At 40.5% G+C, this 57,671-nt stretch carries 45 protein-coding genes (1 of these 45 running past the window's edge); 36 read left to right on the plus strand and 9 right to left on the minus strand.

What is annotated here, in order from left to right; genetic code table 11:
* Positions 1–6: 6 nt before the first annotated feature.
* Positions 7–387: a nuclease-related domain-containing protein gene (locus BANVL01_RS11810; protein WP_066091919.1), complete on the minus strand. Its 381-nt coding sequence runs from the start codon at positions 385–387 to the stop codon at positions 7–9.
* A 275-nt stretch (positions 388–662) separates the two neighbouring features.
* On the opposite strand from BANVL01_RS11810, the gene BANVL01_RS11815 reads away from it, so the two are divergent.
* The 10 genes from BANVL01_RS11815 to BANVL01_RS11860 all read left to right on the plus strand — a co-directional run bounded on the left by BANVL01_RS11815 (position 663) and on the right by BANVL01_RS11860 (position 14,634).
* Positions 663–2,219 (plus strand): glucosaminidase domain-containing protein, encoded by a 1,557-nt coding sequence (locus BANVL01_RS11815; protein WP_066091917.1) that lies wholly within the window; start codon positions 663–665, stop codon positions 2,217–2,219.
* Between the two features lie 353 nt (positions 2,220–2,572).
* Positions 2,573–3,322 carry an NlpC/P60 family protein gene (locus BANVL01_RS28765; protein WP_066091915.1) on the plus strand — a complete coding sequence of 250 codons (750 nt, stop codon included), beginning with the start codon at positions 2,573–2,575 and terminating at the stop codon, positions 3,320–3,322.
* A 263-nt stretch (positions 3,323–3,585) separates the two neighbouring features.
* The gene (locus BANVL01_RS11825) at positions 3,586–4,863 is read left to right on the plus strand and encodes a nucleotide sugar dehydrogenase (RefSeq protein ID WP_156482268.1); all 1,278 of its coding nucleotides are present in this window, start codon (positions 3,586–3,588) and stop codon (positions 4,861–4,863) included.
* Between the two features lie 81 nt (positions 4,864–4,944).
* On the plus strand, positions 4,945–5,652 hold the full coding sequence (locus BANVL01_RS11830) for a WecB/TagA/CpsF family glycosyltransferase (protein WP_066091910.1): 708 nt from the start codon (positions 4,945–4,947) through the stop codon (positions 5,650–5,652).
* A gap of 61 nt (positions 5,653–5,713) precedes the next feature.
* A complete protein-coding gene (locus tag BANVL01_RS11835) occupies positions 5,714–6,451 on the plus strand; it encodes a LicD family protein (protein WP_066091908.1) in 738 nt (245 codons plus the stop codon).
* 57 nt (positions 6,452–6,508) lie between these two features.
* Entirely contained in the window at positions 6,509–7,966 is a 1,458-nt protein-coding gene (locus BANVL01_RS11840; protein WP_066091902.1) for an oligosaccharide flippase family protein, read from the plus strand.
* 234 nt (positions 7,967–8,200) lie between these two features.
* Positions 8,201–9,646 (plus strand): flippase, encoded by a 1,446-nt coding sequence (locus BANVL01_RS11845; protein ID WP_066091899.1) that lies wholly within the window; start codon positions 8,201–8,203, stop codon positions 9,644–9,646.
* A gap of 298 nt (positions 9,647–9,944) precedes the next feature.
* On the plus strand, positions 9,945–11,879 hold the full coding sequence (locus tag BANVL01_RS11850; protein WP_066091897.1) for a metallophosphoesterase: 1,935 nt from the start codon (positions 9,945–9,947) through the stop codon (positions 11,877–11,879).
* 181 nt (positions 11,880–12,060) lie between these two features.
* Complete coding sequence (locus BANVL01_RS11855; protein ID WP_066091894.1) at positions 12,061–13,119, plus strand: glycosyltransferase family 4 protein; 1,059 nt, start codon at positions 12,061–12,063, stop codon at positions 13,117–13,119.
* A gap of 24 nt (positions 13,120–13,143) precedes the next feature.
* Entirely contained in the window at positions 13,144–14,634 is a 1,491-nt protein-coding gene (locus BANVL01_RS11860) for an O-antigen ligase family protein (RefSeq protein WP_066091889.1), read from the plus strand.
* Positions 14,635–14,649: 15 nt separating this feature from the next.
* On the opposite strand, the gene BANVL01_RS11865 is transcribed toward BANVL01_RS11860, so the two are convergent.
* A complete protein-coding gene (locus BANVL01_RS11865; RefSeq protein ID WP_066091886.1) occupies positions 14,650–15,753 on the minus strand; it encodes a hypothetical protein in 1,104 nt (367 codons plus the stop codon).
* Between the two features lie 11 nt (positions 15,754–15,764).
* A complete protein-coding gene (locus BANVL01_RS11870; protein ID WP_066091883.1) occupies positions 15,765–17,207 on the minus strand; it encodes an MBOAT family O-acyltransferase in 1,443 nt (480 codons plus the stop codon).
* Positions 17,208–17,441: 234 nt separating this feature from the next.
* On the opposite strand from BANVL01_RS11870, the gene galE reads away from it, so the two are divergent.
* The gene (gene galE / locus BANVL01_RS11875; protein WP_066091880.1) at positions 17,442–18,461 is read left to right on the plus strand and encodes a UDP-glucose 4-epimerase GalE; all 1,020 of its coding nucleotides are present in this window, start codon (positions 17,442–17,444) and stop codon (positions 18,459–18,461) included.
* 72 nt (positions 18,462–18,533) lie between these two features.
* Here the strand turns inward: galE and BANVL01_RS11880 are convergent, their stop codons facing one another.
* A complete protein-coding gene (locus BANVL01_RS11880; protein ID WP_066091878.1) occupies positions 18,534–18,932 on the minus strand; it encodes a GtrA family protein in 399 nt (132 codons plus the stop codon).
* Between the two features lie 227 nt (positions 18,933–19,159).
* Between BANVL01_RS11880 and BANVL01_RS11885 the strand changes: the two genes are divergently transcribed.
* The 3 genes from BANVL01_RS11885 to galU all read left to right on the plus strand — a co-directional run bounded on the left by BANVL01_RS11885 (position 19,160) and on the right by galU (position 22,755).
* Positions 19,160–20,266 carry a glycosyltransferase family 4 protein gene (locus BANVL01_RS11885; RefSeq protein WP_235845546.1) on the plus strand — a complete coding sequence of 369 codons (1,107 nt, stop codon included), beginning with the start codon at positions 19,160–19,162 and terminating at the stop codon, positions 20,264–20,266.
* 446 nt (positions 20,267–20,712) lie between these two features.
* On the plus strand, positions 20,713–21,774 hold the full coding sequence (locus BANVL01_RS11890; protein WP_066091875.1) for a glycosyltransferase family 4 protein: 1,062 nt from the start codon (positions 20,713–20,715) through the stop codon (positions 21,772–21,774).
* A 93-nt stretch (positions 21,775–21,867) separates the two neighbouring features.
* On the plus strand, positions 21,868–22,755 hold the full coding sequence (galU, locus tag BANVL01_RS11895; RefSeq protein WP_066091871.1) for a UTP--glucose-1-phosphate uridylyltransferase GalU: 888 nt from the start codon (positions 21,868–21,870) through the stop codon (positions 22,753–22,755).
* Positions 22,756–22,800: 45 nt separating this feature from the next.
* On the opposite strand, the gene BANVL01_RS11900 is transcribed toward galU, so the two are convergent.
* Positions 22,801–23,862 (minus strand): LCP family protein, encoded by a 1,062-nt coding sequence (locus BANVL01_RS11900; protein WP_066091868.1) that lies wholly within the window; start codon positions 23,860–23,862, stop codon positions 22,801–22,803.
* A 411-nt stretch (positions 23,863–24,273) separates the two neighbouring features.
* On the opposite strand from BANVL01_RS11900, the gene BANVL01_RS11905 reads away from it, so the two are divergent.
* Entirely contained in the window at positions 24,274–28,875 is a 4,602-nt protein-coding gene (locus BANVL01_RS11905; RefSeq protein ID WP_483310425.1) for a bifunctional 2',3'-cyclic-nucleotide 2'-phosphodiesterase/3'-nucleotidase, read from the plus strand.
* Positions 28,876–28,997: 122 nt separating this feature from the next.
* Positions 28,998–30,050, plus strand: a complete 1,053-nt coding sequence (locus BANVL01_RS11910; RefSeq protein WP_066091862.1) for a glycosyltransferase family 4 protein — start codon at positions 28,998–29,000, stop codon at positions 30,048–30,050.
* Between the two features lie 92 nt (positions 30,051–30,142).
* On the opposite strand, the gene BANVL01_RS11915 is transcribed toward BANVL01_RS11910, so the two are convergent.
* On the minus strand, positions 30,143–30,781 hold the full coding sequence (locus BANVL01_RS11915) for a YigZ family protein (protein ID WP_066091859.1): 639 nt from the start codon (positions 30,779–30,781) through the stop codon (positions 30,143–30,145).
* A 329-nt stretch (positions 30,782–31,110) separates the two neighbouring features.
* Between BANVL01_RS11915 and BANVL01_RS11920 the strand changes: the two genes are divergently transcribed.
* From BANVL01_RS11920 to BANVL01_RS11955, 9 genes are all read left to right on the plus strand, one after another.
* Entirely contained in the window at positions 31,111–32,253 is a 1,143-nt protein-coding gene (locus tag BANVL01_RS11920; RefSeq protein ID WP_066091856.1) for a sensor histidine kinase, read from the plus strand.
* Positions 32,254–32,318: 65 nt separating this feature from the next.
* Positions 32,319–33,005 (plus strand): response regulator transcription factor, encoded by a 687-nt coding sequence (locus BANVL01_RS11925; RefSeq protein WP_066091853.1) that lies wholly within the window; start codon positions 32,319–32,321, stop codon positions 33,003–33,005.
* A 153-nt stretch (positions 33,006–33,158) separates the two neighbouring features.
* The gene (locus BANVL01_RS11930; RefSeq protein ID WP_066096920.1) at positions 33,159–33,998 is read left to right on the plus strand and encodes a DegV family protein; all 840 of its coding nucleotides are present in this window, start codon (positions 33,159–33,161) and stop codon (positions 33,996–33,998) included.
* Positions 33,999–34,465: 467 nt separating this feature from the next.
* On the plus strand, positions 34,466–35,188 hold the full coding sequence (locus BANVL01_RS11935) for a nuclease-related domain-containing protein (protein WP_169803172.1): 723 nt from the start codon (positions 34,466–34,468) through the stop codon (positions 35,186–35,188).
* A gap of 12 nt (positions 35,189–35,200) precedes the next feature.
* A complete protein-coding gene (locus BANVL01_RS27235; RefSeq protein WP_156482269.1) occupies positions 35,201–35,461 on the plus strand; it encodes a hypothetical protein in 261 nt (86 codons plus the stop codon).
* Entirely contained in the window at positions 35,446–36,933 is a 1,488-nt protein-coding gene (locus tag BANVL01_RS11940) for an ATP-dependent helicase ComFA (RefSeq protein WP_066091850.1), read from the plus strand. Before BANVL01_RS27235 ends, BANVL01_RS11940 begins: the two co-directional genes overlap by 16 nt.
* 33 nt (positions 36,934–36,966) lie before the next feature.
* On the plus strand, positions 36,967–37,683 hold the full coding sequence (locus BANVL01_RS11945) for a ComFC family protein (protein WP_066091847.1): 717 nt from the start codon (positions 36,967–36,969) through the stop codon (positions 37,681–37,683).
* A 280-nt stretch (positions 37,684–37,963) separates the two neighbouring features.
* Positions 37,964–38,512 carry a ribosome hibernation-promoting factor, HPF/YfiA family gene (gene hpf / locus BANVL01_RS11950; RefSeq protein ID WP_066091844.1) on the plus strand — a complete coding sequence of 183 codons (549 nt, stop codon included), beginning with the start codon at positions 37,964–37,966 and terminating at the stop codon, positions 38,510–38,512.
* A gap of 179 nt (positions 38,513–38,691) precedes the next feature.
* Positions 38,692–40,302: a gamma-glutamyltransferase family protein gene (locus BANVL01_RS11955; RefSeq protein ID WP_066091841.1), complete on the plus strand. Its 1,611-nt coding sequence runs from the start codon at positions 38,692–38,694 to the stop codon at positions 40,300–40,302.
* A gap of 94 nt (positions 40,303–40,396) precedes the next feature.
* Here the strand turns inward: BANVL01_RS11955 and BANVL01_RS11960 are convergent, their stop codons facing one another.
* On the minus strand, positions 40,397–41,368 hold the full coding sequence (locus BANVL01_RS11960) for a phosphotransferase (protein WP_169803173.1): 972 nt from the start codon (positions 41,366–41,368) through the stop codon (positions 40,397–40,399).
* A gap of 189 nt (positions 41,369–41,557) precedes the next feature.
* Entirely contained in the window at positions 41,558–44,071 is a 2,514-nt protein-coding gene (gene secA, locus BANVL01_RS11965; RefSeq protein ID WP_066091834.1) for a preprotein translocase subunit SecA, read from the minus strand.
* A 497-nt stretch (positions 44,072–44,568) separates the two neighbouring features.
* Between secA and BANVL01_RS11970 the strand changes: the two genes are divergently transcribed.
* The 7 genes from BANVL01_RS11970 (at position 44,569) to BANVL01_RS11995 (ending at position 52,498) form a co-directional block, all read left to right on the plus strand.
* Positions 44,569–45,969, plus strand: a complete 1,401-nt coding sequence (locus tag BANVL01_RS11970) for a NapC/NirT family cytochrome c (RefSeq protein WP_235845548.1) — start codon at positions 44,569–44,571, stop codon at positions 45,967–45,969.
* Positions 45,970–45,998: 29 nt separating this feature from the next.
* Entirely contained in the window at positions 45,999–47,162 is a 1,164-nt protein-coding gene (locus BANVL01_RS11975) for a NapC/NirT family cytochrome c (RefSeq protein ID WP_066091828.1), read from the plus strand.
* Between the two features lie 65 nt (positions 47,163–47,227).
* Positions 47,228–47,935 (plus strand): tetratricopeptide repeat protein, encoded by a 708-nt coding sequence (locus BANVL01_RS11980; RefSeq protein WP_066091825.1) that lies wholly within the window; start codon positions 47,228–47,230, stop codon positions 47,933–47,935.
* Between the two features lie 16 nt (positions 47,936–47,951).
* Positions 47,952–48,917, plus strand: a complete 966-nt coding sequence (locus tag BANVL01_RS11985) for a 6-bladed beta-propeller (protein WP_066091822.1) — start codon at positions 47,952–47,954, stop codon at positions 48,915–48,917.
* A 40-nt stretch (positions 48,918–48,957) separates the two neighbouring features.
* The gene (locus BANVL01_RS27780; protein ID WP_235845551.1) at positions 48,958–49,128 is read left to right on the plus strand and encodes a hypothetical protein; all 171 of its coding nucleotides are present in this window, start codon (positions 48,958–48,960) and stop codon (positions 49,126–49,128) included.
* Between the two features lie 91 nt (positions 49,129–49,219).
* The gene (locus BANVL01_RS11990; protein ID WP_066091819.1) at positions 49,220–50,344 is read left to right on the plus strand and encodes a cytochrome c3 family protein; all 1,125 of its coding nucleotides are present in this window, start codon (positions 49,220–49,222) and stop codon (positions 50,342–50,344) included.
* Between the two features lie 249 nt (positions 50,345–50,593).
* Positions 50,594–52,498, plus strand: coding sequence for a cytochrome c3 family protein (locus BANVL01_RS11995; protein ID WP_169803174.1), 1,905 nt, complete (start codon positions 50,594–50,596; stop codon positions 52,496–52,498).
* A gap of 44 nt (positions 52,499–52,542) precedes the next feature.
* Here BANVL01_RS11995 and BANVL01_RS12000 read toward each other — a convergent pair whose 3' ends face one another.
* Complete coding sequence (locus tag BANVL01_RS12000) at positions 52,543–53,757, minus strand: YecA family protein (protein WP_066091813.1); 1,215 nt, start codon at positions 53,755–53,757, stop codon at positions 52,543–52,545.
* 269 nt (positions 53,758–54,026) lie between these two features.
* Between BANVL01_RS12000 and prfB the strand changes: the two genes are divergently transcribed.
* The 4 genes from prfB to ftsE form a co-directional block, all read left to right on the plus strand.
* Positions 54,027–55,128 (plus strand): peptide chain release factor 2 gene (gene prfB, locus BANVL01_RS12005; RefSeq protein WP_156482272.1). Its coding sequence is split into 2 segments (ribosomal slippage): positions 54,027–54,098 and positions 54,100–55,128, totalling 1,101 coding nucleotides; the frame shifts between segments, so codons are not numbered across the junction.
* Positions 55,129–55,549: 421 nt separating this feature from the next.
* Positions 55,550–56,416 (plus strand): YitT family protein, encoded by an 867-nt coding sequence (locus BANVL01_RS12010; RefSeq protein ID WP_066091809.1) that lies wholly within the window; start codon positions 55,550–55,552, stop codon positions 56,414–56,416.
* 52 nt (positions 56,417–56,468) lie between these two features.
* Positions 56,469–56,792, plus strand: coding sequence for a cytochrome c551 (cccB, locus tag BANVL01_RS12015; protein ID WP_066091806.1), 324 nt, complete (start codon positions 56,469–56,471; stop codon positions 56,790–56,792).
* Between the two features lie 256 nt (positions 56,793–57,048).
* Positions 57,049–57,671, plus strand: the 5' portion of a protein-coding gene (gene ftsE, locus BANVL01_RS12020; RefSeq protein WP_066091800.1) for a cell division ATP-binding protein FtsE. It continues 64 nt past the right edge of the window; only the first 623 of its 687 coding nucleotides appear in the window; its start codon is at positions 57,049–57,051; the stop codon falls past the right edge of the window.

Consider the following 57,671-nt stretch of genomic DNA (forward strand, 5'->3'; position numbering starts at 1 on the left):
GAGCGGTCAATAAGAATCTAAGGTTTCACATCGGTTTAATTGGTCTAGTGGATTCTGCATTAACTTTCCATTCTTCATTAATATGAAATCGCCTTTTTCATAACAATAATCACCCTCATGATTTTTAACATCAAAAAGGTATATAGTGTCTTGAATAATACAAGTGTCAATTTGGAATTTTGAATTGTTTAACTCAAGGAGTAAATCATTTAGAATCAAACATTCACTCTGAATCTTTTCCGTTAAAGAATCAAACATCAATTCGCCTTCGAAGCCCTTTTTAAGCCTAAAATAGTTCCATTTGTCTTCCTCAGACAAATTCATACTCTTGTTTAAGATTCTTAATATCGTTATTTCTTCCCGCTCAGTTCGTGGATTATAAGCCATAATGCACATCCTTTCTGTTAAAAAATACCAAAAACACTTAGCATATCATCTGCAGGCATGTAAAAAATACAAGAATTGCCCCACATACTACCTTCATTTTACAAAAAAGTCGCATGGAGACGTTGGTGACTATTTGTACAATTATTGACATTTATGTCGATGATATCGGACAAAAGGCTTTATGCCATTTTCCAAATAAAAATACGTGGAAATGGCTGGAATCTATGATACTCTAAATAATAGAAAACAAAACATAAAGCGAGAGGAGAAACATTTTGAAGAATAGAATTATTCGTAGTTTGCTAATGTTTGCTTTATTACTCGGGATTTCTTACGGCGTTTCATGGAACAAGGCAGAGGCCGCCGAACAACCAAATATGATCGTCACTTCAATTAAACTGCCGGTCTATCGGAGTTTCGAAGAGCTTTCAGACTATCAAATTCATTTAAAACCAACTTATACGCGCTATGCGGAATTATCTTATAACGACAAGGTGACCATCCTCAGCGAAAAGGATTATGCCGCAAAAATCCGGATGAAAGATGGGCGAGAAGGCTGGGTTCACAGGGCCTACTTGAACAGCAATAGTAAAAATCAAACCTGGATGGTGAAAAAGGAGAGAAATCTACGAGACCTTCCAGATGGCTCGAAGCCGATTACCGGTGTTATAGAGAATAACTCAAAGGTATTTGTTCTAGAGGTATCACCTGACACGAAATATTACAAAATCCAAACAGTAGACGGAAAGAAACAAGGTTGGATTTACAACTGGTATCTTGAAAATGAAAGGTATATGACTATACTAGGTGGCAGCAATGTCATCCCATATGAATTTGGAAATGAAGGAACAACCACTAATAATATTTCCATTTTCACCCCATTAAACACAAAAGCGAATGTAACCGTTAATGCTATTAACCAGTTCATTAACTATAAAACCAAATGGGCCAATACGTTAATGACAGGTATGGGGTCTTCCTATATTGAAGCCCAAAACGAAACTGGCTTAAATGCGATTTACCTTGTCGCACATTCAGGCTTAGAGACACGCTGGGGTACTTCAGGGATAGTTGCAAATAAATACAATTATTATGGTATCAATGCAAATGATCTTCGCCCACTTACAGATGCCTATGACTATTCTACAAAAGGCAGCGGGATTGTAGCTGGAGCGATTTTTATCAATCAAACGTATGTTAATAGGAATACGTTTATGGAGAATTCTCTCGACCCTTACGAGCAGCCGACACTCGATAACATGCGGTTTAATTCCAACCTTCATCAATACTCAACCGACGAAGCGTGGGCAAGCAAAATTGCGCAAATTGCTAATGAATTTAGTAGTTTCGCAGCCAATACCGGTTGGAAAAGCTTAGACGGCAAATGGTATTATTTCAATGGCGACTGGTCGCTTAAAACCGGCTGGCTGCAAACAGGTGGTAAATGGTATTACCTCAATCAATCAGGTGTCATGCAAACTGGCTGGCTGCAAACAGGCGGCAAATGGTATTACCTCAACCAATCAGGTGCGATGCAAACTGGCTGGCTTCAAACAGGAGGCAAGTGGTATTTCTTAAATCCAGCAGGAGATATGAAGACCGGCTGGTTGTCTACAGGCGGCAAGTGGTACTTTCTCGACTTTAGCGGCGCGATGAAAACGGGCTGGGTTTCTACAGGAGGCAAGTGGTACTACATGAACACCAGCGGTGCGATGCAAACCGGCTGGGTATTAGTCGGAAACAAATGGTATTACCTATACAGCGATGGCCATATGGCAGCTAACACTACCATTGGCAAATACCGTTTAGGAAAAGACGGTGCGATGCTCTAGGATAAATAGGCCCCTATAAAGGGCAAAACGGAACCACCTCATCGGAGGCTGGTTCCGTTTTTTTACGAAAAATTAGTCAAAAAGTAACAGTCCAACTTACATAACATTTGACATCATTCGCCAAGCAAAAGCAGCGGCAACAAAAATCAATAGTTTCATAGTCATAAATTAGAAAGGCCATTTTGCCTATTTTTTAACTACTTTTCTGAAAAATAAGACAAAAAGTCGAAAAAGGTCAGTTTTTGAAACATTCCTGTAATAATATTAAAAACTAACTGTAAATTAACTCTAGTAACTTTTATGAGATACTAGTATTAACAAAAAGAGAGAGAAAAAGAAACAAGGAGGTTGTCATGAAGAAGTTAGTCATAAGTGGTTTACTATCATGTTCTTTACTCTTAAGCGGATTAGTCAGTGGACATAAAGCAGAAGCGGCATCAGTTGGAGATACAGTTACAGACATAGCTCTTGAATATATAGGTGTACCATATGTGTGGGGAGGATCGTCTCCGAGCGGGTTTGATTGCTCTGGGTTTACAAGCTATACATATAAGCAAGCTGGAGTTACCTTGCCTCGGACGGCAGCAGATCAATACACGACAGGCCAAGCCGTTTCAAAAGGTAATTTAACGAAAGGCGACCTAGTTTTCTTCAGTACATATAAAGCTGGAGCTTCACACGTCGGCATTTCCTTAGGCGGCGAGAAGTTTGTCCATGCTTCTAGTAACGGAGTAAAAATTAGTTCTTTATCAGAGTCATATTATACTCAAACGTATATTGGCTCGAAGCGAATTGGTAATTACAACAATGGCTGGGTTCTATCCGGTGGTAAGTGGTACTACTATAAAAATTCTGAAAAGGCAACGGGCTGGATTAAAGATAATAGCCGTTGGTACTACTTAACAGAAGCGGATGGCTCGATGAAAACAGGTTGGTTATTTGTAGACAATAATTGGTATTACTTAAACGGTAGTGGTGCAATGCTCAGTGGCTGGATTTATACAGGAGGCAAATGGTACTTCCTCTATAATAATGGGTCAATGGCCAAAAATACAACAATCGGCGGATATGCAGTGGATAGCAACGGTGCTTGGATACAATAACAGAAAAATTTTGGAAGTGAAACATTCAAGTCGGTTTCGCTTTTTTTTTTGCCAATTAGAACAAAATTTTTTAACATATCAGTGAACTAATTGGCAAAAAAGGAGGAAAAGCGATATCGTTTACGGCTGATAGTTTCTTTTAATCATGATTTTTGTTACAATTAGTTGTAAAATTTAATCGTCATACGTCTGGCGGAAAGATACATCGCCAAGGTATAATATAAGATTATAGTTATTTAAAGTATGGTTGGAAAGGAAGTAACTTGATGAATAAAATATGTGTCGTTGGTCTCGGTTATATTGGTTTACCAACATCCGTTATGTTTGCCAATAATGGCCTGCATGTGCACGGGGTAGACGTAAATGCGGCGGCCGTCGAAAAAATCCAGCATAAACAGCTTCATATAGAAGAAAACGGATTGCAAGAGCGCCTGAATGCGGCAATTGACAGCGGCAATCTAACCGTTTCAACCACTCCGGAAAAAGCGGATGTCTTTATTATCGCAGTGCCATCACCGATCAACCCGGATAAAACGGCTGATATGAAATATGTAGAAGCAGCCACCAAGTCGATTGTTCCTTTTATTGAAAAGGGCAACCTCGTCATTCTAGAATCGACCGTTCCACCGCGAACAGTTGAGGATGTAATGATGCCGATTTTAAAAGAAAGCGGACTTGAAATCGGGTCAGAGTTGCTTGTCTCCCACTCACCTGAACGAGTTATTCCAGGCCGGGTTTTTGAAGAGCTTGTCAATAACAGCCGGATTGTCGGCGGTATTAATGAGGAATCCTCAGAAAAAACGCGAGACCTTTATCGTGCTTTTGTGAAAGGGGAAATTTTCTTAACCGATGCGACAACCGCTGAAATGGTTAAGGTGATTGAAAATACATTCCGTGATGTAAACATTGCCTTCGCTAACGAGCTGGCACGTGTCAGTGCAAATCTTGGCGTAAATGTTTGGGAGGCCATTAAGCTTGCCAATCATCACCCGCGCGTCAATATTCACCTTCCAGGTCCCGGCGTTGGCGGCCATTGTATTGCGGTCGATCCATGGTTCCTTGTTGAGCAGGATCCGGAAAATGCAAAAATCATTCACCTTGCACGGCAAACGAATGATTCGATGCCACTTTATGTGGCGAATCAGGTTAAAGCAATTGCCAATCAGCATCAAATTACGAATCCGAAAGTGGCTGTTTTGGGTTTATCGTTTAAAGCGAACATCGATGATATGCGGGAAAGTCCATCCGTTGAGGTCGTTCATCATTTAAATGAGCTGAATCTTGAGCTAACTGCTTTTGATCCGCATATTAATGAAGCGAAATTACCACAGCAATCATTGGAGCTTGAAGAAACATTGAAAGATGCGGATATCATCCTCATTTTAACCGAGCATGATGAATTTAAAATTCTTGATCCGAAACAGACTGCTAATCTCGTTCGTTCAAAAATTGTATTTGATACAAAAAATTGCCTCCCGCGTGATGCTTGGGTCAAAGCAGGTTTTGACCTGCGTGTGTTAGGGGATTCCAAAAATTTATAAATTTGCATCCAGCTGCGGCAAACACTCTTTGCCGCAGTAAGTTTCAGGTGAGATGCCCAAATCAAAACCAGGTGGTACATTATGAAAGAAAACTTTCTCGGCGTTGATGTTTGTGATTATGATTACGACCAGCTCGCCTCATTATTAATGCAGGATATCGAAAATAAGAAGAAATCATTTATTGTCGCTATTAATCCGGAGAAAATCATGAAGGCCCAAGAGGATGAGGCACTCAGAACGCTTTTGAACCGTGCCGATTACCAGATTCCAGATGGAATTGGCGTTATTTTAGCCTCGAAATTGAAAGGCGGCCGGGTGAAAAGCCGTGTAACCGGAATTGATATGATGCTCAAGCTTTGCAAAACAGGAGCGGAGCAAGGGAAACGACTCTTTTTGTACGGAGGCAAGCCGGGTGTAGCCGATGCGGCGAAGACGGAGCTTGAAAAGCAATTCCCGGGAATCCAAATAGTCGGCACCTTACATGGTTATGAAAAAGATGAACAGGTAATCGTTGATACGATTAATCAGCATCAACCGGAAATTATCTTTGTTGCGTTAGGAAGTCCGGCTCAGGAATATTGGATTGTCAATCACATGAATCAAGTAACTCCTTGTGTTTTTCAAGGGGTAGGCGGTTCGTACGATGTGATTTCCGGCAATCTCAAACGTGCCCCGGAAGTTTTCCAAACGCTTGGATTAGAATGGTTCTACCGTTTAGTCAAAGAACCGTGGCGCTGGAAACGGCAGTTAATTTTGCCGAAATTCCTGCTAAGAACAATGAAAAAGTAATAGCCTTTCTCAAGTATTATGGGAGAGGCTTTTTATTCAGAGGAAAAGGGGGTCGACACGGATGGCTGCGATTGTTGACAATCTGATCAAACAATTACGTGCAAGCAAATTCTATGGTTTTGCAAAAAACAATACGGTTTTAATAAAACTGAAAAGAAAATATGACAAAGTCCAATATCAAAAGCAACAGAATAGTGTTCATATGCATGGCCTGCAAATGTTGAAATATATGAAAGAAGCGTTTGCTGAAATTGGTGAGGAATTTTGGCTCGATTATGGGACACTTCTTGGGGCTGTACGCGAAAAGGATTTTATCGGGCATGACAAAGATCTCGATATCGGCTGTTTTGACTTTGATGATAAAAAGAAGGGCCAGCTTGTCGAGATTCTTGCGAAAAAAGGCGTTAAGCTGTACAAGCAATTCGAAATGGATGGGAAAATTTACGAGCAGGCCTTTCATTTAAACGGGTTGCATTTTGATATCTTTTATTATTGGAAAGGCGAAAACGACCTAATATGGTGTTATTTTAGTGAAATTGGTCCAAAAATGGAGTTTGAAAATCGTCCCAATTATCAAATTGCCAAAGGATATCTCACTTCAAGCGTCACATCGCATTTTGCCGGGTTAATGGACTATGAATTTAAAGGTGAAATCTTCAAGATTCCGACGAATTATCACGAGTATTTGATCGATAACTACGGAACAACCTATATGCAAAAAGATGAAAGTTGGATTACAGGGGAAGATCCTGACAATCTTAAGGAGATTAAGAAGGATGTCATCGTCAAGGAATTTTAAGATTGAATGGGGCTGTTGGGATGACAGAACCTTACTTTTTGATTCGAGGTTGTAAGAATGCAGAAAAAGTCGCTATTAAAAAATGCCATTTATAAAATTACTTTAAACTTTTTTAATCTGATTGTGCCTGTTATTATTGGTGCGTATGTATACAGGACATTAGGTACGGATGCCATCGGAAGAGTGAAAACCGGGGAAACGATTTTTAATTACTTCTTTATTTTTGCGGCCTTTGGTGTTTATCAATATGGTTTGCGTGAGGTCAGCCGAATCAAAAATGATAGGCAAAAGGTCAATCAGCTATTCACGAGCTTATTTACCTTGGGACTGTTAACAAACTTGGTGACGCTCTTGGTTTACCTGGCAGTTTCCTATTTAGGCTACGGCGGCAAGGTATTATTTCCAGTCTTGATGATGTATTCACTCAACTTCTTTCTTAATATTTTCTTTGTGGAATGGGTCAATGAAGCCTATGAGGATTATGGCTTTATTACTCTCAAGACGATGATTGTAAAACTCATTTATGTGGCTTTATTGCTTACGTTTGTAAAAAGTGCGGATAATTATTTGATCTTTATCGGTTTATTAGCGACAACTACCGGTTTGAATAATATTATCAGTTTTGTTTATGTAAAACGAAAAGTGAAATTTGATTTTAAAAATATTAGTTTTCGTCCACACTTGAAACCTTTGTTTCTTGTCGTTATTTTCTCTAATGGGAACATCCTGTATTCGCAGCTTGACCGTTTCATGCTTGGGGAATTCGTCAATGAACGGTCTGTTTCCTATTATACAATGGCCCAGCAAATTGCTACGATGATCAATGCCCTGATGCTCAGTATTATTCAGGTCACAATCCCGAGGCTGTCCTATTTATTAGGCGGTGAAAATGACGAGCAGTATCTAAGCTTACTGAAGAAAATTGCTAAAGTCTATTCCGCTTTGCTATTTCCTGCTGCAATTGGGCTTTATGTCATTGCTGACGTTGCGGTCGTTCTTTATGGGAAAGAAGAATTTATCCCTGCAGGCCCGGTATTGTCGATTTTCGCGCTCTATATGATAACAATTGGTTTTGAATCAATCCTATCTAACCAGGTTATTTACATTAAGAAGAAAGAAAATATTCTCGTCCGGTTAATTTTTATTTGCGGGTTCATCAACTTGGCCTTGAATCTTGGCTGCTTTTACTTTGGCGTGCTTGATGCAAGGACGGCAATCATGACAACTGCGATCGCCAACGTTTTCTTGATTGGCTGTGAATATATTTACATTCGGAAATTTCTCAAAGTGCCCTTTCAGCTATTATCGTGGACGAACTTGAAATATCTCGTTTATTCCATTTTATTTATCCCGATATCGCTAGTTATTCGTTCTTTTGTTAGCGGCACTCTCCTGTTGACTGTATCAATCATTTCAGTATGCGGACTGTATTATTTCCTCATTTTACTTGCTACAAAGGATGAAATCGTTAGCTTGCTTACTACAAAATTGAAGGGAAAATTTTTGAAAAAATAATCGTTCAACATCTATTGAAGACTTCTTTTTAGTTAGCAGTTCTTTTTTGTGGATATGAAATTCAACGTTGTGGGTAACTACTAATTAACAAGAATTTGAGTTTTTTCTTTACATAACACGTATTTTCTTGTTAAGAGAGTTATATTCAAAAATTGAATATTTAATTTTAAGAAAAAGTTAAGGCTGCTCTTCTAGTATAAACATTATTAATCTTGAAGAATTCGAGGATGCAAAATGTCATCTTTAAAAAAGAATTTCCTTTATGTCCTGCTGCAGCAATTTGTCCTGCTCGGACTTCCGTTTTTAACCATTCCCTACATTTCAAGAATATTAGGGCCGAACGGTGTGGGGCATTACAGCTATAGTTTTTCTTACATTACTCTCTTTATTAATGTTTTTCTGCTAGGCTCCAACTTGTATGCAATCAGGGAAATCGCGAATGTTAAAGCGGACTCTCAACAGTTATCTCGTTCGTTTAGTGAAATCTTTCTAATCCGAACAGGGTTACTAACAATTGCAACTGTGGTTTACTTCATTTGTGTTCCGCTAGTTTGGAAAGGGGACGCGGTTTTTTATTGGCAATCCTTACATTTAATTGGTGCCTTCTTTGATATCACCTGGCTTTTTCAAGGACTTGAAAAGTTTAAAAAGGTGGTCACTCGAAATATTACCTTGAAGCTTATGGGCTTCGGCAGCGTGTTTATTTTTGTAAAAGATGAACATGACCTCGTGTTATATACGATTATCATGGGGGCAGCCGTTATTATTGGAAATTTAGCTCTCTTCTATCGTTTGAATCAATACGTTCGTCTAACGCTGACAAATACAGTGTTTAAGCAACATTTTCTACAAATGCTAATTTTATTTATTCCAAGTTTCTCGGCAATGATCTATTCCGTTTTGGATAAAACGATGCTTGGCATTATGTCTACTACTGCGCAGGTAGGCTTTTATGAGCAATCCTATAAAATTGTTTATATGATTTCGTCGCTCATAAATATCTCTGGAGTGATTATGCTGCCGCGGACGTCATCATTAATTGCCGAGAAAAAGTTCGAAAAACTGCTCCAGGTGCTCCGTAACGGGGTCACAGTAACTCTCTTCCTAGTGCTGCCAATTGCGTTTGGGTTTTTAGCGATTTCCAAGGATTTTGTGCTCTGGTTTTTAGGAGATAATTTCAAGCCCAGCGGCACGATTGCGATGATCATGGCCCCGATTATTATCTTTAAGTCGCTAGGTGTTGTTTTCGGTTCTTGGTATTTTGTCCCGATGAAAAAGAATAAAGAATACACCTTGCCAATTGTGTTTGGTGCCGTATTGAACTTTATCCTTAACCTCCTGCTCATTCCCCGCTATGGCGGTGCAGGAGCTGCGATTGCCACGACGATAACAGAAGGATTAATTTTAGCGATTCAAGTCTGGTTTTTGAAGGATGTTATCAAACTGCAAAATCGGGCGAAATATGCCATCATGACTTACTTACTGGGTTCGATGGCAATGGCTATTATCTTGTATCAATTCAGCATCTATGGGCATTTTTCCTTATTACCGGCAATCCTGCTAAAAGTTGTAGTGGGAATTATCGTGTATGGAGCCGTGCTTGGATTATTCCGGGAACAACTAGCGCTTGGTTTTGTGAAAAAAATATTTTTCTTTAAATCGAAGGGGAAAAGTGGATGAGAGGGACGGTTATTTAGCCCCTCTTTTTTTGTCGTCTAGTAAACTGTAGATTCATTTAGGTGTGGATAACTTTGATGAAATTTTCTGAATCCAGCGCAAGCAGCCTAGCCTTTCGAGGTCAAATGTTCTTATATAATAATTTTCTAGTCTTCTTTATCGATAAAAAAACTTCTTAAAAAAATTTCCAATATTTCCATTAAAATAGCTTTCAATTATGCTATTATGTATAAAGGATATTTTAGTAGATATGGAGGAACTACCTTTATTTCTCGATTATTATAGATAAGGAGATTAGTGAATGGTTAAAAAGTTATTAACAATGTTATCTCTTGCCGTTATTTTTTTGTTTTTTCAAACGGATGCATTTGCAAGTGAGGAAAATTCAACTCCTAACTTACAAATCCCTGTCATAAGCGATGTGCACATCAATATGAATATACAGCAGCGCCAAACTCGATTTATTAACGCATTAGAAGAATTTAAACAGCTTGCCCCAAATTATCAAGCAATCGCGGTGGTTGGCGATATGACGGATCAAGGGCTGGAAGTTCAATATAATAAATTTAATAGTTTATTGGCCCAATATGGCAATACTGAGGCCGAAAAAGTCTTGGTAATGGGCAATCACGAGTTTTTTGAGGGTGTCTATTGGCCTGATCCACGGTTTACCGACCAAATGTTCATCGACCGTTTTATCTTAAATACGGGGATGCCAAGTCTATACTATGATAAGTGGATTGAAGGAGCAAATTCCAGCAGTTATCATTTTATTGTATTGGGAAGTGAAGAATCAAAAGTTACAAATCCGAAAAACATTGATTATGCTGTGTTATCAGATGAGCAGTATCAATGGTTAGAAGACACGTTAAGTATGGATGCAGATCCAAATAAACCTATTTTTGTTTTCCTTCATCAACCAATCGACGACACCATTTATGGCAGCGAGGAGTGGGGCGGTAATTTAAGAGATGGCAGGTTAAAGGGAATCCTAAAGAAATATCCGCAAGTCATGCTGTTCTCCGGCCATCTGCACTATCTCCTGCAGCATCCAAGATCGGTTTATCAGGATGGCTTTACAATGGTGAATACGGGGGCCACAGCCTACATGCTCTATGAAAATGGAAATGCACCGGCAGAGTTTTCACAGGGGTTGTTGGTCAATGTTTATGATGATAAGGTTGAGATTAAAGCGAGGGAATTTAGCAATCATACGTGGGTCAATCAGTATACGGTTAAGCTTCCTTTTGAAAAGACAATTGATGATACAGAACCACCTGTCTTTAAGGCGAATGCAGCAGCAAGTCTTGATACAGTAACGGAAACGACTGCCGCTATTTCTTGGCCGTCTGCTTCAGATAATACACAGGTAGATAAATATTTAATTAAACAAGACGGAAAAGTCATTCAAACGATTTATCCAAAGTTTTGGGAAGTGGCAACACCTGAGCGTTATGCGACCGCCATTACGAAATTAAAAGCGAATACGAACTACGCAATTGAAATTTCAGCGATAGATGCTTGGAATAATGTATCAGAAAGGCCGTTAAAGTTGAGCCTGACGACAGCCAAATTTAAAGGCTGGGTAGCTGAGGGTGAAATCTGGTATTATTATGACAATACGACAGGTGAAAAGGTTACAGGCTGGTATAAAGTGCAAGAAAAATGGTATTACTTTACTAGCAATGGCATCATGCAGACAGGTTGGGTAATGGATAAGGGGAAAAAGTATTTTCTCGACAATACCGGGGCGATGGCAACTGGATGGGTAATAGACAAGGAGAAAAAGTATTTTCTCGACAACACCGGGGCGATGACAACTGGCTGGCTGAAAGACGGTGGGGTATGGTATTATCTTGACCAAACTGGAATGATGAAGGTTGGCTGGGTATTGGACAAGGGGAAATGGTATTTCCTCAACAACACTGGGGCGATGGCAACTGGCTGGCTAAAAGACGGTGGAACATGGTATTATCTTGACCAAAACGGAATGATGAAGGTTGGCTGGGTACTCGATAAGAAAGTATGGTATTACTTGAAGAGCAGCGGGGCAATGCAAACCGGATGGCTGCTTTATAATAATAGCTGGTATTTCATAGAAGGCAGTGGAGCTATGAAAACGGGCTGGGTTCTGTCTGCCAATAAGTGGTACTACCTTTATAGTGACGGACGGATGGCCGCCAATACTAAAATAGGCTCATATAAACTTGATAAAAACGGAGCATGGATACAATAAATTACTAGAAAGAGAGAAAGCAGTTTTGCCTTCTCTCTTTCCTTTTACAAGATCCCCGAGAATTCATCGCAGTTCTCTGCAAAAATTGCATTAAATAACTTGATAAATCTAATGATTAACGATAACATAAATTTGGTTTGAAAAAATAGCCATCAAACTTTCACAGCGAGAGGTGCTACTATTGGCGAGAGTTCTTTATTTATTAAATTTCGTTGGCAATGGCGGAACGGAAAAGTACGTTTTAGATTTAATTCATTCGGCTGGTCCCGAAAACTGTGTCTTTATTTATTCCGAAGAGGGACCCGGTCTTGATGATTTTAAACGAGCCAATGTTAAAATGTATCAGGTAAAAATGAACGGCCCTTTTGATTTTCAAGCTGCGAAGCAAATAAAACAGATAATTCAAATGGAACAAGTCGATGTTGTCCATGCCAATTTTTTACGGGAAAATTATCTTGCTATATTAGCGAAATTGATGGGGGCCGGGTGCAAGGTGATTTGGACTTACCACGTGAATGTACCCATGAATAGGATAATTCGCAGTTTAAATAAAATCATGACAACCTTCAATTTTAAGGTCATAACTGTTTCTCAATTTATGTACGAGCAATTACAACAAAAGGGAGTTTCTAAGAATAAACTGCAATTGATTTATAATGGTGTGTCGGTACCGTCACAGACATATCCGATCGAAAGCTTAGGAGAGGTTCCCGTTATTTCAGTTATTGGCCGCCTTCGCGAAGAAAAAGGACAATCTTTCTTAATCAAAAGTTTAGCTTATTTGAAGAATTCACATCCTGACTTGAAATGGGAATGCCATATTTATGGGGATGGCCCGCAGGCTGATGAACTGCACTTGCTAGTTCAAGAACTTGACCTTGAAAATTTTGTTTATTTTAAAGGTTTTTGTGCGGATAAGGAAATACTATATCTACAAAGTGATATTATTGTGGTGCCGTCAAGTAATGATGCCTTTCCCTATGTGCCGATAGAGGCATTGTCATATAGCCGTGTTGTAGTCGGCACGAAAATTGGCGGAATTCCTGAGATTGTGAAGCAGGAGAAATCCGGGCTGCTTGTGGATTACGGCAATGAAGAAGAGCTGGCAAACACTTTATCTAACCTTTTGACCGATCAAAAGTTGGTGCAAAGGCTCTCAAGGGATGGAAGAAAGTACTTCGATGACCATTTTACTTTTGAAAAAATGATAGACAAAACTAAAGCGCTTTATGAGCACTAAATTTATTAATAGGAGTATAAATCAATGAAATTACTTCGAAGCAACCTATTAATTTTATTAATAGGAATACTAGCTGCAGCCGCGGGCACCCTGACAGGGAATTCAAAGGCTGCGATGATTATTTCTTTATTCATCGCCATTATTTCATTTACGAAGAAAGAAACAGGGGTTTTATTCCTGCTTATACTTATTCCCATCAGACCGTTTTTAATCACGATGAATCCGGGCTTTAAGATTCTCGGCGATGCGATTATTGGCTTGTTGTTAATCAGAACGTTTTTTGATTATCGCAAAGATTTGAAAAAGCTACTTACCTTTCATCCGTTTGAATGGGCCTTCTTTGCCTTTGCAATCATCGGAGTGGTTTCCGCATTACTAACCGGCGTCTCGTTGCAGGCGATTGTTTTTCAACTGCGGGCATATTATCTATTCTATTTACTATTCTATATTGTCAAACGAATGAACTTTTCGGCTGACTTCATCCGAAAAATGTCATATACCGCCTTTTTTGTAGGGGTTATTCTTTCCTTGCAGGGAATAGTAGAAAAAATCTCTAATAAGACGATGTTAATGCCGCAGGAATGGACGGAGTGGTGGTTATCTCCTACCAATCAAATTAGAGTTTACGGCTTACTTAAAGGTCCGAATGAGCTCTCGCTTTATTTGTTAATTACCTTCTTTATCACGCTTTATCTGCTAAAGGGTATTCACGGAAAAACGCGCTATTTTATCTACGCCGGATTATCATTAATGGGGGCAACCATCCTGCTGACATATTCGCGCGGTACGATGCTAACGCTTTTAGTATTTCTGCTTGTTTATATCGTATTAAACCTTAATTGGAGTATCGTATTTGGCCGAAAATGGAGTTTCACTTTTAACCGAAAATGGAGGCCTTTTGTCGCCATCGTTGTCGTTGCCGCTCTTTCTTACGGGTTGTTTTTAGGGGTCAATCAAGCAGCCGACCAATATTATAACCAATATTTATCAGTGGAAAGCGGTCATCAAAAGAAAGAAAAAGACAAGGAATCCGAGGGCAGCAAAAGGTTCAAAGAGGCCTTTACCGAGGAAACGCTCGGACAAAGCAGTTCCAACGGCCGTATTTTTCGTGTGAAAAAGTCGATTGAGATTTTAAAAGACCATTCTATTATTGGTACGGGATTTGCCACTTTTGGCGGAGCAGCAACCATTACGTATTCCTCACCAATTTATAAGGATTATGGTATTAAGAAAAATTTATACTCGGATAATCAATATGTCCTCATTCTTACTGAGACAGGAATCCTTGGAATGCTGGCTATTGCCATAATTGGTTATTTTTTACTCGTCGCAACATGGAAAAATAGAAAAGAATTCTACGGTCCATTATTGGTTTACTTCTTTGTTGCCTTAATAGTTGGCGGGACCGTTTATAATATTTTAGAAAATAATTCGTTTATGATGATGTACTTTATCTTGCTTGGCTTTGTTTTTCAAAAACAGCAAATAAAAAAAGGGCCTGACTCCTCTTTTTGAGGAATCTGGCTCTTTTTATTGTTTCAGAGCATAGCGCTCTTTAATGGAACTCTCCATTTTCAACTGGTTGATGTTAAAGTTTGTTATCTGCTGCTTGAAATTCTTCAGCTTTCCCGCGTATTCTTGTTCAGACTGAACAGGTTTATTTTGAACTAAATAATCGATAATCCAATTATTGATGTATGAATAATAATGAACGGTATCGCCCTGATAGTTCGCGAAATTAAAAGTAATCTCCTTCATATCTTGAAAATCATAAATCTCCACATTCGGATATTTCCTCGATAGCTCATATACTTCCTTTTTAAACTTCAACCGTTCTGCTAAGTACGAAGGGTTCTTTTTATAAAAAGAAACATGGTTATAGATCGGATAGGGTGCATAGAATAACGTGAATTTTGTTTTCGGATGTGCCTGAACAAGTGAAATCACATTTTCCTTAAAGGACTTAATTAGGGTTGATGACTTTTCGTAATCAGGCAGCTGACCGATCGGCTGGACATTAGATAAAAAAGTTTGAATATGCTCAGTCGTTTCGACAGGGGCCACCTGACCAAATTTGTAAAGACTTTCAACCTCACGCCAACGCTCGTCCCCTGTTTTATTGGCCATCAAGTTTTTCTTAAGGATTTCAACCGAATACGAACTAAATAAGTAGCGAATATCATTTATTTTTGATTGATCATACATATAGGTTGGGAAATCACTTGGCGGTCCGCTTACCCAATTAGGATCACCGGAAAACGAATAATAGTTTAATTCCCAAATGACCCTTTTTAAATCGGGCTTGGTGCGAAGTGCAGCTTCCGCAACCATCGATTGCTCCTTGGCAGTTGATGCCGGCAGTGAGGCATTAAAGGACTTTCCTCCAAACTTTTCGTTCGCATAGCTTTCACGGAAATTACGTCCCATTGACGTCGCAGTAAAGACTGTATCGTAATCTTGATTTTTTAATAGTCCGGGCATTTGATAGCGTTCTGCAGCGACAAATTGCGGCCGGTAAAGGTTTGTTTTTCGAAAATAAAATAATGGATCAATGATGTACATAATCACCGAAACAAAAACGATTAATCCTGTAGACATAATTGCAAATGCAGCTAGGAATTTTTTATGTGACATAGGTTAACTCCTTAGAATTTAAAGTATAAGAATTCACTGACCCTATTTAAGTACATTAAGGATATAACAGTGAGCAGGCTAATAAATGCAACCGTAAGATAGCCTGGTTTGAAGGTTTTTAAACGTTCAATCGAGTTCTTCGCAAACACAACAATCGCAAGAATAACAACAAATAGCAAGATCAATTTTAAATCAAAATAATAAGTAGTTGGAATGAAATGGGTGCCGAACCGTTCGTTTATGATTGCCGTCATTCGTGCAGGAAAATGAAACGATTGAAGACTGAACATTTTCGTCAGCATTACCTTGACCGTTGTTAAATCCGGCGAGCGAAAGAAAACCCAGGCAATATGAACAAAGAAAAATGTAATGAACCAGGCAACCAATTTAGGAAGCCGGATATTGAAGGTTTTCCAGAAACGGAAGATGACGGATGCGACCCCGTGCAATATTCCCCAAATAACAAAAGTCCAGCCGGCACCATGCCAAATACCGCTGACAAACATAATCACAAAAAGATTGAAATATGTCCGTGCATTCCCTTTTCTGTTTCCACCGAGAGGAAAATAAAGATAGTGGGTAAAGAAGCGGCCAAGGGTTATGTGCCATCGTCGCCAGAAATCTTGAATATCCAATGATTTATAGGGCGAGTTAAAGTTTGCCGGGAGCTTAATATTGAAAAACAAGCCCAAGCCAATTGCCATATCACAGTAACCACTGAAATCAAAATACAATTGAAACGTATAGGCCAAGGTTGTAATCCAACTATCGACAAGCGTTAAGGAACCGATATTGTTATAGCCAAGATTGGCCCATTCAGCCAGTGTATCGGCGATGATAACCTTTTTAAAAAGTCCAATAGCAAAAATATACAGGCCTGATGCAATATTGGCTGATTTCATTTTGTAATTCGAGCCATCTCTGAGCTGGTCAATGATTTCACGGTGGTGAACAATTGGTCCAGCAATCAGATGCGGGAAGAAGGTAACAAAGAAGGCGTAATCAAGCAATGTGTATTCCTTCGTTCCCTCGCGGAAAGTATCGACCAAATAAGCAATTTGCTGAAAGGTAAAGAAACTGATTGCCAACGGCAGCGCGAGATGTAATAACGATATATTAGCCCCGAAAACCGCATTTACGTTTGTCATAAAAAAATCGTAATACTTGTAATAGCCGAGTAGGCCAATGTTAAACAGAATGCCGATTGTTAAAACCGTTCTTTTTAAATGCAGACCTTGAATTTTATTTAAAAGGGTTGCTAAGGTAAAATTAATGGCAATCGATGAAAGAATGATCGGTAAATACTTTACATTCCAATAGCTGTAAAAATAAAGATTAGCAGCCACTAAGAAGATTTTCGCAATATTTTTGTTTTTTAGGTTTAAAAGCAGGTAATAAACTGCGAATACGATTGGGAAGAAAACAAGAATGAATATGTAGGAATTAAATAACAAAATTCGAACCTCCTATAGATGATAAAACAACGAAGATATTATAACATATCGAAGGTGAGACAATATAGATTATCCAAATAATGTTGGGAAATGTCGATTCATATTAAGATTAACCGATTATGTAACTTTTGATTGTTTTATTTGTCAAATTTAAATGGTATATTAATAAGAATATAATGTGTAGTCGTTTTCAAAGTAGAGGAAATATTTTGGGTAAGGAGAGAAATTAAAGCTATGGCAATTTTAGTGACGGGCGGAGCAGGTTATATTGGCAGTCATACATGTGTTGAACTGCTAAATGCTGGCAAAGAAATCATTGTGATTGATAATTTTTCAAACAGTAAGCCTGAATCTTTAGTTAGAGTGAAAGAGATAACGGGTAAAGACTTTCTGTTTTATGAACTGGATTTGCTTGATCGGCAGGGTCTTGAAGACGTATTTTCGACGAACCAAATCGAGGCCGTCATTCATTTTGCCGGGTTAAAGGCGGTTGGGGAATCGGTATCCATTCCTCTTCATTATTATCATAATAATATTTCAGGAACCCTCATTCTTTGTGAGGTGATGGCCAAGTTTGCTGTGAAAAACTTAGTGTTTAGTTCTTCGGCAACGGTTTACGGCATGCCTGAACGAGTTCCGATTTCAGAGGATTTCTCACTAAGTGCAACAAATCCTTACGGCCGAACAAAATTGATGATTGAAGAAATTTTAACGGATTTATATATTGCCGATAATAGCTGGAGCATCGCCTTATTGCGTTACTTTAATCCAATTGGGGCCCACGCGAGCGGCAGGATTGGCGAGGATCCAAACGATATTCCCAATAATTTAATGCCCTATATCACTCAGGTAGCCGTTGGCAAATTAAAAGAGCTGCAAGTGTTTGGTAATGATTATCCAACCGTTGATGGGACTGGTGTAAGAGATTACATCCATGTTGTTGACCTAGCGCAAGGCCATTTAAAGGCACTGGAGCGGGTAATACCAACTAATGGAGTAGAGGCTTATAATCTAGGAACGGGAACTGGCTATAGTGTCTTAGAGCTTGTTGGAGCCTTTGAAAAGGCCGCTGGAGTGGAAATTCCTTACAAGATTATTGAGAGAAGACCAGGAGATATTGCAGTTTGCTACGCAGACTCTAAAAAGGCCAAAACCTTGCTAGGCTGGGAGGCCCAAAGAGGAATAAAAGAAATGTGTCTGGACTCATGGAGATGGCAGCAGGCGAATCCGAATGGCTATGAAGTTCGCGATTAAGTTGTTTTTATGTTTTTGAAAAAAAGGAGACTATCAAACAGTCGTTTAGTTACGAATTTTTGAAGTCTCCTATTAAGATTTCATTTTTTTAAAAACAACATATTTACTTGCAAAATAATTAAAAACAATTACGAGAATGTTTGCTGCTATCTTTGCAATAAAATCGTCAATTGTCAGGTATTCGACACAAACAATCATAGTTAGAATATCTAAGAAATAAGAGAGCAAACGAAAAAAGGTGAATACTGTAAACTCTCTTACTACTAATAATAAATTCGTTTTATTACTTTTAAATACATACAGTTTATTTGTAATGAACGCAAAAATTACGGCTAGAATCCACGAAAAAGTTGTGGCCAGCTTATAATCCATATTCATTATTTTTGTTAATATAGCGTAGCAAACGATATTAATAACAGTCGTTAGCACTCCGAAGAATAAATAACTAATGGCTTCTTTTTTATTATTCATGACACTCTACCTTTTGTAGAAAGGATCCCCTTTCATTTTAATTTTCTACCTTAGGCTATTTTTGGCTTTATCCTTCTTTTCCATACACGTTTAAATTTCATTGGCGGGAAACAGTAAATTTTGGTTGGAATTCTGCGTATTGTAACCTTTCCTTACTGTTTTTCGTCAAATTTCATGATATATTATGATGAATGATAAACATTTTGATTAAAGCAGTAGGAGAAAATATGAAGAATAAAGTAACAGTCATTTCAAATATGTACCCCACGAACGAACATAAAAGCTTTGGTGTTTTTGTGAAAAACCAAGTAGAAGCACTAAGAAATAAAGGTTTAGCCGTTGATGTAATTGCGATTGATAATCCCAATAAAGGTAAACTGAATTTGCTGAAGAAATATGGAAAATGGGCGTTCGCGTTTTTTGTCCATTTACTTTTTAAAGGAAGCAGAACATCGGTTGTCCACGCACATTATGTATTTCCGAGCGGCTGGCTGGCAAAATGGTACAAAAAGCTTTTTGGAGCCCGGTTTATTGTAACGGCCCATGGCGGCGATATTGACAAAATGGTGAAAAAAAGCGGTCGTATATTTAATATGACCAAAACCATTTTAGCAGAAGCTGATCACGTCATTGCTGTTGGCCAGGAATTATACACGACACTAGAATCAGAATTTGGGGTCTCGCGCGACAAGCTTTCCCTCATTAATATGGGTGTTAATCTGGATGTATTTAAAGTAGTGGATAAGTCAGCGGCTCGCTTGCGCCTTGGGATTCCGCAAAATAAAACGCCGCTGTTGTTTGTTGGCAATATTATTGAGCAAAAAGGTCTCAATGACTTGATTGAGGCCTTCGCAGTACTTAAGAAAGAGCAGCCTGATTATGAATTGTACATAATTGGATCGAATAAGGACCAAGGGTATTTTCAAAAACTTGAAACCGTGATAGCGGAAACAGGATTAAAAGAAAGTGTTCATTTTCTTGGGACGAAACAGCAAGCGGAAGTTGCTTTATGGATGGCTGCTGCGGAAGTATTTGTGCTTCCTTCCCATCTTGAGGGATTTGGCCTTGTCGCCTTAGAAGCAATGGCCTGCGGGACGCCGGTGGTTGGCTCGAATGTAGGTGGATTAAAGTACCTGCTCCAACAAGGGAACGGGATGCTTGTAGAAGCAAAAAATCCCGCCGAGTTGAAAAACGCCCTTCAAACCGTCTTAGGGTCTGAAGAGCTGAAACAAAAACTAATTCGCAAAGGCTTAGAAATGGCGCAGGAAAATGACCAAAATATCATGACGGATAAAGTAATCAACCTCTATCAATTACAAAAGCAAAAGGGCTGAAAAAGATACCCTTCTGTGGAAATGGGGCGGAGCGCCGCATAAATTAAGTATATTTAACCAGTTGAACGGAAAATAGTTATGACAGTACTTTGAACTGATGAGGCGTAGCTCTGCTCACACCGCCATTATTATGTTGGTGTACTACTCATATTTTATTTATTTCCATGCATAGGTTGGAAGTTGAGACTCATGCTAGTTTTTATCGATTTTCTTCTATTAAATTAGTAATTATGAAATATATGAAATATTTAGTAACTTGATTGAATTATAATATCTATTTTAAATAGGCGTTTGCTGTGTTATAATCCAACTTGGTACGTTAGTTTACAAAGTTTACAAATGGTTATTAAATAGATAACTAATTTTTAAGTCATATATATAAAGTTACTTCATTTTGCTTGTTTGCAAGTTGTTTAAATAGGCAAATAGTTTCGAGGAGGATCATAATGATCTACATCACCCTGATTATATGCTTTATCAGTTCAATCCTGCTTACACCATTAGTTAAAAAACTAGCTTTCAAAATTGGAGCAACAGATAAACCAAATCACCGAAAAGTTCATCAGAAAATTATGCCGCGCCTTGGCGGACTGGCAATTTACCTAAGCTTCATTATCGGTATGCTGGTGCTTCGACCAGAAGATCCGTATGCTCTATCGATTATTATTGGAAGTATTATCATTGTCATTACGGGAATACTAGATGATATGATCGAGCTTTCGGCGAAAGTTAAACTTATCGCCCAAATAGCTGCTGCCGCCATTGTGGTCATTTGGGGCGGAGTACATGTTCAATTTATTAACCTGCCTTTCGGAGGACACATTGAATTTGGCTATTTTAGTATTCCAATGACGATTATTTGGATTGTCGGTATCACCAATGCGATTAATCTGATTGACGGCTTGGACGGCCTTGCTGCAGGAGTATCTTCCATCGCCTTAATTACCATTTCTGGGATGGCCATTATTATGGGAGATGGCTATGTAACAGCCGTAGCCTCGATTGTACTGGCAAGCACACTTGGGTTCTTAATTTACAATTTCCACCCGGCAAAAATCTTTATGGGTGATACAGGTGCCTTATTCTTAGGCTATATGATTTCGGTATTATCACTTCTGGGCTTTAAAAATGTTACCTTGATTTCTTTTATCGTCCCAATTATTATTCTTGGTGTGCCGATTTCTGATACCTTCTTTGCCATCATTCGCCGAATTGTTAATAAAAAACCATTATCTGCACCGGATAAATCACATTTGCACCACTGTCTGCTCAGAATTGGATTTACCCATCGCCAGACCGTATTGATGATCTATGCGATGGCAGCCTTCTTTGGGCTTGCGGCCATCATCTTTTCACAAGCAAAGCTTCTCGGCGGCTTTTTCTTCATCGTGATTCTTTTGATCATGATTGAACTGTTTGCCGAAATGATTGGCCTTGCCGGAAAAAATTATCGGCCATTAATCAAAATAATGCGCGTTCTGAAAGTAACAACAGAACGGAATAGATAATAGTAATAAAAGAGCTCGGTCCTAAAGGGCCGGGCTCTTTTAAATATCTTTCAAAACAGAAAATAAACTTTTAGGAGTAAAGGAGTAGTGGTCATGTCGATTAAAAAAGCAGTTATTCCTGCAGCTGGATTAGGAACAAGATTTCTTCCAGCGACGAAGGCTCAGCCTAAAGAGATGTTACCAATTGTTGATAAACCAACGATTCAATATATCGTAGAAGAGGCAGTTGCATCGGGAATTGAAGATATAATTATTGTTACAGGTAGAAATAAGCGTGCAATTGAGGATCATTTTGATTTTTCCATTGAATTAGAACTGGAGCTAGAAGAAAAGAATAAAATAGAGCTTTTAAGCATTGTCAAGGATATCTCGAATATGGTCAATATCCACTATATTAGACAAAAAAAACCGTTGGGCCTAGGGCATGCAATTTTTTGTGCAAATAGATTTATTGGAAATGAGCCGTTTGCAGTCCTTTTAGGTGATGATATTGTAAAATCTGATACGCCCTGCCTAAAACAGCTAATGGATGTCCATGACTTGTATGGATGCAGTGTAATTGGAACGAAAATAATGGCTGACAAGGAACTGCATAAATATGGGGTTATTGCACCGGGCAATCAAGATGTTTCAGGTAAAATTGTCGAAGTTAAAGATATGGTCGAGAAACCTCGTGAAAATGCCCCTTCAAATTTTGCTATTATGGGTAGATATATTTTGACCCCTGAGATATTTACATACATAGATGAAAAAGAGGTTGGCTATGGCGGTGAAATTCAGTTAACCGATGCCTTAAGAAAGATGGCAGCTAAAGATAGAATTTTAGCCTATGCTTTTGATGGAATTCGTTATGATGTAGGTGACAAATTTGGCTTTCTTCAGGCGACAATCGAATTTGCACTTGAGAGGGAAGATATTCGGGAACCATTAGTTGAGTACTTAAAGGAATTAAGCAGGAAAAACTACCTTCCTTTTTCCTAAAGGTAAAAAGGCCGCATCACTTCGCGTGATTGCGGCCTTTTTACTTTAGTTAGAGTTTGTCGATGATTCTCCGTTACTATCGGCATTAGCATGGGTAGCTCTGATGCCGTTACCAGAAGCAGTTGAATCGGTACCAAGGTGTGCCTTAAGAATCGATTTTGTCTCTTCAAGATTTTGTTTATCAAGCTTATAGTAGTAAATTTTATTAATAGTTTTATCTTCACCCTTAAGGTTCAAGGTTTCAATGTTTAAGCCGCTCCCGGCAAGTCCATAATCCATCAAGGATTTCATATCATTGAATGACATATTTGTTTCCATATTGTTGCCAACTGCATCAATCATGTCCGCATGTTTGGAAAAGGAACCAACGGAAAGTGCCTTTTTAAAAATCGACTTAATAATCTCCTGCTGTCTCATCCCGCGCATAACATCGGTATCTTTATGCCGAGTTCTTGCAAGAGCAAGTGCCTGCTCGCCTGTTAACGTTTGAACACCAGGTTTTAAGCGGATTGCATTATGGTTATCTTCGGAATCTTTTTCTGAAATCTCATAAGGAACATCGGCCTCAATCCCGCCTAAAGCATTAACAACATCAATGAATGCATAAAAGTTGACTTTTACATAATAATCAATTGGAATATCGAGAAGCTCCTGTACGGTTTCAATGGTCAACTTTGCTCCACCGTAGGCATGGGCATGATTAATTTTTGTATACGTATCTTTTTCAGGAATATGAACATAGGAGTCACGCGGAATGCTTAACAGTTTAACAGATTTCTCCTTTTTGTTGAGAGTAGCAACAAGCAAGGCATCAGTTCTAATGGCTTCTCCGTATTGTTTTTCTCGGCTTTTAGCAGCATCAACGCCCATTAGGAGGATAGAAATGTTATCCATATCCGGATTAACTTGGGTTGTCCGTTTTGAAGTTGTATTTACTGGTTTATACGATTTATTAATAACGGATTCAGCTTTATTAAGTAAAAAAGTCGCATATCCAGCGCCGCTTAAGACAACGATTAGTAGTGGTACGAAAATCCAGATAAAGATCCGTTTTTTCCGCCCCTTTTTTTTCTGACTTACCCTTTGAGAGCGTTGAAATTCGTTCATATGAGTTCTCCTTTAATAAAATATCATTAATTTACCATTATCCTAGCTAAAGACCAGCTTTTATTTTACTCTTTTTTAAGCACTACGTAAATTGAATTTTTGTGTCGAATATTGAAAACTACCAATTTTCTATACTATTCCTCCTCAAAAAACCACATTCTAATAGACGACAAAATCCGTGTCTTGGTTACATGAACTTCCAAGGTTTTTTTATCAAAAAGAACGCTTTAACGTTATGAAAATTCAGTTAATTACATTTAATAAATTTTCAATTAAAATCTTGTAAAATTTTTTTAAAAAGACTATTAAACTCTACTGAAAATTAGTAGAATAAATCTTGCAATAAAAAATATTTTGTCGAAGGGCGGAAAGAGTGTGAAGAGAAAGATTAAAAGAAGCATCAAGAAACGTATGCTTAATGGTTCTCTAGCTGTTGCGTTAGCGCTTTCAGTGGTTCCATTGAATATTTTCCCACATGCAGCCAAAGCAGAAGGTACAGGAAGTACCGCAACTCTTCGTATCTTGGAAACTACGGACCTGCATTCCAATGTCATGCCGTATGATTATTTCAAAGATGCTCCAGTAACAGATTATGGACTAGCAAAAACTGCAACGTTAATCAAACAAGCTAGGTCTGAGAAAACGAACTCCATGCTTTTTGATGCTGGTGATACGATTCAAGGGAATCCGCTTGCCAGTTATGTAGCGAAAGTAAAAAGATTAGCACCAGATGAAACGCATCCAATTTACAAAGCAATGAATTATTTGAAATATGATGCAGGTATCGTTGGAAACCATGAGTTCAACTATGGTTTAGACTATTTAAATGATGTTTTAGAGGAAGTTCAGTTCCCGATTGTAAACGCTAACATCTATAAAGACGATCATGATAACGATCCTTCTAATGATGTTAACTATTTTTCCCCTTATAAAATCCTGCCAAAAACTATTAAGGATGATGCTGGAAACGAGCATGTCATTAAGGTTGGGGTAATCGGCTTTGCTCCACCTCAAATCATGAGATGGGACAAGGATAACCTTTCTGGGAAAGTCATTACGAAGGATATTGTCAAAGAAGCAAACAAATTCATTCCAAAAATGAGGGCAGAAGGCGCAGATGTTATTGTAGCCATTGCACACTCTGGATGTGATATTGCAGCAGAAGGAACAGAAGAAGCAGAAAATGCTGTATATGACCTAACCAAAGTTCCCGGCATCGATGCAATGTTATTTGGCCATTCTCACGTGAACTTCCCTGGAGATGCTGTCTTTAACGGCAAAGCTAACATCGATAATACCAATGGAAAAATTAACGGTGTCCAAGCTGTTGAAGCCGGTTTCTGGGGAAACAACCTTGGTGTACTTGATTTAGCTCTTGTTCAGGATGCACAAGGAAAGTGGACAGTTGATAAGGCAAACTCTAAATCAGTAAACCGTCCTGTATCTACTGACACGGCTTCGGATGAAAAAATTGTTGCTGATGTGAAGGATGCCCATGATGCTACTCTTAACTATGTACGTGGAAAAATCGGCGAAACTGATGTTCCAATGCACAGCTTCTTTACCCGTGTAATGGATGATGCATCCACGCAAATTGTGAACGCAGCACAAATGGACTACGTGAAAAAATGGATTAATGCAAATGCACCAGAATATAAGAATGTTCCTGTTCTATCCGCAGCAGCACCATTTAAAGGCGGCCGTGGTGGTGTTAGCGATTATACAAATATTCCAAAAGGTGATGTCGCGATCAAGAGTGCAGCTGATTTGTATTTGTTTGATAATACATTAAAGGCTGTAGAGGTTAGCGGTGACCAAGTGAAGCGCTGGTTAGAAATTTCTGCTTCACAATTCAAAACAATCGACCCGAATAAAGCTGGAAACCAAGATTTACTTGACTATGATTTCCGTCCTTACAACTATGATGTCATTGATGGTGTTAAATACGAAATTGACGTAACAAAACCAGTTGGACAAAGAATCATTAAATTAACATTGCTGGATGGAAAAGCTGTTGATCCAGCTCAAAAATTCATTGTAGCTACAAATAACTACCGCGCTGGCGGCAGCGGCGGTCTTCCTGAGTTGAAGGATGCAAAAGTGGTTGTCGATTCTCCATTTGAAAATCGCCAAATTTTAATGGATTATATTTCAGCAAAAGGTACAATTAACCCAGTGGCTGATAATAACTGGAGAATTGCTCCTGTTGGCGGCGTTGCAAAATTAGTATTCCACTCTGCTCCTGAAGCAAAGGCATACCTTGCGCAACAGCCAGATGTAAAAGACCTTGGTACATCAACAACAAAACCTGGATACGAGCTATTTGAATTAGATCAAAATGTACACGTTCAATTACTAGGCATCAACGACTTCCATGGTCAGCTTGACACGTGGAAAACGAATAAAGATGCACAAGGTAATGTTACTTCAGTAGTCGGCGGTATAGAATATTTAGCTGCTTACCTGAAGGACCGCAAAGCAACGAATCCTTCTAATACACTTATGATTCAAGCCGGTGACCTTGTCGGGGCTAGCCCTCCAGTTTCTGCTTTATTACAAGACGAACCAACGATTCGGTTCATGAACCAAATCGGTATGGATGTAGGGACAATCGGTAACCATGAATTTGATGAAGGCGTTGCCGAAATGATGCGTTTAATTAATGGTGGAAGCCACGAGAAAACAAAACAATATGAAGAGAAATATGGCAAGTTTACGGGTGCAGATATGAAATACACGGTTGCGAACGTAGTAAATGAAAAAACAAATGAGCCTATTTTACCTCCATATGTAGTAAAAGAAGTGGATGGCGTTAAGATTGGATTTATCGGTGTCGTTACTACTAGTACACCAACGATTGTTATTCCAAGCGGTGTAGCAGGCGTTAAATTCACTGATGAAGTCACAGCCATTAACAAGTATACAAAAGAATTAAAAGATCAAGGGATTAAATCGATTGTGGTACTTGCCCACAATGCGGGTTCTTCTAAAACTGACGGAACAGGTGCAACTGGAGATGTAGTTGATATCGCTAAGAAAGTCGATCCTGAGGTTGATGTCATCTTTGGTGCACATGACCACGCCTATTTAAATGCAAAGGTGAAGGATGACACTGGAAAGGAAAAACTACTAGTTCAAGCCTATTCTTATGGTCAAGCATTCTCTGATGTAAATTTAACGATTGACCCAGTTACGAAAGATATCGTAGCTTCACAAGCAGAAATTGTAATGACTGACCATAATAAGATTACTCCTGATGCAAAAGTCAAAGCGCAGCTTGATGGGTATCAAGAAGATATTAAACCAATCGTTAGCAAACCAGTAGGTGAAACTGGGGCTGAATTGAGCAAGACAGCTAATCCAGACGGAGAATCTGTATTAGGTAACGTGATTGCAGATGGTATGCGCACGTTGAATAAAACTGATTTTGCCTTCATGAATTCCGGGGGTATTCGTAATCCTGTGCCACAAGGTATCGTTACTTGGGGAGATTTATTCAAGGTTCAACCATTTGGTAATGATAACGTTACACTGACGATTACTGGTGAACAAGTTCGAATCTTACTAAATCAACAGTTCCAAGCACCACCAAGCTATAACAAGATCATGGCTATTTCTGGTCTTCGTTACACTTGGACAGATAAAAATGATTACGGAAAAAAGATCCTAGACATTTATCTACCAAATGGAAAGAAAATCGATCCTAAAGCAGAATACTCTATTACTGTAAATAACTTTATGGCTGATGGCGGCGATGGATTTACGGTTCTTCTCCAAGGTAAAAATCGCGTAACTGCTGGTGTTGATTTAGATCAATTTGTGGAGTACTTCAAAACATTGCCTAAAGGTTTCACTGCAGAGATTGAAGGCCGGATTAAGCAATTGGCAGCAGATACAACTGCACCTGATGCACCACAGGTTGATGCTGTAACAAATAAAACAACAAAAGTTACTGGAACTACAGAAGCTTTAGCTAAGGTAGAAGTAAAAGCAAATGGTAATGTAATCGGAACTGCAATTGCTGAAGCTGATGGTAAATTTTCTGTTTCAATCACCGCTCAAAAAGCAGGAACTGAACTTGTTGTAACAGCAACAAATGCTCTTGGCAACGTGAGTGAAGAAACAAAAGTGACGGTTAAAGACGTAACTGCACCTGCAGCACCAGAAGTTTATGAAGTAACAAACTTAGACACATTTATAATTGGATTTTCAGAACCAGGTTCCACTGTAGAAGCGAAAGTTGGAAACAAAGTTATTGGCTCGACTGTTGCTGAGAAAGATGGATATTTCGAAATCGAAATTGAAGTACAAAAAGTAGGAACGGTTATTACTGTAACAGCAAAAAATGCTGCTGGGAACGTAAGTAAAGCAACTACTGTAACGGTTGAACAATACATTGGCTGGTATTATGATGAAGATGGGTATCACTATATTAATCCTGAGACTGGCGTTGAAATGACTAATAGCTGGCTCAAGGAAGATGGAGTTTGGTATCACTTCAATAATAAAGGCATTATGGAAACTGGCTGGGTTAAAGTAAATGGCAAGTGGTATTTCTTCAGTGATGATGAAGAAACATATGGAGAAATGCAAACCGGCTGGTACAAAGAAAATAACAAATGGTACTTCCTAGACCAAGTTAACGGAGATATGAAAGTTAACTGGGCTAAAGTAGGTGGCAAGTGGTACTTCTTTAATAATTCAGGTGTCATGCAAACGGGCTGGGTGAAAGACGGTAGGACTTGGTATTACCTTGCATCGTCTGGCGCAATGCAAACCGGCTGGATGAAAGACGGCAAGACTTGGTACTACCTTGCAAACTCTGGTGCAATGCAATCAGGCTGGGTTAAGGTAAATAACAAATGGTATTACCTTGCATCATCTGGTGCAATGAAGACCGGCTGGATTCAAGTTGGCTCTAAGTGGTACTTCCTCTACAATGACGGAAGCATGGCTGCTAACACCACAATCGGCAAATACAAACTAGGTAAAGACGGAGCATGGATTAAGTAATCCTTTTCTAGAGAAAGGGGCATTTCCTTCGGGGAGTGCCTCTTTTTTTCCGTTTTTTACTATTGTTTCTTTGTTTTCGTTTTAGTTTTAATGGACAAACTGACTAACAAGGAGGATTTTTGATGCTTTATCTAACCTTGATAGTATGTTTTGCTGTTTCCATTCTTATTACACCATTGATAAAAAAATTTGCGTTTATGATTGGGGCAACAGACCGGCCGAATCAACGCAAAGTCCATCAGTCGATCATGCCGAGGCTTGGAGGCTTAGCCATATTTATAAGTTTTATCGTCGGTATTATTTTGTTGAGACCCGAAAGCCAATTTTCATGGGCCATTTTGCTTGGTTGTCTGCTCATTATTATTACTGGCTTTTGTGATGATATGTTTGAATTACCTGCCAAGTATAAGCTCCTCGGACAATTTGCAGCCGCCTGCGCTGTTGTTTTTTTAGGGGATTTACAAATGGTGTTTATTAACCTGCCATTTGGCGGCCAACTCCAATTTGGGTTTTTAAGTATCCCTTTTACGATTCTGTGGATTGTCGGCATCACCAACGCAATTAACTTAATTGACGGCCTTGATGGCTTGGCTGCTGGGGTATCTTCGATTGCCTTAATAACGATTTCAGGAATGGCGATTATTCAGGGGAATTTTTACGTAGCAGCCGTTGGCTTAATTGTCCTGGCCAGTACACTCGGATTTCTAATTTATAATTTCCATCCGGCAAAGATTTTCATGGGGGATACGGGAGCGCTCTTTTTAGGATTTATCATTTCGGTTCTCTCGCTCCTTGGCTTTAAAAATGTCACCTTTATTTCCTTTGTTATTCCAGTGATTATCCTTGGAGTGCCGATTTCAGACACGATTTTCGCGATTATCAGAAGAATCATTAACAAACAGCCCTTATCTGCACCGGATAAATCTCATCTCCATCACTGCATGCTCCGAATGGGCTATTCACACCGACAAACTGTTTTACTCATTTATGCCATGGCCGCCTTCTTCGGACTAGTCGCGGTCATCTATTCCCAAGCTAGAATCGGCGGGGCACTAGTATTAATTGGGATTATCGTCCTACTCATCGAAATAATAGCCGAAAAAATCGGCCTAATGGGTCATAACAATCGTCCATTACTAAACATCGTCCGCACACTAAACAAAAACCGCTCCTAAATGGGACGAAGGGAAGGCTCCTCGTCCCACTTTCCTATGAATATTTTCCCAATTGTTTTCTACTGATAAAACGAATATAATCTTTCTTAAGATTAGCTTACATAATCTTCCTCAAGGTAGACGGTTTCGCCTTTTTCAAGGGTACACTGGCCATTGGTTAGTTCAATCATCCAATCCATAAATGCCTGGACGCTGCTTTCGTCAACAAAAGTTTCGACTTCAACGGTATCAAAGTAATGAATTTCTTTAATTTTGTACGTAGATGACCGCAGTTCCTTTTCAATTTTCCCAAGCCAGGTGTAATCAATTTTCACTTGGACGATTTGAGAAAGCTTTCTTTCGACAATGCCAACCGAGTCCAATCCTGTAGATGTTGCTTTTCCATAGGCACGGATGAGACCGCCTGCGCCTAATTTAATCCCGCCAAAGTAGCGGGTGACAACAACTGCTGTGTCTTTCAGTTTTCTTTTTTTCAAAACTTCAAGGATGGGAACACCGGCCGTACCGCTTGGTTCACCGTCGTCGTTCGCCTTTTGAATCTGATCAAGCTCGCCAATGAGATAGGCAGAGCAGTTATGGGTGGCATTCCAATGCTGCTTCTTAATGGCCTGAATGAATTCCTGTGCTTCTAATTCTGTTTCGACCCTTTTAATGTGGGCGATAAAACGCGATTTTTGGATGTTAATTTCATGGTTTCCAGATTGTTTCACTGTACAGTAGCGGCTCAGCATAGTAAGCTCCTCCTTCTTTTATAATTGGGGAAATTAAACAGTTATATGTCAGAAAAGCTTTTTCGAAAAAATATTTGTGTAATATACCTTTAATATGTCAGTAACCTTCGAATGGTATAATAGGCTTAATTGGATTGTGCAGCTTTTATAAAAAAGTTTACTACAACAGGAGAAATGAAGTAGAAATAATACTATTATTATACTACCTTTTCTCGAATGCCGAGCCATTAGTCTACATTTTAAGGTGCAAATGTTAGTAAATTGTTACAAGCCAAGGTAAAATGAGTATGAAGGCCTAAAGGGAAAAAATCTCCCCGGAGGAAAAAACAATGAAAATAGAGCAAATTAATACGAAGTCGATTGATGAAATTCGTGAAGAAATGATTGACACGGTTACTTGTAGTAAAACTGACATATTTCGGATTGGCGAACAATGTCGAACAGACTACGAAAATATGACCAATGAATTGAAATCAATTAAGCAAATGATGGTCAAATTAAATGAAGAAGGCCAGCAGCTTGAAAGTCAGGTGCTAGAAGCGCGGGTTATGCTTTCCGAGGTTAGCATGAATTTCAAAAAGTATTCGGAGGGAGAGGTCCGGGATGCCTATGAAAAGGCTCACCAGCTTCAAATGGACCTTTCGATAAACTGGCAATATAAGAAGCAGCTTTTGGAAAAAAGGGACGACCTTGAGCGAAGACTAATCGGTTTAGATGAAACAATTGATCGTGCGGACCAGCTGATTTCGCAAATTTCTGTTGTCATGAATTATTTAACGAGTGATTTAAAACAGGTCGGTAAAGCATTGGAAAATGCCAAAGCCAAACAAGACTTCGGCTTAAAAATCATTGAAGCACAGGAAGAAGAACGCAAGCGGCTATCAAGAGAGATTCACGATGGGCCGGCACAAATGCTTGCCAACGTTATTATGCGCTCTGATTTAATTGAGCGGGTATATCGGGATAAGGGGGCGGAGGAGGCTTTTTCTGAAGTTACCAGCTTCAAAAAAATGGTTCGCGCTGCACTCTACGAAGTCCGGCGAATTATTTATGACCTGCGTCCAATGGCATTGGATGACTTAGGTCTTGTCCCTACCCTCAGAAAATATTTGCAAACCATCGAAGAATATCATAACCACTCAAAAATTGAGTTTGTGAATATCGGAATAGAACGCCGTTTGCCAACTAAGTATGAGGTTGCCTTGTTCCGAATGATTCAGGAATCCGTGCAAAATGCGCTGAAACACGCAAATGCCTGTGAAATCAAAGTTAGATTAGAAATAACAAATACTGCAATTACCGTTTTAATCAAGGACAATGGAGCCGGTTTTGATACCACCCAAAAGAAACCAGAATCCTTTGGAATAATCGGAATGAGAGAGCGAGTCGACTTGCTTGATGGTGAACTCACTTTTGATTCAAAACTTGGCAAAGGAACCGCTGTATTAATTCACGTTCCATTCATTAACTAAAGAAAATCTAATAGATTTGTGTGACTAATAAAACTAATGAAATGAAAGATTAGGGGGCGTAGCAATTGACTACCAAAATTGTCATTATTGACGATCACCAACTATTCAGAGAAGGCGTTAAGAGAATACTAGAGTTTGAAAAATCATTCCAAGTCGTTGCTGAAGGCGATGATGGAAGCGAAGCATTAGGACTTGTGCAGGAAAACCTGCCAGATGTCGTTATTATGGATATCAATATGCCGCAAATGAACGGGGTCGAAGCAACCCGCGAGCTCATTGAAAAATACCCGGATACAAAGGTTATCATTCTCTCGATTCATGACGATGAAAACTATGTAACCCATGCCTTGAAAACTGGTGCAAGAGGCTATCTATTAAAAGAAATGGACGCCGATGCTTTGATTGAAGCAGTCCGTGTCGTGGCTGATGGCGGTTCCTATTTGCATCCAAAAGTCACTCACAATTTAGTCAATGAATATCGAAAACTAGCCGCAGGAGTTGCCGGCGGCGGGCGCGGATACGCTCCAACGCTTGAAATCCGCCGTCCACTCCATTTGTTAACACGTCGCGAATGCGAAGTGCTGCAATTGCTTGCCGATGGAAAAAGTAACCGCGGTATCGGTGAGGCCCTATTTATCAGCGAAAAAACGGTCAAAAACCACGTGTCAAACATTTTACAAAAAATGAACGTAAACGACCGCACCCAAGCCGTCGTCGTCGCAATCAAAAATGGCTGGGTTGAAGTCCGATAATTATGTGTAATAGAGTGAAGAGCATGCCGAGGCGCGTGCTCTTTTTTCTTACATAGGAAATAGTTACCCAAAATAATGCAATTTATTCCGCTTTCCTATAAAATAAAATACAAAAGGTTTGTTGCAGAAAAAACAAGGATGGTACAAATATTTATGAAGACGGCAGTTGTCACGGATAGCACCGCGTACATACCGAAAGAATTACGTGATAAATGGAATATACATATGATCCCGTTAAATGTTGTTTTCGGAAACGAAGTTTATCAGGAAGAAATCGATATCACCTGGAGTCAGTTTTACGAAGAAGTAAAAACAAAGAAGCTGCCAACTACTTCACAGCCGCCGATTGGTCAATTTGTTGCGCTTTTTGAGCAGTTAGCCAGCGAGTACGATGCTGTTATCTGTGTTCACCTTTCAAGCGGCATCAGCGGCACGTACCAGGGGGCCGTAACGGCCAGCACGATGGTTGAAGGCATCAAGGTTTTTCCATTTGATTCGGAAATCAGCTGCATGGTTCAAGGATTCTACGCTATTGAAGCGGTCAAGTGGGCTGCAAGAGGCGAGGAACCTGAGGCAATTATCAATAGACTTAAAGAATTAAAACAATCTGCCCGCGCGTATTTCATGGTTGATGACTTGTCACACTTGCAGCGCGGTGGCCGCCTCTCAGGAGCCGCCGCCTTCATCGGCAGTCTCCTGCAGGTCAAACCACTGCTCCATTTCGTCGACAAGGCCATTGTCCCGTTTGAAAAAATCCGCACCCGAAAGAAAGCGATGAAACGAATGGTCGACCTGCTCGACGAGGATGCTGCGAGCGGAGCTGCCTACCAAGCCGTTATCATTCACGCCAACCGCGAGGAAGAGGCGAAGGAATGGCGGAACGAGTTATCGGCTCTGTATCCCAACGTTGAGTTCTCCATCGGCTACTTTGGAGCTGTCATCGGCACCCACCTCGGCGAAGGCTCGATGGGCATGGGTTGGATGAAAAAATAGTAGAATAGATAAGTACAGCCATTCCGGTCTCTGACCGGGATGGTTTTTTATATTGGTTTTTATCAATCTTTAAAAGTGGGCAAACCTTCAAGATTGGACTAGTTCGGATAGATAATAAAAAAAGTGGGTTGGCATAATCGGAGGTCAGTTCGGCGAAATTAATGAGAAAGTTGTCGAGATAACTCTGCCGTTTGGCGAGATTCCCGTGCAGTTTGGCGAGATTCCGGCACGAATTGGCGATATCACTGCACGAGTTTGGCGAAATTCCTAAACGAGTTAACAAAATCTAAGCTAATAATGGCGGATACCCCCATCCAGTTTGGCGGAATCCCCTTACAGATAAAAAAATGACATAAAAACTTTACAAAGTCTTCGACAAATAAGCAGGATTTTCGCCTTTAAATGCAGAATCCATCCAAAGTTAGAATTTTTCCAAGATAGAAAAAGGAGTGACGAATAAATTGAACATGAAAGAACTAACCCCTCCGCAACGGCTTTTTTTAACAGAAATCTTAAAAAGACGCCTAAAAACAGGCCATAGTCGATATCAAGAAATTGAGAAAGATCTAGCCAAAAGATGGGCTGGATACTGGGGCGAAATTGCATTAGCCAATTACGTAAAAGAACTTCCACAAGAAAAATACCTCATCTTCCACGACCTCCAACTACAAGTCAATGGTATTCACTTTCAAATTGATACACTTCTCTTATCACAAAACCTTATCCTAATCATTGAAGCAAAAAATATTTTAGGTACATTGGTTTTTGACAATGTTTTTAAACAGCTGATTCGTCAAAATGCTGACGGGACGGAGGAATCATTTGAGGACCCGCGTGTCCAAGCTCAACGACTTCAATCTCTGCTTAGAACATGGCTGGTCAAGAACGGACTGAATTTGCTGCCGATTGAACATCTTGTTTTTTTCAAAAGCGCAACTAAAACTATTTTAAAAACCAATCCTGGTGATCGAACTGATTTCAGTAAAGTCTGTAAAGGAAGAGATCTTTTTAATAAAATTGAGAACATAGAACAACGATTTAATCATGAAAGAGTGGATACCCAGACCATCACCCAAATAGGAAAATTACTCTTAAGTCAACATAGTCCGAAGCCGATAAATATTTTAAAGGAATATAAACTAACAGAAAAAGATATTCGCAGCGGGGTTTGCTGCCCAAATGAAAAATGACAGCACTTCCCAATGACATACAAAAGAGGTAAATGGATTTGCAGCTCCTGCCTAACTACCTCAAAAGATGCCCATTTAGATGCCCTCACTGACCGCTTCCATTTGATTGGTCCAACGATTACCAATTTTGAGTTTCGCGTCTTCCTGCATATCCCAACCATTCATACATCGCAAAAGTTTCTCTTTAAATTAAACTTGCCAGCAACAGGAACAACAAAAAGTCGTATCTATCATCTAAATTCAAAGAAGGTGGAAACATGCGGTTTACCATAAAAAATGGAATATTACTCCCAAGCAACACAATAGAAGACTCACGGCCAATCTCACAAATCCCAGCCCTACCGCAGCCGCCGCTCAACCAAGACTACCACTTCAACGGCAATCTTCAGCAGCTTTTGACCGGCAAACAGCTCCTCCTTAACGATATCCCATTCCCTCTAAATGAAATTCAATCACATTACGAAAATGGATATGTTACTTACCGGCATGGGATTATTTACAAAGGAAAACAGCCGGCATGTGCCCGCTGCGGAAACAAGGACCAACAGTGGTTTGCTTACTACCCCTGCGCCCGATGTGGAGAAACCTGCCTTTATTGCCGCCAGTGCATCATGATGGGGAGAATTAGTGGATGTACTCCGCTCATCGGCTGGAATGGCCCGGTGCCTGACACCATTCACCCTGAAAAAATCAGCCAATGGCAGGGGACGCTTTCAAAGGGGCAGTCGGAGGCATCGAACCGGGTGGTCGGCGCCATTCAAGAAAATAAAGAATTATTGGTCTGGGCCGTTTGCGGGGCAGGAAAGACAGAGGTGCTATTCGCAGGAATCGAGGCAGCGCTGGCTGCGAAAAAAAGAATCTGCATCGCCACGCCGAGAACAGACGTCGTCCTCGAACTCACGCCAAGACTGAAGGCAGCATTCCCGGAGATAACCGTTGCCTCACTGTACGGCGGCAGCGAAGACCGTCATCTATATGCGCCGCTCACAATCGCAACCACCCACCAGCTCCTTCGCTTTTACCATGCCTTTGATGCGCTGATTTTGGACGAGGTCGATGCCTTTCCCTATACAGTTGAGGAGTCACTTCAGCATGCCGCAATCCAGGCGCGGAACCCGGCCTCAGCGATGATATATCTGACAGCCACGCCGAATGAAAAATGGCAGCGAGAATGCCGCAGTGGGAAGAGAGCCTTTACCACAATCCCGGCTCGCTTCCACCGCCATCCACTCCCGGTACCGGAATTTATCTGGTGCGGCAACTGGCAAAAGCGGCTGCAAAAGAACAGGATGCCAGTCAATGTACTCAGATGGATAAATGAGCGGATCCAAGCGAATAAACAAGCACTCGTCTTTTTCCCGCATATTTCTTTGATGGAAACGGCACTCCCAATTCTCCGCCAGTTTGCGCAAACCATTGAAGCAGTACATGCCGAGGACCCTGACCGGAAAGAAAAGGTCCAAAAAATGCGGGCCAAAGAAATCCCGCTGTTGTTGACAACGACCATCCTCGAACGCGGGGTCACCTTTCCAAATATTGATGTTGCCGTTATAGGTGCGGAAGATACCATTTTTACTGAAAGTGCCCTTGTGCAGATCGCTGGAAGAGCAGGGCGGAGTAAAGATCATCCGAAAGGGAAGATAACCTTTTTTCACTACGGAAAAACAGATGAGATGTTAAAAGCCAAAAGACAAATAATCGAGATGAATCGGGAGGGACTTAAACGGGGCTTACTTGACTGCTAATCAATTTTTCAAATGAAAGGAGTGAATTAACCGATGCATCTATTCCCTCAAGACCGCTGTTTAATCTGTCACGAAATAATCCATCCGGCCATAGGATGGGGGGCGTTATTCTCTCAAGAAAAAGAACATTTCATCTGCCCCAAATGTGATGGCAGGTTTGAAAAAATCGACGGCGAAGCCTGCAGAATTTGCAACCGGCCATTTCACTCGCTGGATGGAAAATTCCGCGATGGAAATTTGTGCCATGACTGCTATCGCTGGGAGGAAGAACCTGAGTGGCAGGGCTTCCTTGACAAAAACAACTCCCTATTCCTCTATAATGATTTTTTAAAAGAAGTGATAGCGAAGTTTAAATTTCGCGGTGATTATGTACTGGCGAAGGTATTTGCACCATTTTTCAAAGATGAGCTTGCCAGAATAGCTCCGGATTTCCTTGTCCCGATTCCTTTAAGCAGGGAGCGCCTAGTTGAGCGGGGGTTTAATCAGGCTGCCGCACTGTTGATTGCATCAGGCTATCCAACAACAGAGCTCCTAACCCGAATTCACTCAGAAAAACAATCAAAGAAATCAAGGTCTGAGCGAATCCATCTTCCGCAAGTCTTTAAGGTCGAACCGAATATATCTTTGGAAGGAAAAAAAGTTGTCCTTGTAGACGATATTTATACTACAGGTTCAACGCTAAGGCACGCAGCAAAACTTTTGAAAGAGGCAGGTGCTGCCAGCATTCAATCACTGACGATTGCAAGATAGACGGAAAACTTCTGGAGGTTACAGATGCAGCGAGCAATCTAACCTATTCTTTAAGCATTTTAGTGGAAAATTGTCCCACTTAATATTATACTTAAGAGGAACAATCTTTCATTTTAGTAAAAATTACCTGCTAAAGTCAAAGGTTGTGTTAAACATTGTCACTATTTGCCTGATGTTTTTGTCAATAATTCGACAAAATTTTTATCCATATTTAGCAGGATAATCATAGGGCAAAATAGAAATAGTATTACATAGCCTTAACAAAAGGAGGAGTCCACAAATGAAATATAACGTTCGTGGTGAAAACATCGAGGTAACTCCAGCAATTAGAGAGTATTTAGAAAAGAAAATTGCAAAATTGGAACGCTACTTTACTGAAGCACCAGATGCAATGGTAAATGTGAATCTAAAATTCAATCAAGATAAAACTTCAAAAGTAGAGGTAACCATCCCGATGCGGCAATTAGTTTTACGCGCGGAGGAAACAAACGTAGATATGTATGCGGCGATTGACTTAGTTTCAGATAAGCTTGAGCGTCAAATCCGCAAACACAAAACAAAGGTAAACCGTAAATTCCGTGAAAAAGGTGATTTTCCAGTTACCTTTGCGGTTTCTGAACCTTCAGAGGCCCATGAAGCCGAGGAAGACGAATTAGAATTAGTTCGCACAAAGCGCTTTGATCTCAAGCCAATGGACAGTGAAGAAGCAATCCTACAAATGAACATGCTTGGTCATAACTTCTATGTATTCAACAATGCAGACACAAATCGCACAAACGTCGTTTACAAACGTAAAGACGGCCGCTACGGCTTAATTGAAGCACAATAAACGAATGAGAACGCTGCTCCGGATTTGACCGGGGCAGCGTTTTTGTCTGGAAAAGGGTCGGATCGCAGATTTCCATGATTGTTTTAAGCGTAAAATTCATATTGCAAATTATTTTAATATTCCAAGTTCATAATCTTCTATATAATAGAAACAAGATTACTAGAAAGAAGTGTTCTCATATGGACTTTGATTTTCAGTACAATCAATATCCATCGCAGCGGACAACGGTTTTTGCCAATCGCGGCATGATTGCGACATCCCAGCCGCTCGCTGCCCAGGTTGGGCTCGACATCCTTAAACAAGGCGGGAACGCTATTGATGCAGCGATTGCAGCAGCTGCTGCGTTAACTGTGCTCGAACCAACCTCAAACGGCATCGGTGGTGACGCCTTTGCCCTTATTTGGACGAAGGGGAAGCTCCATGGCCTAAATGGCAGCGGGCCCGCACCGAAGAAAATGTCAATTGATGCTGTAAAAGCTCGCGGCTTCGACAAAATTCCAACACATGGAATTATTCCGGTTACCGTCCCTGGTGTACCGTCCACGTGGGCCGAAATGTCTAAGAAATTTGGCCGACTCCCGTTTAAAGATGTGCTTCAGCCGGCAATTGACTATGCAGAGAGCGGCTTTCCGTTGACCCCAATCCTCGCCAAGTACTGGGGACTAGGCTATAACCGTTTCAAACAACAATTAATTGGTGAGGAGTTCCAGCCATGGTTTGACACCTTTGCTCCAAATGGCCGGGCACCAAAAGCTGGTGAAATTTGGCTCGCGAAGAACCATGCTGTGACTTTACGCTCCATTGCAGAATCGAGTGCGGAAAGCTTCTATCGTGGTGAACTCGCCGACAAAATCGCAGCCTGCTCCGAGCGCTATAATGGATTCATTTCCAAAGAAGATTTAGCAGGATACCGGGCTGAATGGGTCGACCCCATCAAGGTGAACTACAGAGGCTATGATGTTTGGGAGATTCCGCCGAATGGGCAGGGGCTGGCCGCGCTGTTGGGCTTGAATATTATCAAGGGATTCGGGTTTATGGAAAAAGAAACTGTCGATACCTACCACAAACAAATCGAAGCGATGAAGCTCGCACTTACTGATGGCAAGGCGTTCATTACCGACCCATCTTTTATGAAAATGAATCTTGCTGACGTTCTTTGTGACGCTTATGGCGACATTAGACGAAGCGAAATTGCTGAAGAAGCGTTAATGCCACGCCCATACGAGCAGCCGCGGGGAGGCACAGTATACCTTGCCGCAGCAGATGGTGATGGAAACATGGTCTCGTTCATTCAGAGCAACTATATGGGCTTCGGCTCTGGAATCATGGTGTCAGGCACCGGAATCGCCTTACAAAACCGGGGTTGTGACTTTTCATTAGATCCAAAGCATGTTAACGCATTGCGGCCAGGATCCAAGACGTATCACACAATTATTCCCGGCTTCTTAACAAAAGGAGACCAAGCAGTGGGACCGTTTGGGGTAATGGGTGGATTTATGCAGCCGCAGGGACATATGCAGGTTGTCATGAATACAATTGATTTTGGCTTGAATCCACAGGCAGCCCTTGATGCGCCAAGATGGCAATGGCTGGAAGGCAGAAAGATTCAAGTGGAACCACATTTTCCGATTCATCTTGCCCAGGCTTTAGTCCGGAAGGGGCATCAGATTGAAGTGTCCCTTGATACAGGCGGCTTTGGACGCGGGCAAATTATTTGGCGCAATCCGGAGACAGGTGTGCTGATGGGTGGAACGGAGTCGCGGACGGACGGGGCGATTGCGGCGTGGTAGCAGGGTAGAGTTATCCCCATGTGGATAACTCTATGTTGGTACTGTTTATCCACAAAACCTTTGGGAATATCTACAAATCACACAGGAACTTTGTTCAAAACAGAGTATATAGTTGCTGGTCCTTCTCTAAATCCAAAAGAAACTGATTTAGATTGGTTTCATTAATCCAATTTGTCCCCCAAACATCCTCACTTTTCAACATTGTCCCCAGCAGCCAAATTCTCCTGACCGAAATAAATAGGGGTAAACTTTTTAAGTCTGCTTCTGACATATTTCTTTGGCTAAGATACCCATTTAAAAATTCATCCCAGCAAGCCTTTTCGAGGTGAGGGTAGTTATTTTTTAAATTCCACCAAAATACAGCTACATCATAGGCTCGATAGCCAATGCTGCAGCAATCAAAATCAAAGACTTCTAGTTTCCTGTGGTCAAGGTGCATATTAAAGTTGTGGAAATCACCGTGGCAAAATCCATATTCATGCTTTCTGCTCAAAATCTCACGTTTTATTTTTTCGACGATGTCTCTCAACGAATTTCCCTGAAGTAAAACTTTTTCCAACACTGGTGAAATGTACGAAAGCGGCTCGTCTAGAAGGTGCTGCATATCTAAGTCAAAATTTCTCCTGTGATCGGAATGGAACGAACTTGTCTGCTTATGCAGTTCGGCTAACGACCTGCCGAGTGTGGAGCAATTTTCTTGGTTAATTACCGGTCTTTCGCCAGGGGAATAGGTAAATAATACCCCATATCTAATTCCTTCAGGTGCTTGGATGGCAATAACCCAATTTCCCTCCACTGTATTTATCGGAGATGATACCGGGAAACCGGCCATTTTCAAATAATTAAGAACGTCGATTTCAAAAAGAATGTCAGATTCGGTTCGCCAGTTATGGCGGTAAACTCTGAAAATATACTTTTCGGAATCTGTTGTGATCACATAACTATCGTTTAAACCCCGTGTTAAAAAATCACAGCTGATAACATTTTCAATCTCGTATGAGGCCAACAGGTTGCGTATGGAGTGAGCTGAAATTAATGAATGTGTGACGGTAACTTTAAAGTTCATTTCCGCCTGAACCTCAAATCCAATCCTATGGAAAGATTTTTGTTCCAGGACTACACCTCCTTTGAAGAAAATAAACATATTAGACTGAACCAAACCCATGATAGCACAAAAGGAGCCGGCAATGTGCTTGCCAGCTCCCAATTCCTATTTATTTCTGCAGCTATAAAGCGTGTAAACTTCAAACCAAAACTATTTCACTGCACCGCAGCAATTCTTATACTTTTTACCGCTGCCGCAGATGCATGGATCGTTACGGCCGACGTTAATTTGGTTAACTTTCGGTTTTTTCTTAACGGGTTCGCCATCATCTTTCGGATTCACCGCTTGTCCTTTGGCTACCTCTTCTCGCTCAAGATTGTTGCGGATTTCAGCTTTCATGATGTACATAGCAGCTTCATCCTCAATGGATTGAACCATGGCCTCAAACATCGCAAAGCCCTCATGCTGATATTCTCGAAGCGGATCGATTTGTCCGTACGCGCGCAAGTGGATACCTTGACGAAGCTGATCCATTGCGTCGATGTGGTCAATCCATTTAGAGTCAACCGCCCTTAGTGTAACGACCTTCTCAAATTCGCGCATTTGCTCTGGGTAAAGAATTTGCTCTTTCTCCTCATAGCGTTCCTTCACTTTTGCAAAAATAAAGTCGACAATTTCGTCGGGCTCTTTGCCCTTAAGGTCTTCCACGCTAATCTCGCCCTCCTGAAGCAGAGCTCCATGGACGAAATCAACGATCCCTTGCAGGTTCCAATCCTCTTCATCCTCATGGCGGGACGCATGGGTATCGACATTTCGCTTGATAGAGTTTAAGATCATCTTCTGAACAATGTCACGAAGGTTTTCCGATTCTAACACTTCATCACGCTGAGTGTAAATAATTTCACGCTGTTGACGGAGAACATCATCATATTGCAACAGCTGTTTACGAGCGTCAAAGTTGTTGCCCTCAACGCGTTTTTGCGCAGATTCAACTGCACGGGATACCATCTTACTTTGAATCGGCTGATTATCATCCATGCCGAGTTTTTCCATCATCGTCTTCATATTATCAGAACCGAAGCGGCGCATCAGCTCATCTTCCATTGATAAATAGAACTGGGTAACACCTGGGTCGCCTTGACGGCCGGAACGTCCGCGGAGCTGGTTATCGATCCGTCTGCTTTCGTGACGTTCGGTACCAATAACCGCAAGCCCGCCAAGCTCAATGACCCCTTCGCCGAGTTTAATGTCCGTACCACGTCCGGCCATGTTTGTGGCTATCGTAACGGAACCTTGAAGACCGGCTTCGGCAATGATTTCTGCCTCACGTTCATGATTTTTCGCATTCAAGACATTATGATGAATCCGCTTTTTAAATAAATAAGTAGAAATCAGTTCAGATGTTTCAATCGCTACCGTACCAACTAGCACGGGCTGGCCTTTTTGATTACGCTCAGCAATATCCTCGACCACCGCACGGAACTTGCCATCCATCGAAGAGTAAATTAAATCTGGACGGTCGTCACGAGCTATTTGTTTGTTAGTAGGAATGACAATTACATTCATATTATAAATATTGCGGAATTCTTCTTCTTCCGTTTTGGCTGTACCAGTCATACCAGCCAATTTTTCATACATACGGAAGTAGTTTTGGAACGTAATGGTTGCCATTGTCATACTTTCGTTTTGAACCTCAAGGCCTTCTTTTGCCTCAATCGCTTGGTGCAGGCCTTCACTATAGCGGCGTCCCTTCATCAAACGGCCAGTGAACTGGTCGACAATGATGATTTCGCCCTCCTGGACAACATAATCAATATCGAGGTGCATGCTGACATTCGCTTTCAATGCCTGGTTAATATGGTGGTTTAAGGTTACGTGCGACATGTCAAACAGGTTTTCAATCCCGAATGCTTTTTCGGCTTTGCTAATCCCTTCTTCGGTTAGCATGACACCCTTTGTTTTCTCATCATACGTATAATCCGTATCATTCGTCAGCACCCGGACAAAAGCATTAGCCTGGATATAAAGGACAGCCGACTTTTGCGCTGAACCTGAAATAATCAGCGGTGTCCGCGCTTCGTCAATTAAAATCGAGTCAACCTCATCGATAACTCCAAAGAAAAGGGGTCGCTGTACCTTTTGTTCCTTATATAGGACCATATTGTCACGCAAGTAATCAAAGCCAAATTCATTGTTTGTTCCATAGGTAATATCGCAGGCATAGGCGGCCTGTTTTTCGTCCTTGTCCATGCTATTTAAATTCAGGCCGACGGTTAAGCCTAAAAATTGATACAGCTCACCCATTTCGGTCGCATCACGACTTGCCAAGTATTCGTTGACAGTAATAACGTGAACACCCTTACCAGAAAGGGCATTCAGGTACACCGGCATTGTCGCCGTTAACGTTTTACCTTCACCCGTTTTCATCTCGGAAATATTCCCTTCATGAAGAGAAATACCTCCCATTAATTGAACATGATATGGATAAAGACCGAGCACACGGCGGGCACCTTCACGAACAACGGCAAATGCTTCAACTAGCAAGTCATCAAGTGTTTCGCCCTTTTGATAACGGGCCTTGAACTCTTCCGTTTTTTCACGAAGCTGATCGTCTGTCAGCTTTTCCGTTTCAGCCGCAAGTGCGTCAATTTTCACAGCGAGCTTGTCTAAACGCTTTAGCTCGCGTTTGTTTAGATCAAATACTTTATTTAAAATCCCCATCACTGATGAACGCTCCTTTTTTTCGAGAGTCAGAATTCACTTTTTCAAAAAAATCTGTCAAAATCATTCGATAATTTCCCTATTTATCTTACCACTTCCGTTATACAGTGACAACAATGTTAACAAGGAAGCAGAAATTGACATTCTTCCATAACAGATGGATTCAGAACAATGTTCGATTTTTCGTCAAATATGACAAAGTGATGGCATTTTATGGAGAATACATAGCGACTAAGATTAATTCTTTTTAAAATTGAATGACAACCGAATAAACATCAATAATAATGCATTAAAATACAATTTTATGCAAATTAACACTATAAAGATAGTGCTAATATAACGTTGTAATAACAACGTTTTTATGTTGTCTTTAGGGTAAAAGAGAAGTTGGGTCAGAATGAAAAAATATTCACAAATTGTACATTGGATTATACTCTTACAATGTTAGATACTACCTTTAGAGAGGTTAAAAAGGAAAATAAATAGAGAATAAAACCAAAATGGGAAGGGTGAGCAAAGTGGCCATTTGGGGGAAAAAGAAAAATAAAGAGACAGATCCCGAAACAAGAGAAAAGAAAAAGAAAGTTGGCCTGATTCGCAGACTTTGGCAAAAGTTCAGAAATATAGATTGGAAGAATCCAGTCAACCGGTGGAAGCTGTTATTCGTTTCACTCGTTGGTTGTATTGTTGTTTTCGGTGGTGGATACGGAGTACTTTCCTTAACCAACTCTCCATCGTTCTGTTCAAGCTGTCACGAGATGGCACCTGAGTATTCAACGTTTACAGCGAGTGCACATAGTAATATTTCCTGTGTTCAATGTCATATTAAGCCTGGGTTTACAAATATGATTACCCACAAAATGAAATCCATGAAAGAAGTTTACTACCATGTAACAGGCATACCGGAACAAATTGTTCAAACCGAGGAAGAAGCAGTTTCCAACGAAAACTGTTTACAATGTCACTCGAAAAATCGACTCGTCACCGCATCAGGGGATTTGAAGGTTAATCATAAAGGCCATATTGAAAAAGATATTCCATGTATCACCTGTCATGCAGGGGTTGTTCACGCCAAAATTGCTGCTCGCGGAATTAACACCGAAGAGGTACGCGGCCATTGGACAAAGGAAAATGCCGAAAAGTTAATGGAACAGAAATACTTGAGACCTAACATGGGCTCTTGTATTGACTGCCACGAGAAAGTAAATAACGGCGAAGAACCTTGGAAAGAAGTTGCATACAACGTTCCGCCAAATCCGGAGGAAGTCCAGAACAAGCTAGACGAACAAACGAAAAAAGCATCCGGTGAAGCCGCAGCAACGGAAACGAAGGAAGGCGAAGCTGTAGCAGACCATGATGAAAAAACACAATCTATTATTTTGCAAGGAATCGGAAAGCAGAAGAAAGACGTTAAGATTTCGATGGAATGTAAAACATGCCACAAACAAACAGAAATTCCTAAAACACACCAAGCAGCTGAGTGGAGTGGAAATCACGGCGATACTGCAGTTCAACAGCTTGATAAATGTGTGAACTGTCACCAAGATTCTAAATGGGCAAGAGAAATTCCAAAAGAAGACATCATGTCAATACTGAAAATGAAAGAGCAAGAAACAAAAGCAAGTAAATATACACCGAATATGACAGTAGTAAAAGATCAAGCTAGAACAAATAAATTCTGCAGCGCCTGTCACTCCGACCGTCCTAAAGGACATGGGGATAGTAATCAATGGTTAACAACGCATGCGGCCAATGCAAAGACAAATGACCAGAAAGCAGAATGTTTTGTCTGTCATGACCGTGACAAGCCAAAAGTGGACTCAGACAATGTAAAAGCACCAACAGATGTTTATTGTCAATACTGCCACAGAACTGGTTTTAAAGATGATAAAACAAATTAATACACTTTTTATTCTGGAGGGACGCTTTTATGAATGAAGAGAAAAAACAGTTGCCGTTCCCTCCTCGCTATCGCTATATGTTAATCAAAATTGCAACCTTAACATTGTTGTTTCTAGCCCTTTTCTTCTTTGTTGGAGTCTACGGGCTGGAAGCAACCTCAAGCTCAAAGTTTTGCTCATCCTGTCATGAGATGAAACCAGAGTATTATACATGGAAAGCCTCCACCCATAGCGAAGTGGATTGTGTAAAATGCCATACCGAGCCTGGGATTAAGCAGATAGCGAAGGATAAAGCAGACGGAGTTATCAAAGGTGTACGAAATGAACAAGTTACAACAGCAGCGATCATCCGCATGCCGAAAGAAATTTCAAATAGTAAATGTGAAAAGTGTCATAATATGTCAACACGTGAAGTCTCACCATCAGGGGATCTCATTATTCCCCATCAGCAGCATACGGATAAAAAAATTAAATGTACACAATGCCATAGCAATGTTGCCCATGGGAAAATTGCCGATCGAAATATGACCTTCAAGACCGACTATGATAAATGGGATAGTAAGGTCGGAAAAGCGGCAATGGCGGACCTGAAATTCACCCGCCCAACAATGGAAACGTGTATGGATTGCCATATTGCTAGAAAGATCACCACGGAATGCAGTGCATGCCACACGACTGGAATGGTTCCGAAAAGCCATAAAAAAGCCGATTTCAAAACGAAAACACATGGCATCATCGCAAAAACAGACTTAAAGGATTGCAATGCCTGTCATAAGTCTATGTCAACAGCCACGCTGGAAGGGTATGAAGAGGTCTCTGTAATTGACAAGTATTTAAATCAAGACAGCGGGCAATCAACCAAAAACGAACACACCTATGCAAAAGAAAATACCTTTTGCCAGGCCTGTCACCAAACACGTCCGGCAAGCCATACGCAAGCGTTTATCGGCAGCCATGGAGCACAAGCAAGTAAAAACGAAGAAAAATGCTACACCTGCCATGATCCTAATCGATCCAATACTGCCAGTGACAATACGGTTAATTGTTCTTCCTGTCACCAGATGAAGCATCGGAATAATTGGCGTGACCGTCACCCAATTCCTGTTGAGAATGTGAAGAAACCAGAAGCAAGATGCTATACCTGCCATGCAGAAAATACTTGCACCAGTTGCCATAAAAGCAATAAAGACTAGCCTAAGTAGATCTTTGGGCTAGTCCATAACAGCAAAGAAAAAGAATTTTTTTGAGGAGGATCCTTATGGAGGCCCAAGAACTCCCGATTATCGAAAAGCCTGAATCAAACAAGAATACACGCGAAATGAAACTAAAGAATCGTTTTACTAAGTTGCAGGGATTATCGCTCATCATTGCAACGTTACTAATAAGCTTAATTGGTGGATATTTAGTTTGTGACAAGTTTATTTGGTCGAATAAAGATCAAAGCAGAATCGACCAACAAATTGCCTTTTATGAAGGCCAGGTTAGTAAAGAGCCTAACAATCCTGAACACCGGGTTAACTTAGGCTATTCCTATAATTTAAAAGGTCACAATGAAGATGCTATTAAACAATTATTAATCGCTATTGATTTAGATAAGAAGAATGTCGGAGCGTATTTTAACTTAGGGATAGTCTATAACGATGAAAAGCGCTATGACGATGCTCTAAAGCAGTCCAAAAAGGCAGTAGAATTAGCCCCGAAAGATTATAAAGGCTATTTATTAGAAGGAATGGTTTATCGAAAACTAAAAATGTATAAAGATGCCCTGGCCTCTCTTGAGGAAGCAAATAAACTAATGCCGGTTAATAATGATATTATCTTTGAGATTGGCAGAGTAGCAGAGGACCAAGGGAAAGTGAATGACGCTGAGGAGCTCTACAAAAAGGCATTAAGTTATGACCCTCTTTATAAACCTGCTTCAGAAGCATTAACTAGATTAGCAGCCAAAACGAAAGACAGTAAATAAAAGGAGATGACTAGAATTGAAAAAGACAACTGTATATATATGGATGAGTACAATGGTTGTACTTTCTGCAGCACTATTCACGGGCATCACCTTTTTTGATTTAGGACCAACACTGAAACCGATCGTGGCGAAAGCAAACCCTGTTGGCGGTGAACCTGAATTTAGACAGTCTTTTTATGGCAGCTTCGATGTTCCACTGAATAAACCAATGGATGTTGCCAAAATTGGCGAGCTCATTTACGTTACCGATACAAATAACAATCAAGTACAGGTATTTGATCAATCTGGAAATAATGTCTTGAAATTTGGGGAAGCAGGGAAAGAAAAAGGCCAATTGCAATTCCCGTATGGAATTTCAGGCGATAAAAGTGAAAATATTTATGTAGCAGATTTATATAATGGCAACATTTCCATCTTTAATAACAAAGGGGAATTCATAAACTACTTCCCTAATCAAGAAAAGGCGATTAAGTCGCCAGGAGGTTTGCGCATCTATGGAGAAAAGCTGTATGTCACCGATATTAAAGAAAACAAGTTGTTTGTCTTTAATTTAGAAGGCAAAAAATTGATGGAAATTGGCGGTGCTGGTCAAGAAGAGGGTAAGTTCATTGCTCCTAACGCGGTAGCTGTCGATAAAGATAATCATATTTATGTCACTGATTCCGGTAATAATCGCGTCCAGGTTTTTGATAAAGATGGAAAGTTTATCAGAATCATTAATGGCTCTACGGATGGAAAAGGTGAACCGATTTTTGTTAATCCAAGGGGCGTAGGCGTTGATTCCAAAGGCACTGTTTATGTGGTAAGTAATTTATCTCATAATATTTATGCCTATGACAAGGATGGAAAGGAGGTCCGGGTATTAGGCGGAATGGGAACAGACAACGGCCAACTTTACTTACCTAACGGCTTATTTATAGACGAACGAGATGCCATATTCGTAACAGATACGATTAACCAAAGAATTTCAGTATTCTATTAGTTATCTTTTTCATTGGCTGTGTTAAAGCACATTGTTGATTTTGATCACAATGTTGATTGGAGCGGAAGGCGGCGAAGACTCCTGCGGGAGCAGTGGGACAGGTGAGACCCCGCAGGCGTTTACGCCGAGGAGGCTCACCGCCCACCCCGCGGAAAGCGAAGCCGCCTGGAGCGGAAATCAACATTCACTTTTAACACAGCCTTTTAATTAAAGGAGGTGATGCGAAAAAATACGAGCGACCGTTTTAGAATAGTAAAATAAATAAAAAAAGAGAGAGAAAGAAATTTGGGAGGTTTTTAGAAATGAGCAAGATTAAATTAGGCTTTTCGGCATTGTTTACGCTAATTTTGCTAAGCATGTTTGCTGCCTTGGCGTCTGCAGAAGGAAATTTCACCCCAACACCAAGCAATCCGGCAGAAGGAATTAATATCGGTACAGTAGATAACTTTGGTCAAGTAAATGCACACAAAACACATGGTAATTTCCAAAACAATACAAACTCTTGTGCAAACTGTCACAGTACACATAACGGTGCTGATACTAAATTAGTTAAATTCAAAAACGCCGAATATGATATGTGTTTATCCTGTCATGACGGTACAATGGGCTTTTATAACGTCAAAAAAGCAAGTGGGGCCGGAATTTTCAGCGAATCCCATGAAAGTGAATCCATGCATAATGTATCATCAGGAATCAAAAATAGCGCTGCTCCTGGTGCCTATACCAATAAAGATACAAACGAATTAACATGTTCAAGCTGTCATAACCCGCACGGATCTGTCAATGACAGATTATTAAAAGAAAATGTGATCGCTAATACGCCATTTGCCTATACAATGGTGAATGGAGTTAAAGTGCCTACTCAAAATGGAATTAAAACCGTTAACCTTGCTTTAACTGAGGATCCTGCTTTTGCTGACATAAATAAATCGACAACTAATTCAGGATTAAAAATCACTACATCCATTGGTCCTAAGGACAATACTGACAAAGTAAACTATTCTCAATTCTGTGCAGCTTGTCATGATGATTATGCTGCTAGCAGAAGTGCTGGTAGAAATAGTAATAAGGATAAAGCGCCAGGAAACACCAATCATGATTTCCTTTACACGCATACTTCTAACTCCAGCTCACAAGGCAGAAACTGTGCAGCTTGTCACTATGCTCACGGTACAGATATTTCTACGTTAATGGATACTGCTGGAAAAACAATTGCTGATTTAACGAAATCACCTGCACAAGGTGGTAAAGGCTGGACTGAAACAGTTGCGAAAGATTACATGAAAGATGTAAGTGCTGGCGGTTCTTCTAACAAGAAGTTCACCAACATGGCTGTTTGTTGGGCTTGTCACCAATCAACCCATGTAATTCCTGGTGTTACTCCAGTCCCAGGTGGAGATTATAGCGGAAAAACAAAAATCCGCTAAAAAAAAGCTAACAAATAGCCGCACTATTCGTTAGCTCACCAAAAACCGGATGTAAGATAAACAAGGTAGTAATAGTTATTATTACTGCCTTGTTTTATTATTCCAGCTAGGAGACAAATTGTCAAAAAGATTTAACTTAACGACGATAATTAATGTTAATTCAGTTGATATAATAAAGAAAAGCGAAAGCACCCGTTTAGCAAATAAAAAAGCCATTTGCTTTTTGGCAAAGAGAAAAGGATGAATATCATGAAAAGGATGAACGTCAAACGAAAGTTATTCACATACATCGTTATTTGGAGCGTTTTTCTTAGTTCCCTCCTTTTATATTCTCCTGAAACAAACGTTCTTTCTGCATCAGGTGTCCCAGAAATAACCATGAATACTCCTGATGAAGGAGCAGTGTTAGATGTTTCAACGGTTGAATTTACCGGAAAAGTTTCCAGTGACTCTACTACTCCGGAGCAACTTACAATAAAGGTATTCGAACAGCTGGGTGATTCAGAGCAGCCAAAGGATATTACATTGGATGGGAAGCTTTCCATAAAACCGGAGGATAAAAAAGCTGACTTCTCTTATTCAAGGAATTTCAGTGAGGGAGCCCATACCCTTACCTTTTTCGTTACTGATAAGGATGGAGTTAGTAATAGTATTGATCAGTCTTTTACTGTTAAGTCTGCTGTGCCCGAACGGAAAATGATCGCAGAATCGGCTGCCATTAATGAGACGGTAACTCCAAGCCAGCCTTCTACTAATGAAGAATCTTCAGCATCAAAGCCTGGGGCCATTCAAACATTTATTGAGGAAATTGGAAATAGGCCATATATGGCAAAAATGTATCTGGCTCCAAAGGGTTCAGAAAAGTTGTATGATCCTGCAAATGAGAAAAAGGATTGGACGAAGAATGGCTTTCTTCCGGCTGAAGATATGACTCGGGTACCTGTGGGTTATCAGATAGTAATTGACATCAGAAGTGATGCATCTTTATCTAGTACGCAGCCATTGATAACGTTTTTCGGAGAACAAGGAAAAGATGGAGAAAAGGGAAAAGAGAAGTTAATAAACACTTTTGATATTTCATATGACATAAAGTCGTTTGTCTATACATTCAAACCCGAAACGCAGCTTAGTCACAGAACAACCTATTATGTTTATTTAAACCCAAACATTGCAAATGATTCGGGAAAAATCATTCCTAGGTTCCTTAAATTTACTACGATTAGTCCTGAACACCAAGATGAAAGAGATTTTTCTACTGAACCGGGAATGAAGCTCGCCGACATACCGGACCATAAAAGACCATTAGACTTCAATATACACGGGAATTATTCAAATGTCACCAATGCATGCCAATACTGCCATAGCACCCATAACGGAAAGAATGAAAGCCTAGAAGGCGGTACATTTGGCAATGAAGAAAATTTGTGCATGACCTGTCATGATGGGACTTCAGGAAGTCAGATTGGACCAAAGGTAGTTGAACATAAAGAGACACTAAAAACCAATCAACATAATCAAAACTCAAGTAGTTCTTGCACAAGTTGTCATAATCCGCATACCCAGGGGACATTGGAAAATCCAAATAGTTTTAAACCAGTTTCCACTACCGATAGTCATATTCGGACCTATAAAAAGGCTAGTACTGCAGGGGGAAAAGCAGATGAATTTTCATTATGTTTAAGCTGCCATAGAGGAAATGCAGTTGAAAAAGGGGATAAACCGGCTTCAGATATTAACCAATATTACAGTAAACCCCATATTAACGAATCCTTGCATAATATTAAAGCAACTGAAGACAGTGGCAGTACGTTAAATGGCCAGCTTCCATGTGCGGAATGCCATGAAACCCATGGTTCCAATAATAGTAAGATGTTAAGGGAAGAGCTTGGCAATGTGAAACTAAAAGCGGAAGATAAGTTTAAGACAACTGGTTCTACGTGGAGCGATTCTGATGAACGAAAATTCTGTATAAGCTGCCATAATGGCTCAACCGTTATTTATGGAAAAACCGGAAAGCTTAGTGAAAAAGATGCTGCAGGAGATCCAATAACCGGGCATCAAAAAGAAGATAAACAGGGCTGCTCCTTCTGTCACGGTGGAACAAGTAAATCAGCTAAAGAAGCTGCTCACGCACCGAAAGAAGCAGCTCAATAAACAAAAACGAGAGGCATGCATAAAAGCGCCTCTCGTTTTTCATTTTAATCCTCTTGACCCTTCTTTGACCCTTTTTTGCCTTCAGTCTTAATGAGCTCCAGTTCCGGTTTGTTTTTCTGCTTACCATTCTTATCTTTCCCAGAGCTCCCGCCTTTCGGAAACTCAATGATGGCTGCTGTTTCAAACGGCGGCAAAGGGGGGGATTCCTCACCGCCGTAAACCAACCCTTTCAACTCGGCTATTTCCGAAGATAATTCAACTTCCATCTCTGAAACAATTGTAGAAACGGCCTTTGCGGGAACGCCATAATGCACTGCGAGTTCCTTAAGCGTTCGCGTTTCTCCCAACGGTGCAATCTCCGACAGTAAATAATGGACTGCTGCAGCATAAGGATTTGGATTTTGGATGCGCTTTTTCTTTTTCTCACAAAAATTAAACCAAAGGATAATCCCGGTGTCGACAATCGGAGGAGGTACCTCAGACTCAAGCTTCGCCTTGAAAATATCAGCAACCTCTTTATAAATTGGTGCAGACCATTCCATCTCTTCTATTTCCAGCATCCCGCCAATCATTGGCAGTTCACTTAAGACCTCTAAGAAAAAGTCCGTCAAATATTCCTGCGGTGAGTCATAGTCAGCATCCAAGCTGCTATCTTCAATATAGGAAAAGCCATGCTCAGGTTTTAGGTCAGGCAAATCAAATGGTGATGGGAAGAAGAGATAATTTTGCTCGTAAGGCACGATAATGCCAATAAAGAAAGAACCCTTTTCAATCGTGAAATCAACGTGGGCTACAACAGCATTCAGTTGTTCGGAGGTAAAACCATCCTCAACGATAAGCTGATTGCTTTCGACACTGACGACCCTGCCGGCAATCACTCTCGGATCGCTCCAAGTTTGGAGAATTTGTTTCAGTTTAGGGCGCTTAATTTTTCCTGCTTCAACGGTAATAAATTTCTCAATAATTGTTTCTTCGTCATCCAATTCCTCAAAAAAGGAAAACCAAATGGCGTGAATGAGCTCATAGAATTCCCGTTCCTGTTCAATATCAAAATCAATTATTTCGACCAAATCCTCAAAATCATCATTGATTTCATTCCCAAAATGAAAGAATGCAAATTGAAGGATTCGCTTTTGAAGCTCGTCCAGTTCACTTTCAATAATCTGGTTGATGGAAATTGCTTTGCTTGCCCCGCAGCACTTACCATACTTTTCGCCACTCCCGCATGGACAAAGATCATTCCGGTTTAGTTTCTCCATCTCACTTCACTCCCTTGTTTCAATATGCTATGTATTAAACAGTTGATTTGATAGGTTCATTTCATCCGTTCAGTTCTTATTTAATAGTACCATTTTTCACTTATTGAATATAAAAATACTTTTAAAAAAGTGCCTTTTTGTCCCTATTTTTGGTCAACCTTTGAATTTTTAACTACTATCACGCTATAATGGATAAGGAACTGAACAGAGTTATTCAGAATAAACTAGAAAACAGAATGGAATTTTTATTTTTTATAGAGGTGACGAAAATGGAATTAGCAGAAATTCGCAATGAACTTGAAAAATCAGCTAAGAAATTAGTGGACTTTAGGGGGTCTCTTTGACCTAGAGAATAAGGAAGCAAGAATTGCCGAGCTGGACGATGTGATGCTCCAGCCTGATTTTTGGAACGATCAGCAAGCGGCACAAACCGTTATCAGTGAGGCTAATGGCTTAAAGGACCAGGTAAATGAGTTCCATGAATTAAATGACTCGTTTGAAAATCTGGAATTGACCTATGAGCTTGTCAAGGAAGAAAATGATGAAGAACTGCGGGCGGAACTGGAAACTGAGCTTCTGGAGTTAACCGGCCGTTTGAATCAATTTGAACTGCAGCTTCTCCTAAGTGAGGAGTATGATAAAAATAATGCGATACTGGAACTTCACCCGGGTGCTGGCGGAACAGAGTCGCAGGACTGGGGCTCGATGCTCCTCAGGATGTATACACGCTGGGCTGAGAAAAAGGGTTTTAAGGTCGAGACGCTTGATTATCTTCCTGGCGATGAAGCGGGGATTAAGAGTGTAACGCTTGCCATCAAAGGCCATAATGCCTACGGTTACTTAAAGGCCGAAAAAGGCGTTCACCGTTTGGTAAGGATTTCGCCGTTTGACTCCTCAGGCCGGCGCCACACTTCGTTCGTATCCTGTGAAGTGATGCCTGAACTGAATGACGATATCCAAATTGATATTCGGACAGAAGATTTAAAAATAGATACGTACCGCGCGACTGGTGCCGGAGGTCAGCACATCAACACCACGGATTCAGCTATCCGGATTACCCACCTCCCAACAGGTGTGGTCGTTACATGCCAAGCGGAACGTTCGCAAATTAAAAACCGTGAGGCAGCAATGAAAATGCTAAAAGCAAAGCTATATCAGCTGGAAATTGAACGCCAGGAACAAGAGCTATTGGAAATTCGCGGCGAGCAAAAGGAAATCGGCTGGGGCAGTCAAATTCGTTCTTACGTCTTCCATCCTTATTCGATGGTTAAAGACCACCGAACCAATACCGAGAGCGGCAATGTTCAAGGCGTCATGGACGGAGACCTAGATCAGTTTATCAATGCTTATTTAAGGTCGAGAATTTCGTAACAATTTGAAAAAATAACTATCATACAATCAAGCCTTTGCCGACCAGTTCGGCAAAGGCTTTACTTTTCTGTGGAAAAGGGGCGGAGCGCCGCAAAAGCTAATCAGTTTAGACAAGTTTAGCAGGTTATATTCATTTTTAGGCAATGAATAAAGTGAACCCTAGCTCTGCTCACACCGCCTTTATTAAGTTGGTGTACTACTCAAATTAAATTCATTTTCATGCGTGGGTTTGGAGTTGAGACCTATGCGTGTTTTTTTGATCTATCCTCATGAACCCCCCGTCAATAGTCAATGCTAATAGTAATTTTAGTCCTTCATCGCGTCAGCTTATTGTCATTTACAGTAGATTTCTCCCATGCTATACTCACTTTCGGTAAATAGAAATTATAATTGTAAAAGGATTTTAGAGGGGAAAGTAAATATGAATATTTTAAGCAATCTTACACATGCCTATCCAAGAATGAGAATCGTGGCAGATTATCTTTTTGTCCTGATAGGCTCCGCCATCATTGCCATGGCGTTTAATGTCTTTTTGCTGCCAAACCAAGTCGCTTCCGGCGGCGTAAGCGGGATTAGTACGATTTTAAAAACAGTGCTTGGCTGGGAGCCTGCATTCGTTCAATGGGCGTTTAACATTCCATTGTTCATTGCCGGGGTTGTTTTACTGGGAAAACAATTTGGGGCGAAAACACTTGCAGGGACGATTTTTCTCCCATTTGTCGTTTTTTTGACAAAAGGTTTACAGCCATGGACGCATGACGCCTTGCTTGCTGCGTTATTCGGTGGGATTGGTGTTGGACTGGGGCTGGGGATTGTGTTTAGGGGAAAAGCTTCGACTGGCGGGACGGACCTTGCCGCTCAGATTATTAATAAATATACCGGATTTACCCTTGGCAGATGTGTAGTGATGATTGATGGTTTTATCGTCCTTACCGCCGCCATCGTTTTCGATATTGAAAAGGGATTGTATGCCATGATTGCCCTTTATGTGACCAGCAAAACGATCGACCTCATTCAGGTTGGATTCGGCAGGTCAAAGATGGCGATGATCATTACAAGTAAACAAGAAGAAGTGCGTACGGGAATTTTGAATAAAATTGACCGTGGTGTGACAAAACTATCTGCATATGGTGGATTTACTGACCATGAACGGCCTGTCCTCATGTGTGTGGTTGATCGAACGGAGTTCACAAAATTGAAACAATTGGTCAAAACCCTTGACCCATCTGCATTTGTCGTTGTTATGGACGCTGCTGAAGTGTTAGGGGAGGGTTTCAAACATGAGTAGGATTGGTATAATAGTTCTCTGATGGTATTATTTTCTGAAGGGGGTAGTGTTAATGAAGAAAAAGCTACTAGGATTTGTATTGGGGACATCTTTAGTTATGGGGCTTGCTGCTTGTGGGGGCGGCTCTGATACCAACAAGGATACGGCAAGCGGTGGTGACGGAGCAAAGATTTTTGATCAGAAATGCTCTAGCTGTCATGGCGGCGATTTAAAGGGCGGTATGGGACCGAACCTAACCAAGATTGGATCAACGCTTTCTAAGGATGACATTTTGAATACGATTAAAAATGGTAAAGGCGGAATGCCTGCAAACCCAATGGGCATTACAGGCGATGAAGCTAACACAGTTGCTGACTGGCTTGCAGCAAAAAAATAGAAATGGTTCAAAAACGTTCTGTGAAAATTCACAGAACGTTTTTATTTTCCTGGAAGTTGGAGGATTTTGTCGAATTTTGTATTGTTTGAAAAGAAACTGTAATATTTTTACCGCCCATTTTAGCGATTTTTGATGTTATAATGTGTCTATGCGAAATTATGCACATAAATTTTGATATTCTGGTTCATTTTGCAAATAAATAAAGATTGTTGTCGAATCCACGATTCGAACGATCTTTTAATAAAGGTGATAATAAATGATCGAGTTGCAAGAGGTATATAAAAAGTATCCAAATGGTGTTACCGCCATTAACGGAATAGACGTCCGGATTAATCAGGGCGAATTTGTTTATGTCGTCGGTCCAAGTGGTGCCGGGAAGTCGACCTTCATCAAAATGATGTACCGCGAGGAAGTACCTACCACGGGAACGATCACGATGAATGGCGTGAATCTTGCCAAATTAAAGATGAAAAAGGTTCCGCTTTTCAGAAGAAATCTTGGAGTGGTCTTTCAGGACTTCAAACTGCTGCCGACCAAGACCGTCTATGAAAATGTTGCTTTTGCTCTGGAAGTGATTGAAGCGCAGCCAAAGTTCATTCGCAAACGGGTCATGGAAGTTCTTGAATTAGTAAACTTAAAGCATAAAATAAAAATGCTTCCGACGGAGCTCTCCGGCGGTGAACAACAGCGTGTTTCGATTGCCCGCTCAATCGTCAACTCACCAAAGGTTGTAATTGCTGACGAGCCTACCGGTAACCTTGACCCAGAGACCTCATGGGAAATCATGAACATCTTTGAAGAAATTAATAATCGGGGCACAACCATTGTAATGGCGACCCATAACAGAGAGATTGTTAACACATTGAAGCATCGCGTGAT

The sequence above is a fragment of the Neobacillus novalis NBRC 102450 genome (assembly GCF_001591805.1).
In the GTDB taxonomy this organism is placed as follows: domain Bacteria; phylum Bacillota; class Bacilli; order Bacillales; family Cytobacillaceae; genus Neobacillus; species Neobacillus novalis.

Bases quoted from the DNA above. Each gene is read 5' to 3' on its own strand.
- BANVL01_RS11920 (WP_066091856.1), top strand. From the start codon at position 31,111: ATGAAAATAGAGCAAATTAATACGAAGTCGATTGATGAAATTCGTGAA.
- BANVL01_RS12010 (WP_066091809.1), top strand. From the start codon at position 55,550: ATGAATATTTTAAGCAATCTTACACATGCCTATCCAAGAATGAGAATC.
- BANVL01_RS11880 (WP_066091878.1), bottom strand. From the start codon at position 18,932: ATGAATAATAAAAAAGAAGCCATTAGTTATTTATTCTTCGGAGTGCTA.
- BANVL01_RS11905 (WP_483310425.1), top strand. From the start codon at position 24,274: ATGCTTAATGGTTCTCTAGCTGTTGCGTTAGCGCTTTCAGTGGTTCCA.
- BANVL01_RS11915 (WP_066091859.1), bottom strand. From the start codon at position 30,781: ATGCTGAGCCGCTACTGTACAGTGAAACAATCTGGAAACCATGAAATT.
- BANVL01_RS11840 (WP_066091902.1), top strand. From the start codon at position 6,509: ATGCAGAAAAAGTCGCTATTAAAAAATGCCATTTATAAAATTACTTTA.
- BANVL01_RS11940 (WP_066091850.1), top strand. From the start codon at position 35,446: ATGCGGTTTACCATAAAAAATGGAATATTACTCCCAAGCAACACAATA.
- BANVL01_RS27235 (WP_156482269.1), top strand. From the start codon at position 35,201: ATGACATACAAAAGAGGTAAATGGATTTGCAGCTCCTGCCTAACTACC.
- hpf (WP_066091844.1), top strand. From the start codon at position 37,964: ATGAAATATAACGTTCGTGGTGAAAACATCGAGGTAACTCCAGCAATT.
- BANVL01_RS11845 (WP_066091899.1), top strand. From the start codon at position 8,201: ATGTCATCTTTAAAAAAGAATTTCCTTTATGTCCTGCTGCAGCAATTT.
- BANVL01_RS11865 (WP_066091886.1), bottom strand. From the start codon at position 15,753: ATGTCACATAAAAAATTCCTAGCTGCATTTGCAATTATGTCTACAGGA.
- BANVL01_RS11810 (WP_066091919.1), bottom strand. From the start codon at position 387: ATGGCTTATAATCCACGAACTGAGCGGGAAGAAATAACGATATTAAGA.
- BANVL01_RS28765 (WP_066091915.1), top strand. From the start codon at position 2,573: ATGAAGAAGTTAGTCATAAGTGGTTTACTATCATGTTCTTTACTCTTA.
- BANVL01_RS11955 (WP_066091841.1), top strand. From the start codon at position 38,692: ATGGACTTTGATTTTCAGTACAATCAATATCCATCGCAGCGGACAACG.
- BANVL01_RS11995 (WP_169803174.1), top strand. From the start codon at position 50,594: ATGAAAAGGATGAACGTCAAACGAAAGTTATTCACATACATCGTTATT.
- BANVL01_RS11890 (WP_066091875.1), top strand. From the start codon at position 20,713: ATGATCTACATCACCCTGATTATATGCTTTATCAGTTCAATCCTGCTT.
- BANVL01_RS11960 (WP_169803173.1), bottom strand. From the start codon at position 41,368: ATGAACTTTAAAGTTACCGTCACACATTCATTAATTTCAGCTCACTCC.
- BANVL01_RS11970 (WP_235845548.1), top strand. From the start codon at position 44,569: ATGGGAAGGGTGAGCAAAGTGGCCATTTGGGGGAAAAAGAAAAATAAA.
- BANVL01_RS11900 (WP_066091868.1), bottom strand. From the start codon at position 23,862: ATGAACGAATTTCAACGCTCTCAAAGGGTAAGTCAGAAAAAAAAGGGG.
- BANVL01_RS11945 (WP_066091847.1), top strand. From the start codon at position 36,967: ATGCATCTATTCCCTCAAGACCGCTGTTTAATCTGTCACGAAATAATC.
- BANVL01_RS11935 (WP_169803172.1), top strand. From the start codon at position 34,466: ATGAAAGAACTAACCCCTCCGCAACGGCTTTTTTTAACAGAAATCTTA.
- BANVL01_RS11990 (WP_066091819.1), top strand. From the start codon at position 49,220: ATGAGCAAGATTAAATTAGGCTTTTCGGCATTGTTTACGCTAATTTTG.
- BANVL01_RS11830 (WP_066091910.1), top strand. From the start codon at position 4,945: ATGAAAGAAAACTTTCTCGGCGTTGATGTTTGTGATTATGATTACGAC.
- BANVL01_RS11910 (WP_066091862.1), top strand. From the start codon at position 28,998: ATGCTTTATCTAACCTTGATAGTATGTTTTGCTGTTTCCATTCTTATT.
- BANVL01_RS12000 (WP_066091813.1), bottom strand. From the start codon at position 53,757: ATGGAGAAACTAAACCGGAATGATCTTTGTCCATGCGGGAGTGGCGAA.
- BANVL01_RS11930 (WP_066096920.1), top strand. From the start codon at position 33,159: ATGAAGACGGCAGTTGTCACGGATAGCACCGCGTACATACCGAAAGAA.
- BANVL01_RS11885 (WP_235845546.1), top strand. From the start codon at position 19,160: ATGAAGAATAAAGTAACAGTCATTTCAAATATGTACCCCACGAACGAA.
- galE (WP_066091880.1), top strand. From the start codon at position 17,442: ATGGCAATTTTAGTGACGGGCGGAGCAGGTTATATTGGCAGTCATACA.
- BANVL01_RS11850 (WP_066091897.1), top strand. From the start codon at position 9,945: ATGGTTAAAAAGTTATTAACAATGTTATCTCTTGCCGTTATTTTTTTG.
- cccB (WP_066091806.1), top strand. From the start codon at position 56,469: ATGAAGAAAAAGCTACTAGGATTTGTATTGGGGACATCTTTAGTTATG.
- BANVL01_RS11835 (WP_066091908.1), top strand. From the start codon at position 5,714: ATGGCTGCGATTGTTGACAATCTGATCAAACAATTACGTGCAAGCAAA.
- BANVL01_RS11860 (WP_066091889.1), top strand. From the start codon at position 13,144: ATGAAATTACTTCGAAGCAACCTATTAATTTTATTAATAGGAATACTA.
- BANVL01_RS11980 (WP_066091825.1), top strand. From the start codon at position 47,228: ATGGAGGCCCAAGAACTCCCGATTATCGAAAAGCCTGAATCAAACAAG.
- galU (WP_066091871.1), top strand. From the start codon at position 21,868: ATGTCGATTAAAAAAGCAGTTATTCCTGCAGCTGGATTAGGAACAAGA.
- BANVL01_RS11975 (WP_066091828.1), top strand. From the start codon at position 45,999: ATGAATGAAGAGAAAAAACAGTTGCCGTTCCCTCCTCGCTATCGCTAT.